The following is a 57,671-nucleotide window of genomic DNA, read 5'->3' as shown; positions in this document are numbered from 1 at the left end:
GCCTAGCGTCCGCCCCAACGAGACGGAGCACGGGCATGACGATCTTCCGACTGAGGCTGAAGGCGCTCGCAGCCGCCTTCGTAGTGGCGTCGCTGGCCGGCGCCGCGTTGCTGCTAGCCCGTCCGCAGCCAATCGAGAGCGCCGTTCTCGGTGCGGATTGGGAATGCACCCAAACAGCGTTCGTGCTCACAACCTGTGCACCGCGGGTCCAGCAGGCAATTCCGGCCGTCGAGACCTCGCGCAAGGATGCGATCCGGCAGACCCGGGGCTGAGCGCGCGAGGCCGACCGGGATGTGACGGGCTGCCGCAGAGGTGATAAAGCCAGTCCGGTTGCGCAATCAGGTAGCCATGCCCAAGCCTGAACCGGGCCAGAAGCCCAAATCGCCTAGAAGACCTCCACCCCCTGACAGCCGCCGCGGCGCGATTGCCGGTTTGATCATCGCGCTTCTGATCCTCGGCGTCGGCTGGTGGCTTGCCCGCGACCTCACTTCGGCCAGCAAGATGCAGGACTGCCTGATGTCGGGGCGGACCAATTGCAATCCGATCGAGCCGGCGCGCTAGGAGCGGTCCGGGCGCGACCCTCTGCAGCCCTTCGGGGTCGAAAAATTGCTCTGATCTTAATCATTTGTAACGGGACTTGGCCGATCAAGCAGGTCAGTTATGTCAGCCGGCATCAGCCCAGCGTGAGGCGAATCGTCTATCGCGCCAGGGACCACGGCAATCGAGAGTAGGGGGTCAAGCACGCATGAGTGCGTCCAGCCGCATGAAGATCATCATTCCCTTGGTTTCGGCCATGTCGTTGCTCGCGCTGTCGGCGCAAGCGCAGGAGGCCAGGCCGACGAAGGACGCCGGCCAACTGCCGGCAAGGCCGACCGCAGGCGCGCCGCCCCAGACCAATCAGAACATGCGCAAGGAGCCTTCGCCGCAGCAGGCAGCCCGGCCCGCACCGCAGCCCCATGCCGGTCCCGGCCCGCGCAACGCCGGCGGTCCGCCGCCGGGACGTTATGCGCGCGGTCCTGCTCCGGCGCGTGACTGGGGCGGACACGCCTATCGCGGCAATCTCGCCTGGGACGGCGGGCGCTGGCGTCACGAAGTCCGCAACGGTCGGTCCGGCTGGTGGTGGGACGTTGGCGGCGTCTGGTATTATTATCCGCAGCGGATGGCGGGCCCGCCGGCCTACATTTCCGAGGACTACATCGACGATGTGCCGGTGGCCTATGCCCCACCTCCGGTCGCGTATGAGCCGCCACCTCCGCCTCCGCCGCCGGCCGATCCCGGCGCAAGCGCACTGGGCGGCGCCATCGTCGGTGGCGTGCTAGGTGGCCTGCTCTCGGGCAACGCAACGGGAGCTGCCGCAGGCGCGGTTCTCGGCGGGGCGACGGGAGCAATTGCCGGCGCTACGGCCGCATCTCAGCCCGGTTATTACTGGGCGCAGGACACTTGCTATTACCGCTATCCGAACGGCCAGTATGTGCAGGCCGATCCCCGCGCGTGCTATTGAGCTTTCCAAGCTAGATCTGAAGCAGCAGAGGCGAGCCCAGGCCCGCCTCTTTTTTTACGCGCCGGCGATGGCTTCAAATTAGCGCTGGCGCTCGTTGCCGCCTCGCGCAAGTCTCAAAAGAAAAAACGTCGGGATGATTCGCGGGGGATGTGGGACATGCTGGATGCCATCCAGATCAGCGTGGCGTTGTGGGCCATCATCGTTTGCGGCGGGATCAAGCTCTCGCAGATGCTGCCCCATTTGTTCTAGCGCACGACCCCTGTCGCTCGCTCACGGCAGGCTCGCCGCCTTGCGCGTCAGGACACCAGCCAGTTGAAGAACGCCATCGCGGCCCAGACCAAGCCGCCGATCCAGGCCAGCATCACGATGGTGATGGTGCCGAGATAGGCGATGCCGAGCAGGTCGGACCTTTGTCGTTGCGTCGGGACGACCGCTTCGGCTGCTGCTTTGTGTGTCATGACCTGAACACCACCGTGGAGCGTTGGAGCGCTGTTTAGCGGAGATACCGGGTGCAGGCTGTGACCCAGTTCACAGACCCTCAAACGCGCCTTAGATGCCGAGGAAAGTACCCCGCAATCATACGGGCGAAATTGCCATGCGCTTGTCCAGATCGGCCGGTTATAGGGTCAGCCTCATGTGCAGCAAGTACGATCCACAGCACGAGGCCGAGGCCGCGATGAGGCGGGCCGCAGCGTCCGAAGGCGCCGATCGGCAACGCCTGATCCAGCTGGCCCTGGCCTGGCACCAGCTCGCCCGCGATCGGCGTGAGGAGCGGACGGACTAGCCGCATTACGGCCGGCAGCCTCATTCGCGACGAGAAAAACCCCGTGCTCGGGGGACAAGCACGGGGTCCTTCAAAGCCGACCGGGGCTGGTAGGTCGGCACCACCTTATTTCGCCACATCCAACGTGCCGGTGGTGGTCTCGTTCCACGACGCGCAGAATTTTTCACAAGGATTTAGCCCGCTTCATCCTGAACAGGATCGACCGCATGATGCTGCGCGGGCAGCAGCGACAACTGCTGCCGTCAAACGCCGCGATCGATGCCTCCCGGCTGCGGCCTGTGCTCGTGACGCTCGATGCATGTTTGATAGGCGGCCGGACGATGCGTCTGGTCGCTTCCACGCGCCCAGGCCCGAACGGCGAAGGCCAGTTGATGGTGACCGACCGCGGCGTCCGTAAGAGAAGCTTGCACCACTTCAAGGCGCTTTGCGATGCCGCCCGGGCTCACATCCACGACAGCGTCAATCGCCAAAAATGCCATGGCGGTGGCGGCAACCCCAGATGTGATGGCCATTCTTGTCCAATCGGATGGTGGCATCACAATATCCTTCGACAGCTCTTTTGCATGCCGGATAGGTAGGGCTCTCCGGGCCGCCGGACAGGTCTGCGCACGCTTTCTTGAAGTGCGACCAGATCGGAATGCCCCTCGAATCGGCGAGCCTCGAAGCGGCTCCGTGAACTAAGAAAAAGCCCCCGAAGGGGCTTATTGTCTTATGCCGCTTCCGTCTTCGGCACGGCGTCGGCATTCACCGACAGTTTGACGACGTCGCCCTCGACGGCGCCGACATATTTCATGTCGATATAGTGATGATGGTCCTTGTGACCCTCGGGGCTGTCCTTCCGGGTCAGCTTGATGCGGTTACCCTCGACGCGATCGACGGTGCCGACATGGGCACCGTCCTTGCCGATGATTTTCATGTGCTCTCTGATATCAGCCATGATGTCCTCCTTGCACAGTCTTTAACTGCGAAGAGCGGCCTTCGTTGCAGACCGCGCGGGCAGATGCTGGACCCAACGCAAGGCCCGGACGTTGACGTTGCAGATGGCACCTGTCCAAGGTCCGCATGGAGACGCTTGCAGCCTATCTGGAACGAAAGCATCAGGAACTCAGGCTGTTGAATGATTGTCTGAGGAACCGGCTCGATTTGGCACGTCCGCGATCCGTCGACGAGGTCGTCAGGTCCAAATTCCAGATCACTGCGGCGCTGAGGGCGGAGCATGAGCTGCATGAGTGGAAGGCGACGGAGACGGCCTGGTCGCACACGGCCGATCCTGCCAGCGGACCGTTCGAGTTCAATTACGACTACCAGCGCGCCGATCTCAGGGTACGCGGTCCTTCGTTCTATGAGCTCGAGTGCGGCTGCACGAGCACGGCGATCTACACCGCGTCAGGCATGGCCGCGCTCTCCGCCGTGCTCCTTGCCACCGCGCGGATCGTCGACAAGGCTGACATTATCGTGCTCCCAGGCTCCTACGGCGAGACGCTGGAGCTGATCCGGAGCTTTGTCCCTCATCTGCGGCTCGTGGACTTGCAGCTGCCGCTGGGCGATGCCTTCGCCCGGGCAAATTCGCCGCGAATATTGTTGCTCGATTCCTGCTCGTTCTCCGGCGCTTTCGAGGCCGCGCTGCATAGTGATGGCTCGGGGCTCGATCTCCTGGTTTTCGACACGACCTGTTTCGCCGGCAGATCGGGTCGCATCAGGCGTGTCCTGCGGTGGGCCCGGCGATACGGAATTCCGCTGGTGCTGGTGCGAAGCCACAACAAGCTCGATTCGCTCGGAGCGGAATATGGCCGGCTCGGCTCGGCGGTTTTCGTGCACGGCAATGAGCACGAGCAGCGGGCGGGGCGCCTTGACTGCAAAGGACTCGCTGCCGAAACGCGTAACGCGGTGCGGCTGCTCGGCGGCGCGGCGTTGCCGGCACACTTCCCGCCCTTTGCGGGCAGTGCGACCTACTGGGCTCTGACCAAAAGGCGCGTTGCGGCGATCTTGCGCAACGGACGAAGCACGGCCCGATATTTTGCCGCGAAGCTCCCGGCGCTGTCGGCCGAGCTCCATTTCACCCACGGCCTCTACGTGACGCTTCGGAGCAGACGCCCGCTCGACGAGGCCAGCGCGCGACAGGCCGCCGAAGACATGAGCAACGAACTGCACGGCGAGGGCTTCCCCATCCGTCACGCCGGCAGCTTCGGTTTCGACTTCGCCGCGACCGAGTGGTTTCACGATGCGACCACGGACCAGTATAGCGTCCGGGTGGCGGTCCCGGATTTGCCGACGGAGCTGTGGAATAATCTGGCCGCGGCCATCGCCCGGTGGTGGACGATGCATCAGGCTGAGGTTGGAAGATGAACAAGGCTGGCGATCCCGGCAGGACTCGAACCTGCAACCCGCGGAGTAGAAATCCGCTACTCTATCCAGTTGAGCTACGGGACCGTCTTCGGCCGCCCCGGTTCGGGGGCTGGCTGTTCATCTACCATGCCAATATGAAAAATCTGGCGTTTCGCCAAGTCTGAACCGAACCGTTTTCGTCAGAGCCGCGACAAAGCGGAACGGTGGGGTGTCAGGGTGCCGGGTTGAGCGGCAGTGTACTGGACGATGGATCACATCGCCGGGAGCGCTGGCTAGCTTCCGGGACACGGCCACCGGTCGACCGGTCTGGTATTGCTGCGCCATCAGGACGGCGTGCGCGGCGGCATCTTGATCGGTCTCCTCTGGGCTTGCCTTATCATGGCGAATGCGACGATTTGCACCTTTGGTTCCATCGCCTTGAGTCCGTCACCATTCCGCGCATTTCATTTACCGCCGCGGCGTTCGTCCGCGATTTCCGGGAGTCCATCATGATCGGTCTGATCCGCGCCGTCACACTCTGCGCCACCCTGGCGCTCGGCCTTAGCGCAGCACAGGCCGCCGACAAGGCGTTCAAGCGCGACGATCTCGCCGATTCCGCGATCAAGCTGGAGGCCCAGATCAAGAGCGAAGCGGGCCCGGTCGCCAAGACCAGCGCGACGCTGCGTACCGATGCCGACGCCGCCTTCCGGCGCAACGACTATCGCACCGGCCTCTCGGTGCTCGGGCAGATCGCGGCGACCACGCCGGAGGATGCCGGCAACTGGCTGCGGCTCGCCAAGGTCATCTTCCAGATCTCGCCGAAGACGTCGAGCGAGCAGACGTTCCTCTGGGAGCGTGCCTCGACTGCCGCCTATATCGCTTACCAGCGCGCCGGCAATCCGGGCGAGGAGGCCGACGCGCTCGCCGTGCTCGGCAAGTCGATGGCCGAACGCAAGCTGTGGCGGCCGGCGCTGGATGCGATGCGGCTGTCGCTGGACATGCGCGAGGTCGCCGACGTCCGCGGGCAGTATGAGAAGCTGCGCGACGAGCACGGTTTCCGGCTGTTCGACTATACCGTGGACTCGGATTCGGCGAGCCCGCGCGCTTGCTTCCAGTTCTCGGAGGAATTGGCCAAGCGCACCGACTTCGCGCCGTTCCTGGCGCTGGCGGGGCAGGACAAGCCGGCGCTGTCGGCCGAAGGCAAGCAGCTCTGCGTCGACGGGCTGAAGCACGGCGAGCGCTACAACATCAATCTGCGCGCCGGCCTGCCGTCGGCCGTGAAGGAGGGCCTGCCGAAATCGGCCGAGTTCAACGTCTATGTGCGCGACCGAAAACCCTTCGTGCGCTTCACTAGCCGCGCCTATGTGCTGCCCAGGACCGGCCAGCGCGGCATTCCCGTGGTCAGCGTCAACACGCCCGCGGTCAGCATCAACGTGTTCCGGATCGGCGACCGCAACCTGATCAACACGGTGGTCGACAGCGACTTCCAGAAGACGCTGTCGAAATATCAGCTCTCAGATCTCGGCGACGAGCGCGGCGTCAAGGTCTGGTCCGGCGAGCTTGCGACCGCAATGACACTGAACCAGGACGTCACCACGGCTTTCCCGGTCGACCAGGCGCTCGGCGAGCTCCAGCCCGGTGTGTACGTCATGACCGCTGCGGCCAAGGGGCCGGGCTCCAACGACGAGTACCAGCTGGCCACGCAATGGTTCATCGTCTCCGACCTCGGCGTGTCGGCCTATTCCGGCAATGACGGCATCCACGTTTTCGTCAACTCGCTGGCCTCGACCAATCCGGTCGGCAAGGCCGAGGTGCGCCTGGTTGCCCGCAACAATGAGATTTTGGCCACCCGCAAGACCGACGACAGCGGCCATGTGCTGTTCGAGGCGGGGCTCGCGCGCGGGGAGGGTGGCCTGTCGCCGGCGCTGCTGACGGTCACGGGCGAGAAGGCCGATTATGCATTCCTCAGCCTGAAGACGAGCGCCTTCGACTTGTCCGACCGTGGCGTTTCGGGCCGCGCAGTCCCGGCCGGCGCCGATGCCTTCGTCTATGCCGAGCGCGGCGTCTATCGCTCCAGCGAGACCGTCTATCTCACTGCGCTCTTGCGTGACGGGCAGGGCAACGCCGTCACCGGCGGGCCGCTGACGCTGCTGATCGAGCGCCCCGACGGCGTCGAATTCCGCCGCGCCGTGCTGTCCGACCAGGGCGCCGGTGGCCGCACGCTCGCCGTGCCGCTCAACTCGGCGGTCCCGACCGGGACCTGGCGGGTGCGCGCCTTCACCGACCCAAAGGGCACATCGGTCGGCGAGACCACCTTCATGGTCGAGGATTATGTCCCTGATCGGATCGAATTCGACTTGTCCGCCAAGGACAAGCTGATCAAGGCTAATGCTCCAGTGGAGCTGAAGGCGGACGGTCATTTCCTCTATGGCGCGCCGGCCTCGGGCCTCCAGCTCGAAGGCGACATGCTGGTCGCGCCTGCGAGCGAGCGCCTGGGCTTTGCCGGCTACCAGTTCGGCGTCGATGACGAGGAGACCACCTCGAACGAGCGCACGCCGCTGGAGAACCTGCCCGAAGCCGACGCCAACGGCGTTGCGACCTTTCCGGTGACGCTGGACAAGCAGCCGGCCTCCACCCGCCCGCAGGAGGCACAGATCTTCGTCCGCATGGTCGAGACCGGCGGCCGTGCCGTCGAACGCAAGCTCGTGCTGCCGATCGCGCCGGCGACCGCCATGATCGGCGTCAAGCCGCTGTTCGGCGATAAGAACGTCGCCGAGGGCGACAAGGCCGAGTTCGACGTCGTGTTCGTCTCGCCCGAGGGCAAGACGCTCGCCCGCGATGGCCTGCGCTACGAGCTCCTGAAGATGGAGTCGCGCTACCAGTGGTATCGCCAGAACAATTACTGGGAGTACGAGCCAGTCAAGTCGACCTCGCGCGCTGCCGATGGTGATGTCGTGATCGCCGCCGACAAACCGTCGCGGATTTCGCTGAACCCCCAGCCCGGCCGCTATCGGCTGGATGTGAAGTCGAACGACGCCGACGGCCCGGTGACCTCCGTGCAGTTCGACGTCGGCTGGTATTCCGACGGTAGCGCCGACACGCCGGACCTGTTGGAGACCTCGATCGACAAGCCGCAATACGCCTCCGGCGACACCATGACGGTGTCCGTCAATGTGCGCAGCGCCGGCAAGCTGACCATCAACGTGCTCGGCGACCGCCTGCTGACGACGCAGACCATCGACGTCAAGGAAGGCACCGCGCAGGTGAAGCTTCCAATCGGCAAGGACTGGGGCACCGGCGCCTATGTGGTGGCGACGCTGCGCCGTCCGCTCGATGCGGCCGCCCAGCGCATGCCGGGCCGGGCGATCGGCCTGAAATGGTTCGGCATCGACAAGCAGACCCGCACGTTGCAGGTGAAGCTGACGCCGCCGGCGCTGATCCGACCGAACTCGACGCTGAAGATCCCGGTCAAGCTCGACGGGCTCAATCCGGGCGAGGACGCCAAAATCGTCATCGCCGCGGTCGATGTCGGCATCCTCAACCTCACCAACTACAAGCCGCCGGCGCCGGATGATTACTATCTCGGCCAGCGCCGCCTCAGCGCCGAGATCCGCGATCTCTACGGCCAGCTGATCGACGGCATGTCGGGCACGCGCGGCCAGATCAAGTCCGGCGGCGATGCCGGTGCGGGCGAGCTCCAGGGCTCGCCGCCCACCCAGAAGCCGCTCGCGCTCTACTCGGGCATCGTCACGGTCGCAGCTGACGGCACCGCGGAAGTGAGCTTCGACATTCCGGAGTTCGCCGGCACTGCGCGCGTGATGGCGGTGGCGTGGACCGCCACGAAACTCGGCCGCGCCAACACCGATGTCGTGATCCGCGATCCCGTGGTGCTGACGACGACCCTGCCGCGCTTCCTGCTCAATGGCGATCGCGGCACGGTCAATCTCGAGATCGACAATGTCGAGGGCCAGGCCGGCGACTACGTCATCAACGTGAAGACGGGCGGGCCGGTGAAGATGACCGGCAATCCCGCGACCACAGTCAAGCTCGCCGCCAAGCAGCGCAACGCGTTCTCGCTCGCGATCGACGCAACCGCGGCGGGGCAGGCGACGCTCGACGTCGACATCAAGGGGCCGAACGACCTTACGCTCGCGCGTCACTATGCGCTCGACGTCAAGGCGGCGACGCAGGTGCTGGCGCGGCGCTCGATCCGCACGCTGGCGAAGGGCGAGAGCCTGACGCTGACGCCGGACATGTTCTCCGACCTTGTGCCGGGCACCGGCAGCGTCTCGGTCTCGGCGAGCCTGTCAACCGCGCTCGATGCCGCGACGATCCTGAAAGCGCTCGACCGCTATCCCTATGGTTGCTCGGAGCAGATCACGAGCCGCGCGATGCCGCTGCTCTACGTCAACGATCTCGCCGCCGGCGCGCATCTCGCCATGGACACCGAGGTTGACCAACGCATCCGCGACGCGATCGAGCGGCTCTTGGCGCGGCAAGGCTCCAACGGCTCGTTCGGCCTGTGGTTGGCGGGCGGTGACGATGCCTGGTTGGATGCCTATGTGACGGACTTCCTGACCCGCGCCCGCGAAAAGGGCTTTGCGGTGCCGGATGTGCTGTTCAAGAACGCGCTCGACCGCATCCGCAACTCCGTCGTCAATGCCAACGAGCCGGAGAAGGACGGTGGCCGCGAGCTCGCCTATGGCCTCTACGTGCTCGCACGCAATGGCGCGGTTCCCATCGGCGACCTCCGCTATCTCGCCGATACTAAGCTCGGCAACCTCGCAACCCCAATCGCGAAGTCGCAGCTTGCGGCGGCGCTGGCGCTGGTCGGCGACCGCAATCGCGCCGAGCGGGTCTATGGTGCCGCGCTCGACAGCCTCGCGCCGAAACCCGTGCTGGAGTTTGGCCGCACCGACTATGGCTCGCAGCTCCGTGATGCCGCGGCGCTGGTTTCGCTCGCCAGTGAAGGCAACGCGCCGAAGGCAACGCTGACGCAGGCGGTATCGCGGGTCGAGACCGCGCGCGGGCTCACGCCCTACACCTCCACGCAGGAGAATGCTTGGCTGGTGCTGGCGGCGCGGGCGCTGGCCAAGGAGAACTTGTCCATGGAAGTGGACGGCCAGCCGGTCAAGACCGCGCTCTATCGCAGCTACAAGGCCGCGACGCTGGAGGGCAAGCCGCTGAAGATCACCAACACCGGCGACGCGCCGGTGCAGGCGGTGGTCTCGGTGTCGGGCTCGCCAGTCACGCCGGAGCCGGCGGCGGCGAACGGCTTCAAGATCGAGCGCAATTACTTCACGCTCGACGGCAAGCCCGCCGACATCAGCAAGGTTAAGCAGAACCAGCGCTTTGCGGTGGTGCTGAAGATCACTGAGGCGAAGCCGGAGTACGGCCACATCATGGTATCCGACTATCTGCCGGCGGGCCTCGAGATCGACAATCCGAAGCTGGTCTCGTCCGGCGACAGCGGCACGCTGGACTGGATCGAGGATGGCGAGGAGCCTGAAGACACCGAATTCCGCGACGACCGCTTCACCGCGGCGGTCGACCGGGCCTCGGATTCCAAATCGGTCTTCACCGTCGCCTATGTCGTGCGCGCGGTCTCGCCCGGCAAATACGTGCTGCCGCAGGCCTATGTCGAGGACATGTATAATCCCTCGCGCTACGGCCGCACGGGCACGGGCACGGTCGAGGTGCGTGCGGCGAAGTGAGTGAGAATGGGATGAACGAAGTCAGCAAGGGCGGCGGTAGAGCAGGGCGAGGCGGCGTCATGCGTGCCCTGTCGGCCGTCGCCTTTGCCTTCATCCTCACCATCGTCGGGTTCGTCGCCTGGGTCTATTCCCTCGGTCCTTTGCCGCTCGACGAGGCGCGGCAGGTCTCCACCACCATCGTCGACCGCAATGGCAAGCTGCTGCGCGCCTATGCCATGGCGGATGGGCGGTGGCGGCTGCCGGTCGATGCCAAGACGAACGTCGATCCGACCTATCTAAAACTGCTGCTCGCCTATGAGGACCAGAGCTTCTACGCCCATGACGGCATCGACCCGCTGGCGTTGGGCCGGGCCGCATTGCAGCTTGCAACGCGCGGCCACATCGTGTCGGGCGGCTCGACCATCAGCATGCAGCTTGCGCGGCTGATGGAGCCGCGGCGACAGCGTTCGCTTTATGCCAAGCTGCGGCAGATGGTGCGGGCCATCGAGATCGAGCGAAGCTTGAGCAAGGAGCAGATCCTCGATCTCTATCTCGCGCTCGCCCCTTACGGCGGCAATCTCGAAGGCATCCGGGCCGCCTCGATCGCCTATCTCGGCAAGGAGCCGAAGCGGCTGTCATTGGCAGAGGCCGCGCTGCTGGTGGCTCTGCCGCAATCGCCGGAGACGCGCCGGCTTGATCGCCATCCCGAGGCAGCCCGCATCGCGCGCGACCGCGTGCTCGACCGCATGGTCTCCGAGCATCAGGTCAGCGCTGAAGATGCGAAGCAGGCCAAGGCCGTTGCCATTCCGAAGCTGCGCAAGCCGATGCCGATCCTGGCGCCCCATGCCTCCGACACCGCGCTTTCGATCGTGAAGGACACGCCGGTCATCAAGCTGACGCTGGATGCGAACTTGCAGAAGGTGCTGGAGCCGCTGGCGCGTGATCGTGCCATTGCGCTCGGGCCCAATATCTCGGTCGGCATCATCGTGGTCGACAATGAGAGCGGCGACGTGCTCGCCCGCGTCGGCTCGGCCGATTATTTCGACGAGAGCCGGGCAGGGCAGGTCGACATGACCCGCGCCATCCGCTCGCCGGGCTCGACGCTGAAACCCTTCATCTACGGGCTCGCCTTCGAGGATGGCTTCGTCCATCCGGAGAGCCTGATCGACGACCGGCCGGTCCGCTTCGGCTCCTACGCGCCGGAAAATTTCGACATGACGTTCCAGGGTACGGTGCCGGTGAGGAAGGCGCTGCAATTGTCGCTGAACGTGCCCGCCATCGTGCTGCTCGATCGCGTCGGCTCCAGCCGGCTGGCCTCCCGGTTGCGGCAGGCTGGCGGCAATCTCGTGTTGCCCAAGGACGAGGCGCCGGGGCTCGCCATGGGTCTCGGCGGCGTCGGCGTCACGCTCCAGGACCTCGTCCAGCTCTATACGGGTTTCGCCCGGCTCGGCACCACCAAGCCGCTGCGCGAGATCATCGTTGACAGGGATGACCGTGAGCCGTTGCGGCTGCTGGATCAGGTTGCGGCCTGGCAGGTCGGCAACGTGCTCTTGGGCACGCCGCCCCCGGAGAATGCCGCCCATAACCGTATCGCCTTCAAGACCGGCACCTCCTACGGCTATCGCGATGCCTGGTCGGTGGGCTTCGACGGTCGCATGACCATCGGCGTCTGGGTCGGCCGGCCCGACGGTGCGCCGGTTCCCGGCCTGATCGGGCGCGTCGCTGCCGCACCGATCCTGTTCGACGCCTTCGCCCGGACCGGCAAGACTCTGGCTCCAATGCCGAAGCCGCCGAGAGGAACCTTGGTGGCCAGCAACAGCAAGCTGCCGCTGCCGCTAAAGCGGTTCCGTCCAGTGGGGGAACTGGTGCGCACCGGCGGCGAACAGGCGCTGCACATTCAGTTTCCGCTCAACGGCTCGCGGATCGACGTCGATCGATCGGGTGGTCGGGAGAGCGCAGCCATGCCGGTCAAAGTCGCCGGCGGCGTTCTGCCCATGACCGTCATGGTTAATGGAACCGCACTCGGCGAGATCGACGGCCGTCGCCAGCGGCTGATCGATCCGCCCGGCCCGGGCTTTGCGCGGCTCACCGTGATCGATGCCACGGGCGCGGCGGACACAGTTGTCATTCGAATTCAATGAGCCCGGCTTAAGCGGTTGTGGCGATGGCGGTTTCAGCGTAAGCGGAACCAATGGCCGAGACCTACCCAACTCCCCGTTTTGGAGCCCCCCGCGAGCCGAAATCGCCCGTCAATCCAGGCAGCGGGCTCGTGCGCATGCTCGACATCGTCACGGCCAGCCACGCCCGTGCGGTCGGCTTCCTGGTGCTGTGCGCGCTGCTGCTATTCCTGCCGGGCTTCTTCACCATCCCGCCGATCGACCGCGACGAAGCGCGCTTTGCCCAGGCCACCAAGCAGATGGTCGAGAGCGGCGACTATGTCGACATCCGCTTCCAGGAGGATGTCCGCTACAAGAAGCCGGTCGGCATCTACTGGCTGCAATCGGCCGCGGTCGAAACCGCTGCGGCGCTCAAGCTGCCGAAGGCCGAATTGCGCATCTGGGTCTACCGGCTGCCATCGCTGTTGGGAGCGATCGGTGCCGTGCTCATGACCTATTGGGCCGCGCTTGGTTTCGTCACGCGGCGCGCCGCGGTGCTGGCGGCGCTGATGATGTGCGCCTCGGTGCTGCTCGGTGTCGAGGCGCGTCTCGCCAAGACCGATGCGATGCTGCTGTTCTGCGTGGTCGCCGCGATGGGCGCGATGGCGCGGGCCTATCTGTCCTGGCAGCGAGCGGAAGATGAGACCCATCCGCCCTGGAGCTGGCCGGCGATCTTCTGGAGCGCGCTTGCCGTCGGCATCCTGATCAAGGGTCCGCTGATCCTGATGTTTGCCGGCCTGACCATCGTGGCGCTCGCGATCCAGGACCGCGACGCCTCCTGGCTGTGGCGGCTGCGCCCGGTGTGGGGCCTGATGTGGATGCTGGTGCTGGTGCTGCCCTGGTTCGTCGCGATCTTCTGGCGCGCGGGCGATGCCTTCTTCGCCGATTCCGTCGGCGGCGACATGCTGAGCAAGATCGGCGCCCAGGAATCCCACGGCGCGCCGCCCGGTCTGTACCTCGCGCTGTTCTGGATCACCTTCTGGCCCGGCGCGCCGCTCGCGGCGATGGCGGCGCCCGCGGTGTGGCGGGCGCGACGCGAGCCCGGCGCACAGTTCCTGCTGGCCTGGCTGGTCCCGTCGTGGATCGTGTTCGAGGCCGTGCTGACCAAGCTGCCGCACTATGTGCTACCGCTGTACCCCGCGATCGCGATCCTCACCGCGGGGGCGGTGGAGCGGCGTGTACTGTCGCGGTCCTGGCTGATGCGCGGCTCGGCCTGGTGGTTCGCGATCCCCGCGGCCGCCTCGATCATCGCCGTGGTCGGCGCGGTGATGCTGACGCGCCAGCCGGCCTTCGTGGCCTGGCCGTTCATCGCGGCATCGCTGATCTTCGGCCTGTTCGCCTGGTGGCTCTACGACAACAATCGCGCCGAGCGCTCGCTGCTGAACGCGCTGGTCGCCGCGCTGATGCTGGCGGTGACAGTCTACGGCATCGTGCTGCCGTCGCTGACCCCGCTGTTTCCGAGCATTGAGATCGCGCGCGCGCTTCGCAACGTCACCTGCGTCGGACCGAAGGCGGCTGCTGCCGGCTATCACGAACCGAGCCTCGTCTTCCTGACGGGCACGCAGACGCTGCTCACCGACGGCTCGGGCGCGGCCGACTTCTTGCGGCAGGGCAGCTGTCGCTTCGCGCTGATCGAGCAACGCTCCGAGCGTAGCTTCGTGCAGCGCGCCGAGGCGATCGGGCTGCGCTACAAGGTCGGTACGCGCATCGAGGGCTATAATTTCTCGCAAGGGCGCGCGATCGCGATCTCGATCTTCCGCTCGGAAGGCACCGAATAGGATGCGGGCCCCGAACGACATTGGGCCGCGCGCAGGCTATCCCGCGCAATTGCTCGCCGTGTCCTGGCATGCGCTGGCGCAACTCGTGCGCACGCCCTCGCATTCGCGCCGCGCCGAGGCCGCACGGAGGCTGGCGCGGCATTCGCTCTGGATCAGTGCAGCGGGCGCAGCCCTGGTCATCGTGCTGATGGTCGCGTTCGATCTGACCGAGATCCAGCTGATGCCGGCGCGGGGCACGCCAAGCCTGTGGCCAATCCGCATCCTCACCGATTTCGGCAAGGACGAGTATGTGCTGTCGGTGCTGGGGGCTGCGCTCGTGGCTCTGGCATTCGTTGCGGCAGGGCTGCACGGGACACGCCGCGCGCTGCTGCTTGGCCTCGGCACGCGGCTGCAATTCATGTTTCTGTCGGTTGCCGTATCAGCGTTGGTCGCCGAGATCCTGAAATATCTCATCGGACGCGGACGTCCGTTCGTCGGCGGACAGGCCAATCCGTTCAACTTCATCCCGTTCGAGGGGACGGGGGCCTACGCCAGCCTGCCGTCGGGCCATGCAGTGGCAGCGTTCGCCTTGGCGTTTGCAGTGTCAGCATTGTGGCCGCGCCTGCGCGTGTTCATGTTCACTTACGCAATCGTGATCCTCTTGACGCGCTTGGTGCTGCTCGCGCATCACCCCAGCGACGTCGTGGCCGGCGCCATGGTCGGCACGGTCGGCGCCTTGACCGTCCGCTATTGGTTCGCGGCTCGAAGGCTGGGCTTTGCCATCCGCGCCGACGGCACGATCGTGCCTCTTCCCGGAGCGGTATCGAGCCGTCTCAAAAGGGTTGCCCACGGGGCATCCGCCCCATAAAAGCGGCTGCCTGCCGGGATGCCGGTTCCTTAGAGGCAGGCCAATTCCAACCACGAGCCTTGATTTGTCGACGTCCCAGCCATCGGTTTCCATCGTCGTTCCCGTGCGCAACGAAGCCGACAACATCGCGCCCTTGATCGAGGAGATCACGGCGGCGCTCGATGGCCGCTGGGCCTATGAGATCATTTACGTCAACGACGGCTCGACGGATGCGACCGGCGAGCGGCTTGCCGGCATCATGAAGCAGCGGGGCAATCTGCGTCAGCTCCGCCATGCGAGATCGGGCGGCCAATCGGCAGCCGTGCGCAGTGGTGTGCGTGCGGCGCGCGGGGTGATCGTTGCCACGCTCGACGGCGACGGACAGAACAATCCGGCATTCCTGCCGGACCTGATCGCGGCGGTCGAGAAGGGAGCAGGGCGCGTCGGACTCGCCGCCGGCCAGCGGATCGGGCGCAAGGATACCGGCTTCAAGAAGTTTCAGTCGCGCGTGGCGAACGGCGTTCGCAACGCGATCCTGAAGGATGGCACGCGCGACACCGGCTGCGGCCTGAAGGCGTTCCGGCGCGACGTGTTCCTGATGCTGCCCTATTTCGACGGGCTGCATCGCTTCCTGCCGGCGCTGGTCCGCCGCGAAGGCTACGACATTGCCTATGTCGACGTGATCGACCGGCCGCGCCGTTCCGGCGTGTCGAATTATGGCTTCTTCGACCGGCTATGGATCGGCATCATGGATCTCGCCGGCGTGTGGTGGCTGATCCGCCGCAAGAAGACGACGCCAGATGTGACCGAGGTGAACGCATGATCATCCAATACGGTCAGGCGCTGAGCAACTATCTCTACGACGTCTTCGTCGCCAAGTTCGATTTCTGGCTCGCCTTCGGCCTCGTCGCGCAATTGTTCTTCACCGCGCGCTTTCTGGTGCAGTGGATCGCGAGCGAACGCGCCGGCAACAGCGTGGTGCCGATGGCGTTCTGGTTCTGCTCCATGGGCGGCGGGCTGATGACGCTGGTCTACGGCGTCGTCAAGCGCGAGCCGGTCATCATCCTCGGACAGGCGCTCGCGACCATCATCTATATCCGCAACATCATGCTGATCGTGAAGAACCGCGGCAGCGCCTCGAAGACGCTGGACCGCTGACCGGGGAGCTCAGCGCCCCGGGCCCTCCAACTCCCCGATCGGCATGCGCAAATTATCGACTGTTCTGTTCGTGTCAGTCGTTGGGGCCGGCCTGCTGCTGCTCTCGCTCGGCGTTCGCGAACTCGGCAGCACGATCGCATTCCTCGCGCGGGCCGAGCAGACGGACGTGCGTTTTGTGGGGGCGGTCGCGCGACGCGGCGGAAATTACGGAGGAACATTCCTCTATCCGACGTTCCGATTCCAGACGGCCGACGGCCGCTCGATGACGTTCACCTCCTCGTCAGGATCGACCGATCAGCCCTATTCCGACGGCGAGCGGGGCAAGATTGCCTACGACCCCCGGCGGCCGGAAGAGGCGCAGCTCGTATCGTTCCTGACGCTATGGATCAGTCCGACCCTGCTGTGCGTCGCCGGCCTGCTGCTTTTGGGAGGCGCGGTTCTCGTTCGCGCTGGATTAGCGCGGCAACGCCGACGCCGCGCCTGACGCGGCCAGGGCGGCTTGATCGGCCTCGTGCCGGCGATAGGGTTCGCCGGCCGCGTCCAGCACGGGGTAGGCGACCGAGCAGATATGCGAGTGGATGCGGCGCAGATCGCGCAGCACGTCCAGATGCAGCGACGTGGTCTCGATGGTCTCGGGGCGGCCCTCGCGCAGCCGATCCAGATGTCGCTCGACGGCGGCAAGCTCGGTATTGCGCAGCGCCGTCTTCTCCACCAGCAGCTTGCGCGCCTCATTGGCGTCACCCGACATGAAGACGCCGAAGGCGATGCGCAGCGAATCCATCGTGCGCTTGTGGAAAGCGGCGAGCTCGTCGGCCCCCTCGGCCGAGAACTGGAAGCGCCGTTTGATCTTCTTGGTGGCGAGCTCGCTCAGGCTCTTGTCGATGATATCGCCGATATGCTCGAGGTTGATGGCGAAGGAGATGATCTCCATCGCGCGCCGTCCTTCGCTCTCATCGAGGCTGCCCCGCATGAGTTTCGTCACGTAGAGCTTGATGGCCTCGTCGAGACCGTCGACGAGATTGTCCGTTTTCGAGACCTGGTCGACCAGCGCGCGGTCGCCGGTCATCATCGCGGCCATCACCTTGCGCAGCATGACCTCGACGAGGTCGCCCATGCGCAAGGTTTCGCGGGCGGCGTCGGCGAGCGCCAGTGACGGCGTCTCCAGCGCGGTCTCGTCGAGATAGCGCGGGCGGGCCGGATCCGCCTCCTTGACGCGATCGGGCAGCAGCCGGGTCAACAGGCGCGACATGATATCGAGCAGGCCGATGAAGAGGACGGCGGTGCCGACGTTGAAGGCGATGTGGAAGGCGGCTGTCATCCGGGCGAGATCGGGCTGCCAGGCGTGCATGTGCTCGGCGATCACGCCCAGGAAGGGCAGGACCAGGGCAATCCCGATCACGCGGTTGACGAAATTGCCGACCGGCAGGCGGTAGCTCGCGGGATCGTCGCGCCTGGCGCCCTCGAACACGGGATTGATGGCGCTGCCGAGATTGGCCCCGAGCACCAGTGCGAGGGCAGCATAAGGCGTCACGAACTGCGAATAGGCCAGCGACATGATCAGCAGGACGCTGGCGACGCTCGAATGCACCGCCCAGGTGATGAGAGCCGCGATGACGATGCACAGAATGGGATCGCCTGTTATGGCCGACATCACGACGCGGACGCCGGGCGCGTTCTCCGCCGGCGCCAGCGTGTCGAGCAGGATGTGCAGCGAGAGCAGCATCAGGCCGAGGCCAATGCAGACGCGGCCGATGTCCTTGATCCGCGATCGCGGACCGGAGCGGAAGGCGACGAGGCCGAGCACGAACAGTACCGGCGCAACGGCTGCGATGTTGAACGACAGCACCTGGACGATCAGCGTCGTGCCGACATTGGCCCCGAGCATGATGGCGAGCGCGGCGGCGAGGCTGACGAGGCCCTCGGCGGCGAACGAGCTGGTGATCAGGGCGGTCGCCGTGCTGCTCTGGAGCAGGGCGGTGAGCCCGAGGCCGGCGGCGAAGGCGCTGACGCGGTTGCTCAGCGCCTTGCTGAGCAGGCGCCGCAGGTCGGGACCGAAGGCGCGCAAGATCCCGCTGTGGACCATGTGCAGGCCCCACAACAACAGCGCAACGCCGCCCATGAGATCAAGCAGAACCAACGTTCCCATGCTCCGTGTCCGGATTGGAGTCGATTGGTGAGGCTAGCGCCAAACGGCAGCGGATCAAATCATTTGTTGGCGCGTCGCCGTTAACGTTTACCGCGCGTGCACGTTCCCGCGGCGCGCGATTGCGCGTCCGCCGGCGCGATGCCGCATCCTCGCGCACGATGCCCTGTGAGCAGGCTCACATTGCCGCCTTGAGAGCAGCGAAGCCGCGGTCGAGATCGGCCTTGAGGTCGTCGACGCTCTCGAGCCCGATGTGCAGGCGCAGAGTCGGGCCGCCCGGCGCCCATTTGGTCGCGGTGCGGTAGCTGTCGCAATCGAAGGGAATCACGAGGCTCTCGAAGCCGCCCCAGGAGAAGCCCATGCCGAACAGCTTGAGCGTGTCGAGCATGGTGTCGACCGCCTTCTGCGGCGCCGGCTTCAGCACGATGCTGAACAATCCGGAGGCGCCGGTGAAGTCACGCTTCCAGATCGCATGGCCGGGATCGGTTTCCAGTGCCGGATGCAGCACGCGCGCAACCTCCGGTCTGGCAGCGAGCCAGCGCGCCATGTCGAGCCCCGAACGATGATGCTGCGCCAGCCGCACCGACAGGGTGCGCAGACCGCGCAGCGCCAGGAAGACGTCGTCGGGGCCGGCGCAGACGCCGAGCAGGCGGATGCCTTCGGCGACCATCGGCCAAGCCTTGGCGTTGGCCGAGATGGTGCCGAACATGATGTCGGAATGGCCACCGATATATTTGGTGGCCGCCTGCATGCTGATGTCGACGCCCTGTTCGAGCGAGCGGTGGTAGAGCGGCGTCGCCCAGGTGTTGTCGTCGATGACGAGCGCGCCGCGACCATGGGCGACCTCGGCGATGGCGCGGATGTCGGGCATCTCGAACGACTGCGAGCCTGGCGCCTCCACCAGGACGGCACGGGTGTTGGGCTTGAACAGCTTGTCGATGCCGGCGCCGATCAGCGGATCGAAATAGGTGGTCTCGATGCCATAGCGGGTGAGCATGCCGTTGCAGAAATTGCGCGAGGGCCGATAGACGTTGTCGCAGACCAGGAGATGGTCGCCGGCCTTCAGCACCGAGAGCAGGGTGGTCGAGATCGCCGACAGTCCCGACGGCACGATGCCGACGCCGGCGCATTGCGGCCCCTCCAGCGCCATCAGCGTCTCCTGGAAGGCCTTCGTGGTGGGGGAACCGTGGCGGCCATACGTGAACTCGCCGCGATGGGCGTGCAGGTCCTCGGCGGTCGGATAGAGCACGGTCGAGCCGTGAAATACCGGCGGATTGACGAACCCCTTCTGCGCCTTGGTGTCGCGGCCGGAGGTGACCAGCCGGGTCTCGGCCTGCTGCTGGGAGGGGTGCGAGGAATCCATGCGTCTGCTTTCAAAACCGCGTTTGCAGCGGGCGCGTCGCGCCCGCGGGCTGGCCGAAAGGCCGCAGTCGTTAATAACAGAACACAGAAGAGTCCCGTCAACCCCTTGACCCGGCACGCCAGTCGTTCTGTGATGCGCAGGTGCTATTCAGTCGCCGCATGTTGAGGGGCCTGCCGCGACCTTCGATCCATCGCCTGACCGGACTTTTGCGCCACAGCCATAACGGCGGGCGCCTTTCGGTGGGGATGAAGGTATGGCCTCCCGGGAGCGGCGGGTGTTCGGCTAGTGTTTGCCAGCATGAGTCTTGCAAGGCTAGTCTTGGTACGATTAGCCCTGGCAGAGATGACCCCAAAGACAACGTTCCCGACCTTGAGACGATTTTGAAAGGCCCAAAGCCCATGAAACGCGTAACCCTGGCTCTCACTCTGGCTCTCGCCGCCGGCCTCACCGCGCAGGCCGCCGATGCGCAAACGCTCAAGACCGTCAAGGACCGGGGCATGCTGTCCTGCGGCGTCAGCCAGGGCCTGCCGGGCTTCTCATCGCCCGACGACAAGGGCAACTGGACCGGGCTCGACGTCGACGTCTGCCGCGCCATCGCCGGGGCGATCTTCAACGATCCGACCAAGGTCAAGTACGTGCCGCTGTCCGCCAAGGACCGCTTCACGGCCCTGCAATCCGGCGAGATCGACGTGCTCTCGCGCAACACCACCTGGACCATCTCGCGCGACACCTCGCTCGGCGCCAACTTCACCGGCGTGACCTATTATGACGGGCAGGGCTTCATGGTGAAGAAGTCCCTCAAGGTAAATTCGGCGCTCGAGCTCAACAGCGCATCGGTCTGCGTGCAGACCGGCACCACCACCGAGCAAAATCTCGCCGACTACTTCAAGGCCAACAACATGAAGTACGAGGTGATCGCGTTCGGCACCAATGACGAAACGGTCAAGGCCTATGAAGCCGGCCGCTGCGACGTCTTCACCACCGACCAGTCGGGCCTGTACGCCAACCGCCTCAAGCTCGCCAATCCCAATGACCATATGGTGCTCCCCGAAATCATCTCGAAGGAGCCGCTCGGGCCGATGGTGCGCCACGGCGACGACCAGTGGTTCGACATCGTGAAATGGACGCTGTTTGCGATGATCACGGCTGAAGAGCTCGGCGTGACCTCGAAGAACGTCGACGAGAAGGCGAAGCTGGAAAGCCCGGAGCTGAAGCGAGTGCTCGGCAGCGACGGTAATTTCGGCGAACAGCTCGGCCTGACCAAGGACTGGGTGGTGCGGATCGTGAAGGCGGTCGGCAATTACGGCGAGGTGTTCGACCGCAACGTCGGCTCGGGCTCGCCGCTGGCCATCAATCGCGGGCTCAACAATCTCTGGAACAAGGGCGGTCTCCAGTACGCGCCGCCGATCCGCTGATCACCCTGATCCGCAGCTCGCGGCGATGAGCACCGAGGCCCGTAAACCGCCGCCCCAGATCGCGCTGAAGATCAGGCGCGTGCTGGGCGGCAAGGCAGGCTGGAACGGCATTGCCGTCCAGTTTGCCTTCGCGGCGATCCTGGGCTGGATCGGCTATGAGATCGTCTCCAACGCCCGCGCCAACCTCGAAAACCAGCACATCGCCGCCGGCTTCGGCTTCCTCCGCAACAATGCCGGCTTCGACGTCAATCAGACCCTGATTCCCTACACCGGCTCGGACACGTTCCTGCGCGTGTTCGTGGTCGGGCTCCTGAACACGCTCGTGGTCTCGGTGGTCGGCATCGTCTTCGCCACCGTGATCGGCTTCATCGTCGCGCTGTGCCGGCTGTCGCCGAACTGGCTCTTGTCGCGCGTCGGCGAGATCTATGTCGAGATCATCCGCAACCTGCCGCTGCTATTCCAGATCCTGTTCTGGTACCTCGCGGTGCTGGCGGCGTTGCCCAATCCGCGGCAAAGCATTTCGCTGCTCGGCATTGCCTTCCTCAGCAATCGCGGCCTCGTGGTTCCCAGCCCGATCGGCGAGAGCGGTCTCGAGCCGTTCCTGGCGATGCTGGCGCTCGGCATCGTCGCGGCGCTGGCCTTGCGCATCTATGCGCGGCGCGCGCTGTTTCAGGAAGGGCGGATGATCCGGATCTGGCCCTACGTGCTGGGTCTATTGTTCGGGCTGCCGCTCGCCACCATCTTGGTGTTCGGTTTACCTTTCACCGTCGAGTTGCCGCAGCTCAAAGGGTTCAATTTCGCCGGCGGCTCGCGCATCATCCCGGAGTTCGTGGCGCTGACCTTGGCGCTATCGACCTATACCGCCGCCTTCATCGCCGAGATCGTGCGCGCCGGCATCCTGTCCGTCCACAAGGGGCAGATGGAGGCGGGGTCCTCGCTGGGCCTGAGCCGCGGCGCCACGCTCCGTCTGATCGTCGTGCCGCAGGCCATGCGCGTCATCGTGCCGCCGCTGACCAACCAATACCTCAACCTCACGAAAAATTCCTCGCTGGCGGTCGCGATCGGCTATCCTGACCTGGTGTCGGTATTCGCCGGCACCTCGCTGAGCCAGACCGGCCAGGCGATCGAGATCATCGCCATGACGATGGGCGTCTACCTCCTGATCTCCCTCGTCACCAGCGCGATCATGAGCGTCTACGGTTGGCGCGTCAGCCGGAGCCTCGGCGCATGAGCGATATTGCGACGTCCGCCTTCGTTCGTCGGGACCTGGTCGCCGAGCGTCCCGCGCCGGTCAAGACCACGGGCTTCATCGGCGTGCTGCGCACCCGCCTGTTCAACTCGCCGACCAACATCCTGCTCACGATCGTGGGCGCCTTGCTGCTCTGGTTCACCATCGTTCCCTCGGTCAAGTTCCTGATGGTCGATGCGGTCTGGACCGGCAAGGATCGCACGGCCTGCCTTGCCGAGAACGCTGGTTTTGCGGTCGGCGCCTGCTGGCCCTACATCCAGGCCAAGCTGCCGCAACTGATCTATGGCTTCTATCCCGAGGCCGAGCGCTGGCGGGTCAATCTCACGTTCGTCTTGGCGGTGGTCCTGCTGGCGCCGATGCTCATTCCCAGGCTGCCCGCGAAGGGGCTGAATGCCAGCCTGTTCTTCATCGCCCTTCCGGTGGTGGCATTCTTCCTGTTGCACGGCGGCGGCCTCAAGGGATTGGGCCTGAGCTGGACGGCCGGCCTGCTGCAACTGTTCGACGAGAGCCTCATCGGCGCCGGGCAGGCGCTGCTCAATCTCAGCAAGACGTCCGCCATCGCACCGCTGCTGTGGGGCGTCGGAAGCCTCATCGTACTGGTCGGCACGGCGATCTCCTGGCTGATCTTTCCGTTCACCTGGCTGCGTGATCAGATTCAGGAGACGGGGCAGCCGGTCTGGGCCGATTTTGCCATCACGGCCGCGATTGTCTGCCTGATCGCCTTCGTTCTTGGCGGCGGCGTTCGCACCGGCGGGCGGGCTCTGGCATCCAGCATCGCCGCCTTCATCGGCATCGCGATGGTCATCAAGCTGATGGGCCTCGACCGCGGGGGATTGCCGGTTGTCGCAACCAATCTCTGGGGTGGCCTTCTGGTGACGCTGGTGGTCTCCGTCACCGGCATCGTCACCTCGCTGCCGATCGGTGTCGCGCTGGCGCTCGGCCGCCGTTCCACCATTCCGCTGATCCGGATCTTCTCGATCGCCTTCATCGAGTTCTGGCGCGGCGTGCCGCTGATCACCGTGCTGTTCTTCGCAACTTATATGCTGCCTTTGTTCCTGCCCGGGAATTTCACCGTCGACGGGCTCGTGCGCGCCCTGATCGGGATTGCGCTGTTCACGGGCGCCTATCAGGCCGAGAACGTCCGCGGCGGCTTGGCCGCGATTCCGCGCGGGCAGGGCGAGGCGGCCGCGGCCCTGGGGCTATCCTGGTGGAAGACGACCTCGCTGATCGTGCTGCCGCAGGCGCTGCGCCACGTCATTCCGAACCTCGTCAACAGCTTCATCTCGCTGTTCAAGGACACCTCGCTGGTCTCGATCGTGGCGCTGTTCGATCTCCTCGGCTCGCTGCGCGCCTCGTTCTCGGATCCGAAATGGTCGACGCCGTCGACCGCGTTCACCGGCTTTGCCTTTGCCGGCGTCATCTATTTCATCTTCTGCTTTGGAATGTCGCGCTACTCGCTGTTCGTCGAGCACCGCCTCAACGCTCACCGCCGCAACTGATGGAGCTCACCATGTCCGACCCCATCGTCAAGATTTCCGGCCTCAACAAATGGTACGGCGACTTTCACGTCCTGCGCGACATCGACCTCGAGGTTCACAAGGGCGAGCGCATCGTGATCTGCGGGCCCTCGGGCTCGGGCAAGTCGACGCTAATCCGCTGCATCAACGCGCTCGAGGAATTCCAGGAGGGCGAGATCGTCGTCGACGGCATCGAGCTCGGTCCGAACCTCAAGCATATCGATGCGGTGCGACGCGAAGTCGGCATGGTGTTTCAGAGCTTCAATCTGTTCCCGCATCTCACGGTCCTCGATAATTGCACGCTGGCGCCGATCTGGGTGCGCAACATCCCCAAGAAGGATGCCGAGGAGGCCGCCATGAAATTCCTGGAGCGGGTCAAGATCCCGCACCAGGCCAACAAGTTTCCCGGCCAGATGTCCGGCGGCCAGCAGCAGCGCGTCGCGATCGCCCGTGCGCTGACCATGAACCCGAAGGTGATGCTGTTCGACGAGCCGACCTCGGCGCTCGACCCCGAAATGGTCAAGGAGGTGCTCGACACCATGGTCGATCTCGCCGAGGAGGGTATGACCATGCTGGTCGTCACCCACGAGATGGGCTTTGCCCGCGAGGTCGCCAACCGCGTCGTGTTCATGGACGCCGGCCAGATCATCGAGGCCAACACGCCGAAAGAATTCTTCGCCGCCCCGCAGCACGCCCGCACCAAGCTTTTCCTGAGCCAGATCCTGCGCTGAGCCCCGGGAAATCCCGGGGGCATCCCCGCTCCAGCTGATCGGCCGGCCTCGGCCGCGAATCAGTTAGACTCTTTCCGGGCAATCCTCCGGAGAGACACCTTGCAGGGCAGCGGCGGCGCGCGCGCATTCCAGAACGCGCGATTGCAGAAGAAATTGATGAAGCAGGCGGATGCCATCCTCTCCGCCGCGGCCACCGCGTATGGCCAGGGCAGATTTGCCGAAACCGAGGCGCTCTGCCGTGAGATCCTGAAAGCAATTCCGGATCATGTCGACGCCATGCACCTGTTCGGCATGTGCGCGCATGACGGCCGGCGCCTGGAGGAGGCGCAACAATTGCTTGAGCGCGTGATCGAGCTCGATCCGCGCCTGCACGATGCCCATAACAATCTCGCCACCGTGCATTTCGACCTCGGCAATTACGAAGAGGCGCGGCGGTGCCAGGAGAAGGCTATCGCGCTGAAGCCGAATTTCGTGGTGGCGCTGACCAACCTCGGCAATACGCTGATGCATTTGGGGCAGTACGGACAGGCGCTCGAGCTGCACGAACGCGCCATCAAGTTGAAGCCGGATTATGCCGATGCGTTCTGCAATCGCGGCATGGTCGAGATCTTGCTTGGACAGGTCACTCGCGCCAAGGAAAGTTTCGATCGCGCCCTGCTGTTTCAGCCGCGTCACGCCGAGGCCATCGTCGGCAGCGGCATGGTCAGCATGGAGCTGCGGCACCACGAGGAGGCGGCAGCCAAGTTTGCCATGGCGCTCGCGATCAAGCCCGGCGCGCCGAGGATCCTGGCCCAACGCGGGCGCCTCAGTTACGAGCTGCAGCGCCTGGAGCCCGCGCTTGCGGATTTCGAGGCGGCGCTTGCAATTTCGCCCAAGCTCGAACTGGCGCTCCGGGGCAAGGCGCAGGCCTGCCTCGTCATGGGAAAGACCGCGCAGGCGATGGCGGCCGCGACGACCTTGATCGAGCGAAATCCGCGCTCCGAGATGGGGCTGGCGCTGATGGGCTTCGCTTATTCGAACCAGGGGGACATGGACGCCGCGATCGAATATCTCGATCGTGCGCTGGCGATCCGACCGGACTATGGCGATGCCATCAGGGGCAAGATCTTCTTGCAGGACTACCGTGCCGAGGCCGATTTCGTGGTCCAGCAGGCGGTCCGACGAGACTGGTGGGACTTGATCGGCTCCAAGCTGCCGCGAAGGGAGCTGCCGAAGCGGCCGCTTAATCCGGAAAAGCGGATCGTGGTCGGCTATGTCGCTGCCGAATTCCGGCAACACTCGGCGGGCCTCACTTTGCTGCCGGTGCTGCGCCATCATGATCACGCCAGATTTGAAATCATCTGCTACTACTCTTGGCCGGGAGAGGACGAGTACACCGCCAAGTTCAAGCAAATGGCGGACGTCTGGGTCGACGCCTGGCAGCTATCGGACGACGAACTAGCCGATCGCATTCAGGCCGACAATGTCGACATCCTCATCGACGTTTCGGGCCACACGACCGGTAACAGGCTGCAGGTCTTCGCGCGGAAGCCGGCCCCGATCCAGGCCACCGGCTTCGGACACGCGACGGGCACCGGCATGCAGACCATGGACTATGTGCTCGCGGATCCCATTTTCATTCCGCCATCGGTTCGGCATTTGTTTGCCGAAAAGATCCACGATCTGCCGTGCCTGATCACGATGGAGCCCGTCTCGGATCTGGCGCCTTCCGAGCTGCCGATGCTCCGCAACGGCTACGTCACCTTCGGCGTGTTCAACCGCATCTACAAGATATCGGACGATGCGATCCGGGTGTGGTCGCGCTTGATGCGAGAGCTGCCGGGATCGAAGATCATCCTCAAGCATGGTTTGCTCGATGACCAATTGCTGCGCGATAGCCTGGTCGCGCGCTTCGTGGCGCAGGGCGTTGCCGAGGAGAACATCACCTGCCTGGGCACTACCTCGCGCAACGACCACCTGGCGGCTTTTGCCAAGGTCGATATTTCCCTCGATACGTTCCCGCAAAATGGCGGCATCAGCACCTGGGAATCGCTCTACAAGGGTGTTCCGGTGGTGGCCAAGCTCGGCAACGGAGCATCCTCGCGTGCCGGCGCCTCCATCGTGGCCGCCGTCGGTCTCGGCGACTGAGTCGCCGAGGATGACGAGGGCTATATCGAGATCGCGCGCAAATTTGCGACGCAGCCCGATCATCTCGCGAAGTTGCGCGCGCAGTTGCCGGCTCAGATTGCGGCCTCGCCCGCCGGCAATGTCGAGATCTACACGCGTGAGCTCGAGGCCGGTTACCGCCAGTTCTGGCGCGATTATTGTGCCGCTGCCTCGGAAGGCGGCGAGCTGGCATAAGCAGGTCGGTTGCGCCCCGGGGCGTTACTGGTCCAGCTGACGGGACGGCGCCGGCGGCGAATCAGCTAGACTCGCTCCGGGCCATCCTCCGGAGAGACACCTTGCAGAGCAGCGGCGCCGGCGCGCGCGCGTTCCAGAACGCGCGATTGCAGAAGAAATTGAAGAAGCAGGCGGACGCCATCATCTCTGCCGCGGCAAGTGCTCATGGCCAGGGACGATATGCGGAGACCGAGGCGCTGTGCCGTCAGGTCCTGCAAGCCGTTCCCGATCATTTCGACGCCACGCACCTGCTCGGCCTGTGCGCGCATCAAGGCGGCCGCCTGGGGGAGGCGCAACAGCTGCTCGCGCGCGCGATCGCGCTCGAGCCGCGTTCGCATGAGGCCTATAACAATCTCGCGACCGTACACTCCGGTCTCGGGCAATTTGAGGCCGCCCGCGCATGTCAGGAGAGGGCGATCGCGCTGAAGCCGAATTTTCCGCAGGCCCTGACCAGCCTCGGTAATACCTTGCTCCACCTGAACCTGCCCGAACAGGCCATCGAAGCGTACGACCGCGCCATTCGGCTGAAGCCGGACCATGCCGATGCGCTTTGCAATCGTGGCTTGGCGGAGCTGACGCTGCGCCAGTTCGACCGCGCCAAGCAAAGTTTCGAGCGCGCGCTGGTGTTTCAGCCGCGGCACGTGGAAGCGCTCGTCGGCAAAGGCGTGGTCAGTATCGAGCTCAAGCACTACGATGAGGCAGAAGCTGCGCTCGGCGCGGCGCTGATGATCAGGCCCAATTCGGCGAAGGCTCTGGCACACCGCGGACGGCTCCATCTTGAGCTGTCGCGCTCGGAGCGGGCGGCAGCGGATTTTGATGCAGCGCTGGCGCTTTCGCCCAGGCTCGAGGTGGCCTTGCAGGGAAAGGCCCAGGTCGCGCTTGCCATGGGCAACACGGCGCAGGCGATTACGGCCGTCAAGACCTTGCTCGAGGAAAATCCGCGCTCCGCGATCGCGATGACGCTGCTGAGCGCCTGTTTTGCAAACCAGGGAGAGATCGCATCCGCGATCGAGCATCTCGACGCCGCGCTGGCAATCGCACCGGACCATGCGGACTTGATCGCGCGGAAGATCCACTTTCTGGACTTTCTTTCCGACGCCGATTTCGCGGTCCAGCAGGCCGCGCGAAAATATTGGTGGGACGCGATCGGCGCCAGGTTGCCGCAACGGAAGCTCTCACCCCGGCAACTCGATCCTGACAGGCGGATCGTGATCGGTTATGTCGCTGCCGAGTTCTGGTACCATTCGGCGGCGTTCGGCCTGCTGCCGGTGCTGCGCCATCATGATCACGCGAAATTCGAAATCGTCTGCTATTCGTGCTCGCCGTTGCGAGACGAGATGACTGCCGAATTCAAGTCGTTGGCGGACGTCTGGGTGGACGCCTGGCAGCTTACGGACGACGAGCTGGCCGATCGTATCCAAGCCGACAATGTCGATATCCTGATCGACGTGTCCGGGCATTCGACCGGCAACAGGCTGCCCGTATTCGCCCGCAAGCCGGCTCCCATCCAGGTCACGGGCTTCGGCCACGCGACCGGTACGGGCCTTCAGACCATGGACTACGTGCTCGCCGATCCGGTCTTCATTCCGCAATCGGCGCGCCATCTGCTCGCCGAAAAGGTTCACGATCTGCCGTGCCTGATCACGACCGATCCCATCCTGGATGTGCCGCCTTCGGAGCTTCCCATGCTCCGCAACGGCCATGTCACCTTCGGCGTGTTCAACCGCATCTACAAGATCTCGGACCAGGCAATCCGCGTATGGGCGAAAGTGATGCGCGAGGCGACCGGATCGAAGATCATCATCAAGCATACTTTGCTCGATGATTCCTTGCTGCGCGACAATCTGATCGCGCGGTTCGTGGCGCAGGGTATCGCCGAAGAGAACGTCATCTGCATGGGCTCGACCCCACGCCACGACCACCTGTTGGCGTTCGCGCAGGTCGACATCTCCCTCGATACGTTCCCGCAAAATGGCGGCGTCAGCACCTGGGAATCCCTCTATGCGGGCGTTCCGGTCGTCGCCAAGCTCGGCAACGGCGCCTCGTCGCGCGCCGGTGGCGCCATCGTGGCGGCCGTCGGGCTCGACGACTGGGTCGCCGAGGACGACGAGGGCTACGCCGCAATCGCGTGCAAATATGCGGCGCAGCCCGCGCAGCTGGCGAAGTTGCGCGCGGAGTTGCCGGCTCGGATCGCAGCCTCGCCGGCCGGCAATGTCGAGATCTATACGCGCAGGGTCGAGGCGGGCTATCGCCAGTTTTGGCGCGACTATTGTGCCTCGGCCTCTAGAGGCGGCGAGGTCGCGTAAACAGCCGGCAGCGCAGGCCCGTTGGGCGCGCGCTTTCCGGATGTGAGGAAGCCTACGGCAGTCAGACGAATGGCGGCTTGATGTTGCTGCGCTTCTCCAGCCACTCGGGCACGGGAAGGTTCTTGGCGCGCATGAAGTCCGCGTTGAACAGCTTCGACTGATAGCGGCTGCCGGAGTCACAGAGCACGGTGACGATCGTCTTGCCAGGCCCGAGCTGCTTCGCAAGGCGTATCGCGCCGACGATATTGATGCCGGTCGAGCCGCCGAGGCACAGGCCTTCGTGCTGGAGCAGCTCGTAGATCGCGCTGACGGCTTCGGCGTCGGGAATGAGATAGGCGTCATCGACCTTGGCCGTCTCGACGATCGCGGTCGCGCGGTTGAGGCCGATGCCCTCGGTGATCGAGCCGCCCGGCGTCGCCTTGGGATCGCCGGTCCTGAAATATTCGTACATGCCGGCGCCGTGCGGATCGGCGCAGGCGATGCGGATGTTCTTGTTCTTCTCTTTGAGATAGCGGCTGACGCCGGCTAGCGTGCCGCCGCTGCCGACCGAGCAGACGAAGCCGTCGACCTTGCCGCCGGTCTGCTCCCAGATCTCGAGTCCGGTGGATTCGTAATGCGCCTTGGCGTTGTCGAGATTGTTCCACTGGTCGGCGAAGAGCACGCCATTGGGTTCGGTCTTGCGCAGCTCGTCGGCGAGGCGCCGGCCGACATGCTGGTAGCTGTTGGGGTTGGCATAGGGCAGGGCCGGCACCTCGATCAGCTCGGCGCCGCACAGCTTCAAGAAATCCTTCTTCTCCTGGCTCTGCGTCTCAGGGATCACGATCAGGGTGCGATAGCCGCGCGCGCTCGCAACGACCGCAAGCCCGATGCCGGTATTGCCGGCCGTCGCCTCCACCACGAGCCCGCCGGGCTTCAGCTCGCCGCGCTTCTCGGCCTCCAGGATCATCCATTTGCCGGCCCGGTCCTTCACCGACTGGCCGGGATTCATGAACTCGGCCTTGCCCAGGATGGTGCAGCCGGTCAATTCCGAGGCGCGCTTGAGCTTGATGAGCGGGGTGTTGCCGATGGCTTCGACAACGTCATTCTTGATGGTCATATCGGGGGAAATCACTGGCAAAGGGGTTGATCAGCTTGGCCAGAACCTAGTGCTTGCAAGACAAAAGGGGAAGGCTTTTGCGCTGCGGCGAAACCGGTCGAAGCCCCCGCCGCAGCAGGGATATTTTTGAGAGCACAGACCCGGCGATGATGTGCTGGGCCGCGAGGCGGGATATCGGTAGGAGAATATGGGCGATCTTCGTCGGAGCACGGAAGATAACGATCGTCGTGGGCGGTCCTCGCGACAATCTTCGCCTTCGGCGGCATGTCTCGATGCCGAGATGGGTGGAAGGCGTCCGGAAGCTTGAAAGCATATCTGCGTGAGCGAGGCGCATTTGCTTTCGGCAATTGACGATCTCGTGAGAGTCGCCCGACCTCGAGACGGAGCTGAAATCGCGTGGGTGCTGTTGAGCAGTCCGATAAGGATCGAGCCGCACCGGTGTTGCGGCAATATCACATGAAATCTTAGTAAGCTTGAGCGCGTGACAGGACGGCACTGGAATGCAAGAAGCCACTGCGAGACAAGGACATCTCGCATTTGCGCGGTCCTGACGTCGGTCCGTTCCGACACGCCTCTCGCACCTGCGGGACTGTCCCGCAGTTCCGCGCCCGGCTAATATGGGTCTCAGGTTCCGCAGAAAGCATCACAGCTGTGAACGAGTCGTCCAACGCCCCCCGACTGTGCCGCCGCGAATCGGTTAATCCGGCTTCGCGGTGGCGGCTCGATCTGCCCGGCGGGGGGTGGATGTGACACAAATTGTTCCTGCGATCGCCATGCGGCGGTCTCCGGGGTCTGCGTCCAGGACGCGGCACGCGGCGCGCTGGCTTGCGGCGCTGTGCCTCGCGGCCAGTTCGGGCGCTTGCGTGCTGACGCAGGATCTTCCCGATCCCGCGCTCGATGTTCCCACGCAGTACAAATACGCCGGCAAAGGGGATGCGCCGCCGTCGCTGGATTGGTGGCGCGGCTTCCGCTCCACGGAGCTGACGCAGCTGATGCAGGAGGCGCAGACCGTCAACCTCGACATCGCCGCTGCGGTGGCGCGAATCGTCCAGGCCGACGCCCAGGCGCGGCAGGCGGGCGCGGCGCTGCTGCCGAGCCTGTCCACGGCTGGATCGGAAACCTATTCACGTACCTCGGGCTCGAGCGCCTCGGGCCTGTCCATCGGCGGACGCGAGGTCGTCAATTATTCGGCCTCGCTGAGCGCGAGCTACCAGCTCGACTTCTGGGGCCAGAACCGCGATGCGCTGCAAACGGCCGAGGAGACGGCGAACGCCAACCGCTTCGATCGCGACACGGTCGCGCTGACGACGCTGGCGGCCGTCGCCAATGCCTATTTCCAGGTACTGGCCTCGCAGGACCGCATCAGGACCTCTCAGCGCAACATCGCGAGCGCGCAACGCATCCTCGATGCGGTCAAGGAGCGGCGTAAGGCCGGCACCGGAAGCGATCTTGACGTCGCCCAGCAGGAGAGCCTGGTCGCGAACCAGAAGGCCTTGGTGCCGCCACTGCGCCAGACGCTCGACCAGAACATCAACGCGCTAGCTGTGTTGGTATCGCGCCCGCCGGAGAGTGTGCGCGTGCTCGGCGGCTCGCTGGACCGGATCGCGATCCCGCGCGTCACGCCTGGCCTGCCGTCCGAGATCCTGACGCAGCGGCCGGACATCCGCCGGCAGGAGGCGCAGCTCGCCTCGGCCACCGCAAACATCGGGAATGCCCGCGCTCAATTCTTTCCGACGATCCAGCTGACCGGCAATGGCGGCTATCAGAGCTCAGCGCTGGTCTCGCTGTTCCAGCCGCATGCCGCCTTCTTCCAGCTCGTCGGCAGTGCCACGCAGCCGATCTTCGACGGCGGCAGGATCCTCGGCAATTTCGAACTTGCCAAGGCGCGTCAGGACGAACTGCTGCAGACCTACCGCAAGACCATCGTCCAGGCCTTTGCCGATGTCGACAACGCGCTGTTCTCGATCAAGCAGACCACGATCAAGCTGCAATTGCAGCGCGATGTCGTCGCCGCCTCGCGCCGCGCCTTCGATCTCTCCGAGCAGCAATTGCGCGCCGGCACTGCCGACATCGTGACCGTGCTCAACACCCAACTGACCCTGTTCCAGGCGGAAGACGCGCTGTCGCAGGCCCAACTCGCGCGGCTTCTCGCCATCGTCAGCCTGTACCAGGCGCTCGGCGGCGGTTGGGAGCCGAGGATGGAGAAACCGGTCAATGCTCTTTAAGCCGGAGACGAAGCAAGGCGCGAAGGAGGGGACGGCGAAAAAATCGCGCGGCCGCGGCCTGGTCATGACCCTGATCACGCTCGCGATCCTCGGCGGCCTTGGTTATCTCGGCTGGACCGTCACGCATCAGCAGCAGGCGAACAACCGCAACCAGCGGCCCGATCTGCCGGTGCCCGTGCTGGCGGTGAGCCCGCGCGTCCAAGACGTGCCTGTCTATCTCGACGGCGTCGGTGCGATCCGCGCGCTCAATACCGTGACCGTGCGCTCGCAGGTGGACGGCAAGCTGATCGCGGTCAATTTCACCGAAGGTCAGGACGTCAAGAAGGGCGACGTGCTCGGCGAGATCGATCCGGCGATTTATCAGGCACAGTACGATCAGGCTGTGGCCAAGAAGGCGCAGGATCAGGCCCAACTCGCCAATCAGCGCATTGACCTTACGCGTTACGAGCAGCTCGCCGCCACCAATGCCGGCTCCAAGCAGCAGGCCGACACCCAGCGGGCCCTGGTGGCGCAGACTGAGGCGCTGGTGAAGGCGGATCAGGCCGCGATCGACAATGCGGCGGCGACGCTGAGCTACACCAAGATCGTGGCGCCGCTCTCGGGCCGCGTCGGCCTACGCCAGGTCGACCAGGGCAACATCATCCACGCCTCCGACACCACGGGCCTTGTCGTCATCACGCAGTTGCAGCCGATCGCAGTGTGGTTCAGCCTGCCGCAGCAGCAAATCATGCGCGTCAACGCCGCAGCGGCGAAGGGTGCGCTCGCTGTCGACGTGTTCGGCAATGACGGCATCACGGTGATCGATACCGGCAAGCTCACCGGCATCGACAACCAGGTCGACCAGACCACCGGCACGCTCAGGCTCAAGGCGGAATTCCCTAACGCCAATTACCAGCTCTGGCCGGGTCAGTTCGTCAATGTCCGCCTTAAGGTCGAGACCTTGGCGCAGGCGCTGGTGGTGCCGACCTCTGCGGTGCAGCGTGGTCCGATCGGGACCTTCAGCTATGTCATCGGCGAGGACAACATCGTCTCGGCCAAGCCCGTGACGGTCACGCAGCAGAACGAGCATGACGCCGTCATCGCCAGCGGCCTGTCGCCGAACGACAAGGTCGTCACCACGGGCTTTGCCAATTTGTCCGACGGCTCCAAGGTGACGGTCGGCCGCGACGACCAGACCCCCTCGGCCGATCTTGCCCCGCGCAAGCGCTCCCGCGGGCCGGACGCTCAGAAGAAGGATGGTGCCAAGGAAGGCCAGAAGGACGGACAGGGCAAAGACGGCGAGTTCCGCGCCAAGCGCAAGAGCAGCGAGGGCGACCAGAAGGGACAGACCGGGCCAGCACCGGGGCCGGGGGCAACGGGAAGTGGAGCCAAGCAGCCATGATCCCGACAACAGCCGCTTGACGCGGCAGGCGTAACCCATGGGTGTCTCCGAACCCTTCATCCGACGACCGATCGCAACCTCGCTGCTCGGCATCGCGCTGCTGATCGGCGGCGCGCTCGGCTACTTCGCGCTCCCTGTCTCGGCGCTGCCGCAGGTCGATTTCCCGACCGTGCAGGTGACGACCCAGCTTCCGGGTGCGAGCCCCGATGTGATCGCCTCGCTGATCACCGCGCCGCTGGAGCGGCAGCTTGGCCAGATCCCGTCGCTGTCGGCGATGAATTCGACGAGCTCGTTCGGCGTCAGCCAGATCTCGCTCCAGTTCGACCTCAACCGCGACATCGACGGCGCGACCCAGGACGTTCAGGCTGCGATCAATGCGGCGGCCGGCGTGCTGCCCAAGACGCTGCCTTATCCGCCGACCTACGCCAAGGTGAACCCGGCGGACGCGCCGGTGATGACGCTGGCGCTGCGCTCGGACACCATCTCGCTGCGGGTGATGAGCGATATCGCCGACACCATTCTGGCGCAACGCTTGAGCCAGATCTCCGGTGTCGGACGCGTCTCGGTGCTCGGCGGGCTGAAGCCGGCCGTGCGCATCCAGGCCGACCTGGCGCGGCTCGCGGCCTATGGCATCGCCATGGAGGATCTGCGCACCGCGATTGCCAATGCCAATGTCTCGGGGCCGAAAGGTTCGCTCGACGGCGCGCAGCAATCCTACATCATCGCGGCCAATGACCAGATCGCCGCGGCGGACGCCTACAAGCCCGTTATCATCGCCTACCGCAACGGCTCGCCCGTCACCATTGCCGACGTCGCGCAGATCGTCGACGGTCTCGAGAACGACCGCACCGGCGGCTGGTACCAGGGCACGCCCGCCGTCATCATCGACATCCAGCGCCAGCCCGGCGCTAACGTCATCGACGTTGTCAGCCAGATCCGCGCCGAGATCCCCAAGGTGCAGCGCGCGATTCCGGCCGGCGTGAACCTCACCATCGTCTCCGACCGCACCGTCACCATTCGTGCCTCGGTCCATGACGTCCAGTTCACGCTGATCCTGAGCGTCGTGCTGGTGACCCTGGTGGTGCTGTTGTTCCTGCGTTCGCTGCGCGCCACGCTGATCGCGGGCGTGGCACTGCCGCTGTCGCTGATCACGAGCTTCGGCATCATGTATTTTGCCGGCTTCAGCCTCGACAATCTGTCGCTGATGGCGCTCACGATCGGCACAGGCTTCGTCGTCGACGACGCCATCGTCATGATCGAGAACATCGTCCGCCACATGGAGAATGGCGAGAGTGCGATGGAAGCCTCGCTCAAGGGCGCGAGCGAAATCGGCTTCACCGTGATCTCGCTGACGGTGTCGCTGATCGCGGTCTTCATCCCGCTTCTGTTCATGTCGGGCCTCGTCGGGCGCATGTTCCGCGAATTCGCGCTGACGCTGACCATCGCGGTCGTCACCTCGGCGGTGGTTTCGCTGACGCTGACGCCGATGATGTGCTCGCGGCTGCTCAAGCACGCCCATGAGGAGCTGGCGGTTCCTGGACTCGCTGCGATCAGCCGCTTCATCGACCGCACCGTCGAGTTCTATCACCGCACGCTTTTGTGGGTGCTGGAGCGTCAGCGCGCCACACTGCTCGTGACCTTCGCCACGCTGGCTGCGACCCTCGTCCTCTATGTCGTCGCGCCAAAAGGCTTCCTGCCGCTTCAGGACACCGCCTCGATCACGGCGGTGACGGAAGCCGGACCCGACGTGTCGTTCGCGGAGATGCAGAAGCGGCAGGCCGAGGCCGCCGCTGCCATCAAGGCTGATCCCGATGTGGTCGGCGTGGTCTCAGTCATCGGCGCCGGCTCGGTCAACCCGACCACCAATGTCGGGCGCCTCGTCATGACCCTGAAACCACGCGGTGAACGGCGTGACGATGTCGCGGCGGTCGTGATCCGCCTGAAGGAGAGGGTGTCAGGCATCCCCGGCATGACCGTCTATTTCCAGCCGGTGCAGGACGTGCAGATCTCGACCCAGTCGAGCCGCTCGCAATACCAGTACACGCTGACCGGCACCGATGCGACGCTGGTCTCGGAATGGGCCAGCAAGCTGGTGGCGGAGATGCGGCGCGACCCGCTGTTCCGCGACGTCTCCTCGGAGGCGCAGGAAGGCGGCCTGCGGGCACAGCTCGATGTCGACCGTACCCGCGCCGGTCAGCTCGGCGTGAGTCTGCAAGGAATTACCGACACGCTGAACGATGCGTTTGCACAGCGGCAGATCTCGACCATCTACGGCCAGGCCAACCAGTACCGCGTCGTGCTGGAGGCGCTGCCGATGTACCAGCGCGATCCCTCGATCCTGTCGAAGCTCTATCTGCCGGGCGCCGCGAGCTCTACCGTCGGCGCGCCGAGCGCCCAGGTGCCGTTGTCAGCCGTGGCGACGCTGAAGCGCACCACGGCGCCGCTCGCGATCTCGCACCAGGCGCAATTCCCCTCCGTGTCGCTCAGCTTCAACCTCGCGCCGGGCGCGGCGCTCGGCGATGCCGTCGAGGCCGTGAAGACGATCGAAACCCGGATCGGCATGCCCAACAGCATCGTCGGTGTTTATGCCGGCGATGCCGCCGAGTTCGCCAAGGCGCTCGCCGGCCAGCCCTGGCTGCTGCTCGCCGCCGTCATCACGATCTACATCGTGTTGGGTGTGCTCTATGAGAGCTACGTCCACCCGATCACGATCCTGTCGACGCTGCCCTCGGCCGGCGTCGGCGCCATCCTGGCCCTCGTGCTGTGCGGGCAAGACCTCTCGGTGATCGGCCTGATCGGCATCATCCTGCTGATGGGTATCGTCAAGAAGAACGCGATCATGATGATCGACTTCGCGCTCGAGGCCGAACGCGGGCAGGGCATGTCGCCGAACGAGGCGATCGTGCAGGCGTGTCTGTTGCGCTTCCGTCCGATCATGATGACGACGCTGGCGGCCCTGTTCGGCGCGCTGCCGCTCGCGATCGAGAGCGGTACCGGCGCCGAGTTGCGCTTCCCGCTCGGCATCTCCATCATCGGCGGCCTGCTGCTGAGCCAGCTGCTCACGCTCTACACCACGCCCGTGATCTACCTCGCACTGGACCGCATCAACCGCCGCCTCGAGCAGGCGCTGCCGCCGGCCGAATCCGGCGGCCCGCCGGTCGCGGGCGCGACCGAGGGGATGCAGTGATGGCGTCGATCTCGGAGCCCTTCATCCGCCGCCCGGTTGCGACCACGCTGCTGTCGATCGGGTTGTTCCTGCTGGGTGTCGTCGCCTACGAGTTCCTCCCCGTCGCCTCGGTCCCGAATGTCGACTTTCCCGCCATCTTCGTCTCGGCCAGCCGGCCCGGCGCCGATCCGTCCGTGATGGCCGCGACGGTGGCCTCGCCGCTGGAGCGGCGGCTCGGGGAGATCGCCGGCATCAACCAGATCACGTCCACGAGTTCGCTTGGCACGACCAACATCCAGCTCCAGTTCGACATCGGCCGCAACATCGACAAGGCCGCCCGAGACGTGCAGGCAGCCATCAACGCCTCGCTCATCGATCTGCCGAGCGACCTGCCGACACTGCCACGCTTTCGCAAAGCCAACACGGCCGGCGCGCCCGTCTTCGTGCTGGCGCTGACCTCGAAGACGCTGTCGGCCAGCGCGATCTACGACGTCGCCGATACGGTCATCGCCCAGCGCATATCACAGGTGCCTGGTGTCGGCGACGTCACGGTCTCCGGCGCCGATCAGCCGGCCGTGCGGGTGCAGCTCAATCCGGTCGCGCTGTCGAATGCGGGCATCGCCACCGATGACGTCAGGACCGCGATCATCAACGCCAATCCGCTCGGTCCCGTCGGCATCTTCAACGGTGAGCGCCAGAGCGAGACGCTGGCGCTCAATCGGCAGATGCGCACGGCGAAAGAGTTTCGCGATATCGTCATCAAGAGCTCGAACGGCCATTTCGTCCGGCTCTCCGACGTCGCCGACATCGAGGATTCCGTCCGCAACGCCCGCTCGATCGCCTGGTTCAACAAGCAGCCGGCGGTGCTGATCCAGATCACCAAGCAGGGCGATGCCAACGTCATCGACACCGTCAACAGGGTCAAGGCGCTGATCCCCGCGCTGAAGCAGTGGATCCCGGCCGGCGTCGAGATCTCCACGCTGGTCGATCGCACCGGCACGATCCGCGCCAGCGTCCTGGACATGCAATGGACCCTGCTGGCGACCGCGTTCCTCGTCATGATCGTGGTGTTCGTGTTCCTGCGGCGGCTGACGCCGACGATCGCGGCGGGCATCTCGGTGCCGCTGGCCTTGGCCGGCACCTGTGCCGGCATGTGGATTGCGGGCTTCTCGATCGACAATCTGTCGCTGATGGCGCTGGCGATCTCCGTCGGCTTCGTGGTCGACGACGCCATCGTCATGATCGAGAACATGTTCCGCAATCTCGAGCATGGCATGCGGCCGTTCCGGGCGGCGCAGGAGGGCGCGAAGCAGATCGGCTTCACCGTGGTCTCGATCAGCCTGTCGCTGATCGCGGCGTTCACGCCGCTGATCTTCATGGACGGCATCGTCGGCCGGCTGCTCCGCGAATTCTCGCTGACGCTGACCTTCGCGATCCTGGTCTCGACGCTGGTGTCGCTCACGGTGACGCCGATGATCTGCGCCCATTACATCCGGCAGACCACGTCCGGCACCGCGACCTTGTTCGATCGCCTGATCGAGGGCTCACTGTCGCGCATCGTCGCCTTCTATACCCGCACCCTGCGCACCGCGCTGGAATTCCCGCTGCTGACGTTGCTGGTGTTCTTCGCCACCATCGCTCTGACGGTGACGCTCTACATCAAGGTCCCCAAAGGCTATTTCCCGACCGACGATTCCGGCTTCGTGATCGGGGCGACGCGCGCCTCGGCCGACATCTCGTTTCAGTCGATGCTCGGCCTGCAGCAACGCCTCGCCGACATCGTGATGCAGGATCCGGCCGTGGCCGGCATCGGCTCGACCGTCGGCAGCGGCGTGGGCCCCGGCGGCGCCACCTCGAACCGCGGCACCATGTTCATCAGCCTGAAGCCGCCGGAGGAGCGCGACCACGTCTCGACGCAGGTCGTCATCGACCGTCTCAGGCGAGCATTGTACCCCGTGCCCGGCATCCGCCTCTTCATGTTCGCCGCCCAGGACGTGCGCGCCGGCGGACGGCAAAGCGATTCCGACTACCAGTACACGCTGACCAGCACCGATCTCGGCCTGCTGCAGAAATGGGCGCCGATCGTGGCCAAACGCATGGAGAGCGTCGAAGGCATCACCGACATTTCCAGCGATCGCGATCCCGGCGGGCTTCAGCTGACCTTGTCGATCGACCGCCAGAAGGCCTCGGCGCTCGGCGTCAAGGTGCAGGACATCGACAATGCGCTGAACAACGCCTTCGCGCAGCGGCAGATCGGAATCATCTACACCCAGCGCAACCAGTACATGACCGTGCTGGAGATCGACCCGAAATTCCAGGTCGATCCCTCCAACCTCGAACGCATCTATGTCGCCGGCGCGGGCGACGCGCAGGTACCGCTGTCCGCCGTGGTCCATGCGACGCGAGGCCTCGCCGCACTCGCCGTCTATCACTCGCAGTCTTTCCCCTCGACCACGGTGTCGTTCAACCTCTTGCCCGACGTGCCGCTCCAGGCCGCGACGCAGAACATCCAGCGTGCGGTCGAGGAATTGCACATGCCGGAAGGCATCCGCGGCAGCTTTGATGGCAATGCCGGCGATTTCGCCAAGACCAGCGGCCGTCAGCCGCTCTTGATCCTCGGCGCGCTGGTCGCGATGTATATCGTGCTCGGCGTGCTCTATGAGAGCCTCGCCCATCCGCTCACGATCATCTCGACGCTGCCTTCGGCCGGCCTCGGCGCGCTGCTTGCGCTCCAATTGACGAACACGCCGCTGACCGTGATCGCCTTCGTCGGCATCATCCTGCTGATCGGCATCGTCAAGAAGAACGGCATCATGATGGTCGACTTCGCGCTCGATGCCGAGCGCCAGCGCGGGCTGTCCTCGGCGGAGGCGATCTTCGAGGCCTGCCAGGCGCGCTTCCGCCCGATCCTGATGACGACGATGGCGGCGCTGTTCGCCGGCATCCCGCTGGTGGTCGCGACCGGCCCCGGCACGGAACTGCGCCGACCGCTCGGCATCACCATCATCGGCGGCCTGTTCGTCTCGCAGATCCTGACGCTCTACACGACGCCGGTGATCTACCTTCTGATCGACCGTCTGCGCCGGCGAACCGCGCCGCGCCCGCTGGCCGCGCCGGCGGAATAGGTTGTTGAGGCGCCGCATCGAGCGTATAGCGGCGCCATGTCCAACGCGCCCGATACCGCCGCCGCGCCGGCCGAGCCCATCCCCGAATGCCCGCACTGCCAGAAGCCGATGCCACTGTGCATCTGCGACAGCGTCACGCCCATTGAAAATCGGCTGTCACTCCTGATCCTCCAGCACCCGCAGGAGCAGGACAGGGCGCTCGGCACCGCCCGGGTGCTCGCGAAGCATTTCGAAGATGCCACGGTGCGCGTCGGCCTGTCCTGGCCGAGCCTGTCCAAGGCGCTGGGCCGGCCGGTCGAGAATGCCGCGCGTTGGGCCGTGCTCTATCTCGGCTCGGCCCGCGCCGCCGATCTCGAGGCCGAAGGCGAGATCGTCGCGCTCAACCGCAAGGGCGAGGTCGCAGAAAATCAGCGGGCGATCCTCGGCAAGCTCGAAGGCGTGGTGCTGCTCGACGGCACCTGGAGCCAGGCCAAGGCGCTGTGGTGGCGCAATCCCTGGATGCTGAAGTGTCAGCGCGTGATCCTGAACCCCGCGCACCCCTCGCGCTACGGGCGCTTGCGTAAGGAGCCACGCCGCGACGGCCTCTCGACCATCGAGGCCGCCGCGACGATCCTCGCGGGCCTCGAGCGGCGTCCGGATATCGCCGACACCCTGCACGCAAGTTTTGAGCGACTGTTGGCGCGCTACCGTGAGGTTCAGGCCGAGATGCCGGAATTGGCGCCCAGACCTGCCCCGAAGCGCGGCCGCCGCGACTTCCGGCGTCGCAAGCGAGCCTGACAGGCTGGAGCAAAAGCATAGCGCTCGAGGGCTCCATCAAGGCGTTGGAAGTCGCCTGGAAAGTGGGACGAAGGCGGTTGCCTAAACCCTTCATCCCCTATATTGCTCCGGCCTTACGGGGCCACGTGGCGGAGTGGTTACGCAACGGTCTGCAAAACCGTGTACACCAGTTCAATTCTGGTCGTGGCCTCCATCAAGCCTCTGATTCTTCAACATAAACTCGCTTCGGCTCAGGTTCCGCAAGTATTGCTTTCGCGCGGCTCGCTACCGGGTTTGCCCGTGACCGGTTGGGAACCCGCGATTCAGGCCCGTTGGCATAGAGTTCGCATCGGTTGGGCGGGATATCCGATCAACCGAGCGTTGGAGAAGCCGTGGGCGACATCGTCCGATTTGTCCCGAAATCCGAGCTGGAGCGAGCTCGCCTCATTCGCGAGGCGCGCGCAATCTATGACAGCATTTTTCCGCCAGTCGCATCCGACCGAGTGCCGCAGGACGGTGAGGAGCGCGTCAAGACTTGATCGTCGCTGTGCCGGGTTTGCTGCGCATGCCGATAGCAAAACGCCCGCGAGGCGGGCGCTTCCACTCTCAGCGAAGGTGGCTCAGCAGGCTGCGTACCAGCCGTCCGGAAAGGGCAGGAGGGGCCAAGCGCCCTCATTGTCATTGGCGGCTTTGGGCATTGCGGCGTACGACCACGAGCGGGGCACGAATTCCTCCTCCGGCGCGGACGCAAAATCTTCGTGAATCATGACGTCCCGGACGGCATCCAGCAGCAAGTTGAATTCGGCTTCGCTCATCACACCCTCCGGAACGCGGATGGCGCAATGTCGCAAAGGCGGTTTGTTTCCCGATTGACCCGATCGTTCGCATTTTAACGATCCGGCGATCAGGTCCCGATTGGTTAGCGATTCCTGAAAATCTTCTTTGGGAACTCTAGGTTCCTCCGCTTGCGAGCACTGTGAATAAAATCACATCCCCGCAGGTTTATTTCTCGCACCGTCTGTCGCGACACCGGCCAACGCAGCCGGGGCGGGCAGGGCAGAACGGGAGAGCAGTCATGAAGGCGAGGTTCTTGCGGTTTGCAGGTGTGAAGAACCGGGCGCGCCGCGCCTCGACCGTCGGGCTGTTTCTGACGCAATTTGCCTCCGCCGCCCATGCGCAGGGAACGCCGGAGCAGCGCCGAGCCTGCACGCCCGACGTCTATCGTCTCTGCGCCGGCGAAATCCCCAACGTCCGTGCCATCACCGCGTGCCTGCGGCGCAACCGGGCCAGCCTGAGTGAAGCCTGCCGCAGCGTGTTCGACCAGGCCGGCGGCTAGTCCTGTGGATTTGTGCGCAGCAAGTGGCGTGCGCGCCACGCAAATCCACCGATCCGTGTCTGTGAATATGCTGCGGACAAGCTGTTGAGTGATGGTGCGCGCTCGACGGACGCGACGCCAAGTCTGGCGCTCGCAATCCCGTGACGCGATGCCGTGACAAGGCAAAAATTTACGCAAGTTCTGATCTGTCGCATTGCCGCGCCAGCTCATCCCAGTCAGAGGCAAAACCGCGAGGAGGCGCGGCTGTGTCTGCGATTGAGATGCCGGTTGGAAAAGCTACATGGGTGCTCATTCTCCGTCATTGCGAGCGAAAGCGAAGCAATCCAGAATCCCTCCGCGGAAAGATTCTGGATTGCTTCGTCGCAAGAGCTCCTCGCAATGACGTGGAGAGAGCGGTGTGCCTCAACCTCGATCTCGTGCCCCGGACGCTGCACAGCACGAAGTGATGCGCAGCCGAGCCGGGGCCCACGCGTCATCGAGCGGCGATCGTCGCCTGGATCCCGGCTCTCCGCCGCAACGCCTTTGGCGTTGCGGCTTGTCCGGGACACGAGAGTGGCGGGGGCGGTTACGGGATGCCGAACGCTCCCCGCATTTCGTCTCAATTGCAACCAACGCGTGCAGGAAACCTTTATCGGTTGTGATCTGGAGGTGATCGCCCGGCTTGAACGCGGGCCCGGACCACGGCGACTAACCGATAGAGTGCCTAGGGATCAGCGGACCGTGATCGCAACTCCTCTTCCTAAAGCACCAAAATGGTGCTTTAGTGCTTTCCATGAGCCCGTCGCCCCGAAACGCTCCATCTGCGCTGCGTTACAGGCTTGCCCCCGATCCGGCTGCCAAGGCCGCGCTGGAGGCGACGTTTAGGGCTTATGACCGCATGATGGAGATTCTCGACGAGGTCGCGCGGCGCCACAATGTAGGTTCCAACGTGGTCCTGCTCCATGCCCATGCCTATGAGCCGATCCGCAAGCAGACCGCGCTGCCCTCACGCCTGGTGACGCTGGGCCTGCGCGACGGTGTCGCCTATCGCGCGTCGCAGGGCCGCCGGCTGCCGCTGGACGACAAGCTCGCCAAGATCAAGGGCCCCGCCACCATTTCCATTGCAACCGTGCAAGGCCGCTTCAGCGTGCCCTTCGACTATGCCGGCTATGCCGAGGGCTGGGGGCAGAGCGTGCCCGCGCACCTGATCCGCACCGACGACGGTTTCGAAGTTCACTACGGCGTCACGCCGAACATTCTGCCAGAGGAGGAGAACGCTATGGATACCATCGCTGCCGCCCCCGACAATTTCCTGTCCCGGGTCGGGCGTCTGATCGCGGGGATTGCCTATGACGCGATCGAGCAGGCGGAAGGCAAGAACAAGCTCAAAGTGGTTGGCCAAGCCATCCGCGAGATCGAGCGCGCCGAGAGCGAGGCGCGCGATGCGCTCGCGGCCGCGCGCGCCGAGGAATACCGCCTCAACGCGCGCCGCACCGAGATCGAGCGCGAGATGGCCGAGCTCGCTCCCAAAATCGAAGGGGCGATCACGGACGGGCGCGACGATCTCGCGCGCGCCGGCATCGCGCGGCAGATGGATCTGGAGGCGCAATTCGAGATGCTCTCGCGCGCCATCGACGAGAACAACGAGAAGATCGAGCAATGCGTGACGTCCCTGCGCGCCGTGCTGTCGGCGCTCCAGGATGCCGAGCAGCGCCGCGCCGATCTCGAAAAGAGCGAGGCCGTCGCAAGCCAGCAGGCGTCGACATCACCCCGCAAGCCGGGCGGCGGTTCTGCAGCCGCGAAGGCGCTGCGCGCGGGCAGGGCGGTGGCACGGGTCACCGGCGTGCCGCCGGGCATCCCTTATTCGAGCGACATCGACGAGCTCAGCACGTTGCATCGCGACAAGGAAATTGCAGCGAGGCTGGCCCGGCTGAAGTCGCGCTCCTGAGTGCCGTGTCATCATGAGCGCTCTGCTCGAACACGTCATGTCGCCGGAGGTCAGGCCGTTCGCGATCGCGGCGGCCATGATCGTCATTGTCGGCTCGATCGAGGTGGTCTCGATGCTGGTCGGGGCTTCGCTCAGCGAGATGCTCGGCACCAACATCGATTTCGGCCACCCCAGCGACAATGGCGTGATCAACGCGATCTCATGGATCAATGTCGGTGGCGTGCCGCTGCTGATCTTCCTGCTGCTGTTGCTCGGCGCCTTCTCCATCACGGGCTTCCTGATCCAGGACGTCGCGCGGATGGTGGCCGGTCCGTTGCCGGCGGCGATCGCCTCGATCGGGGCGGTCGCCGTATCGGTTCCGCTGGTCCGCGGCGCAAGCCGTGCCATCGCGCGGGTCATTCCCAAGGACGAGAGCTACGCCGTCGGCCTCGGCGATCTCGTCGGCCGGGTCGGTGAGGTCGTCGTCGGTCCGCTCGACCAGGGGCCGCCTGGCCGCGTCAGCGTCGCCGATGTCCACGGCAACCGTCACTTCGTCTGGGCCGTCGCAGCAGCTTCATCATCGCCGCTGCCGCAGGGAACCATGGTTCTGCTGGTCGACCGCGATGGCACCCGCTTCGTGGCGGTCAAGGCCGACGATGAACTCAAACCCTCCAAGCCCACTCTAAGCAGCTAGCACGTCATTATCGGAGAAAGTCATGTTCGACATCGCAGTCCCGGCCATGATTGGCGTCGCGCTGATCGTCGTCCTGGGGATCGTCTTCACCATTCTCTACAAGCGCGCCACCCGCGACGAGGCCTTCGTGCGCACCGGCCTCGGCGGCAAGAAGGTCGTGCTCGACGGCGGCGCCATGATCCTGCCGATCTTCCACTCCTATGCTAGCGTCAATCTGAAGACGCTGCGGCTCACCGTCGAGCGCAAGGAGCGGGAATCCCTCATCACCAAGGACCGCCTGCGCGTCGACATCGTCGCCGAGTTCTACGTACGCGTCCGTCCCGACGAGGAGAGTATCGCGCTTGCAAGCCAGACGCTGGGCGCGCTGACCAACGATGCCGAGGCGCTGCGCAACCAGGTCGAGGCGAAATTCGTCGACGGCCTGCGTTCGGTGGCCGCAACCATGACCATCCTGGAGCTCCAGGAGAAGCGCTCGGACTTCGTCAAACACGTGCAGTCCACGGTCGAGTCCGATGTGAAATCGAACGGCCTCGAGCTGGAATCGGTGTCGCTGACGAAGCTGGACCAGACCGACGTCAAGTTCTTCAATCCGGAAAACTTCTTCGACGCCGAAGGCCTGACCCAACTCAAGACCATTACCGAGACCCGCCGCCGTGACCGCAATGCCATCGTCCGCGACAACGAGGTGGCGATCGCGCAGAAGGATCTCGAAGCACGGCAGCAGACCCTGACCATCGAACGCACCAAGAAGGAGGCCGAACTCTCGCAGGAGCGTGACATCGCCAACAAGACCGCGAGCACCCGCGCCGAGGTCGCGACTGCGACACAGACCGCGCGCCTGACTGAGGAGAACGCCCGCATCGACACCGACAGGGCCGTCGCGGAAAAGGAGGCCGGCGCCAAGCAGGTCAAGGAAACCGCGGTGATCGAGTCGGATCTGGCGATCAACAAGCGCAGGACCGACGCGCAGCGCGAAATCCAGATCGCGACCCAGGAGAACGAGATCCAGATCGCCGCCAAGAGCAAGCAGACCTCGGAGGCCGTCGCCGAAGCCAAGACGGCCGAAGCGCTCGCCGTCTCCGCCGAGGAAAAGGTCGTGACCGCGCGCGCCGTTGAGGTTGCCGATCGCGCCCGTCTGACCCAGGTGCTTGCCGCGCGTACCGAGGCCGAGCGCAAATCGACTGAGGTGATCGTCGCGGCCGAGGCGGACAAGAAGGCGGCGCTCGACCGTGCCGAGGCCATCACGACGCTGGCCACCGCCGAAGCCGAGTCCAACAAGATCAAGGCGGTCGGCGTCCGCAACATCGGTGAGGCCGAGGCCGCCGTCATCACCATGAAGAACGAGGCGCAGAACAAGCTCGGCAGCAACGTCATCGATTTCGAGATCGCCAAGAAACGGATCGAGACCATGCCGGAAGCGCTCGCCGAGATGGTGAAGCCGATCGCCAATCTCAAGGACGTCCGCATCCTGCATACCGGCGGCGCCTTCGGCGGCAATGGTAACGGCGCCGGCGGCAATGTCGGCTTCGGCGAAGGGCTCGCCGGCGAACTGCTCAAGGTGCATGCGCTGCGTCCGATGATCGACGAGATCTTGCGTCAGAGCGGCTTTGCGCCGGGCGAAGATCCCGTGAAGGCGCTGGTCGGCGCCGTGACGGGGAAGGGCAACGGCGCTGCGGTGCCGGCGGTCGCGCCCGCACCGGAGAAAGCAAACTCTGCCGATCTATGAATGCCCGTTCATTGCTGCGGAGAATTCGAAACGATAAAAAACAGGCCGCGCGTGTCTCGCGTCGCGCACGTCTTCCGGAGTGCTGGTCGATGGGTGTCTTGAACCCGTCGATTGCGCTCCGGACGGATCTTTCGAGGCAATGTCATTTGTTGCCGCGGCGCCTGCGCCGATCGACGCCAGGCGCCGAAGCCTGTTTCGATCGGGAGTTTTTCAATGAAGTATTTTCTGTCTGGACTGGTCGCGATCGGGCTTGCGATCGCCGCCGCGCCGTCGCTCGCGGCTGATGCCCGCAACGTCACCGTCGTCAACGAGACCGGCTACGCCATCAAGTTCCTCGGCTTCAACGCGCCTGACGACGGCCTGGACGAATGGGACAACGAGCTCGATAGGGTCTTACAGAACCAGGCGAGCACCTATGTCGAGTTCGATGAGGACGACGAGGGATGTGTCTGGAACATTCGCGTCGACTGGCAGAACTATGACGAGGCGGTGCTGTGGAGGAACGTCAACCTCTGCAGGATCACCGCGCTTCGGCTGCGTTACGACTCCGGCACCAAGACCACCTCGTTCCTCGCCGAGTAAGCCTTGACTTGGCCGGGTGAGGAGCCGCTCCTGAGTCCGGCTCCTTGCGGAAGATGACGAATTCGTCTTTGCAAGCGCAACCGGCTTTGTTATACGCAGCCGCGCGCGAACGACTGGTTCGCCTTTTCCTCGGTAGCTCAGCGGTAGAGCATCCGACTGTTAATCGGATGGTCGCTGGTTCGAATCCAGCCCGGGGAGCCAACTTTCACTTATATTTCAATGCATTGAAGCTGCATCCTGATGTGGCGCGCGATCCCGTTCGCGCGATCTGCGAGCACCGTCAGGTGCCGAACCCCGCGGAATCGGTTCAAGCAGACGTGTCCGGCAGCGCCGTCGCGCCATGAGGACGGCGCCAAATCGACTCAATTCAAATTGAGCCTGGCCAGTGCCGGATCCTTACGGAGCTGATTCCCATGCCAGACATCCAGGTCGACCGTGCTCATATGGCCCCCTCGATTCTGCCGGCCGACGTTCCCGAGCTCAGCGACGATGAATGCGTCGCTTGCCTTGCGCGTGCGGTCGAGGCGCCCGACTCGGCGCGGCTGGACGAGGTCGCCGCTCTGATCGGCCGCCTCGCGGTGGCGATCGAATGAGCCGTTCCGCACCCCTGATGCGGTGAGCTGCGCCAAGCCACAGGGCTCTCGCGGCCAACGGCTATGTTGCGTTTTTGCCGGGCATGTTCCAAAGATGCCGCCAACTCATCTCCGCGGCATCGTCCGCATTTCAGGGTCCGCAAATGTCCGGTTTCTCGACCGCGCGCCAAAAAATGGTCGATGGCCAGGTGCGCACCAATGACGTCACCGACCGCCGTATTCTCGATGCCATGCTCACGGTTCCGCGCGAGGCCTTCGTGCCGGCCAGCCGGCAGGCATTGGCTTATCTCGACCTCGATCTCGATGTGAGCGAGGGCGGCGCCAAGCGGTTCCTGATCAAGCCGCAGCTGACCGGCAAGCTGCTCCAGGCTGCCGAAATCGGCGAGGGCGACAATGTGCTGGTCGTTGGCTGCGCCACGGGCTATCTCGCCGCGCTGGCCGCCAAGCTCGCCGGCCAGGTCACCGCGACCGAATGTGATTCGGCTGTGGCCGCCAAGGCCAAGGACGCCTTCGCCGCCCTTGGGCTCGCCAATGTCACCTGCAAGGTCGCTTCCTGCAGCGAGGGTGATCCCTCCACCGCTCCTTATGACGTGATCGTTCTCAACGGCGCTGCCGAGGCAACGCCGGAGGCGTTGCTCGGGCAGCTGAAGGAAGGCGGGCGCCTGGTGGGAGTGTCGGCCGAATCCAAGCCGCCGCGGGCCGTGATCGTGACCCATAGCCACGGTGAATTCGGCTATCGGGCGCTGTTTGATGCCGCCGCCCCGGTCCTTCCCGGGCTGGAACGGGCCGCTGCCTTCGTGTTCTGAGGTCCCAGGGCCTAAAAATCCCGTTCTGAATCAGAAGTGTGGCCGGGATGCTGCACGTGAAGAGTTTCCGCCGTGAACTACCTTGAGGTGGTTCCGTCGCGACAATCCCCGTCCTATGTTGCGGCGGGGCAACGACTCCACTCGGTAGACGGTAACCCAGCTCGCGGGCACGAGCCGGGCGTTAGAATGAACGGAATTTCAGGGATGCATGGGGTGAAGCTCTTCACCGGAGCTGCGGTTTCGGTCCTGCTGCTGTCGCTAGCCGGGCCGATGCCTGCCTTGGCGGATACGATCGAGTCCGCGCTGGTGCGCGCCTATCAGAACAATCCGCAACTCAACGCACAGCGCGCCCAGGTGCGCTCGACCGACGAGAACGTGCCTCAAGCCTTGTCTGGCTATCGCCCCAAGGTCTCGCTGACGGCGAACGGTGGCTATCAATATCAGGATTTGCAGAGTGGCGTGGGGAGTAACTCAATCCATGGAACCACCGTACCTCGCAGCGCTGGAATAACCGCTTCGCAGACGCTCTACAATGGCAACCAGACCGCCAACAGAACGCGGGCGGCGGAGAGTCAGGTGTCCGGTGCCCGCGAAGCGCTGCGCAGCCTCGATCAGAGCGTGTTGCTGCAGGGTGCAACGACCTACATGGACTATCTGCGCGACGCCGCGACGCTGGAAGTCCAGCGCAGCAACGTGCGCGTGCTCGAACAGACGCTGAAGCAGACCCGTGATCGTTTCAACGTCGGCGAAGTGACGCGCACCGACGTTGCGCAGTCGGAAGCGCAACTGGCTGCCGGCAAGACGCAGGCGCTCACCGCCGAAGCGAATCTCACCACGACGCGGGCGAACTTCCGCCGCATCATCGGCAACGAGCCGACGAACCTCGCACCGGGCTCGCCGGTCGACCGGTTCCTGCCGTCAACGCTCGCTTCGGCCGTCGAGCTCAGCTTGGTCGAGCATCCCAACGTCACGGCCGCAATGTACGGCATCGACGTCAATTTCTTGCAGGTCAAAGTCGCCGAAGGTGCGTTGCTGCCGACGGTTACGATCCAGGCATCGGCCACGCAGTCCAACGAACAGTCCTTGATTCAGTTGCGCTCGTTCAACGCATCCGCGATCGCGCAGGTCTCGGTGCCGATTTATCAGGGCGGTGGTGAATATTCGCTGATCCGCCAATCCAAGGAAAACTTGGCGCAGCAGCGTCTCAACCTCGAAACCACGCGCGACCAGACTCGCGCGACCGTCGTGCAGTGGTGGGGTTCGTTGCAGGCCGGCAAGGCGCAGGTGCAGTCCGCACAGGCGCAGGTCGCCGCGTCCGAGATCGCGCTGAACGGCGTGCGCGAGGAAGCCAAGGCCGGCCAGCGCACCACCCTCGACGTCCTCAACGCGCAACAGGCCCTGGTCAATGCGCGCGTTGCGCTGGTGACCGCGCAGCACGATCGCGTGGTTGCGTCCTATAACGTCCTCGCGGCCGTTGGCCGCCTGTCGCCGCAGGTGCTCGGTCTTGCGACCACCGTCTATGATCCCAGCGTCCACTACCATCAGGTCCGCGACAGCTGGGCCGGCGTGCGCACGCCCGACGGACGCTGATTTCCGTAAGTGTCCGGTCGGCCTCGCCAATAGCCGAGGCCGACCGGCGCTTTGCTTGCAATCATCAAAATCCCTGACATAGCCTTGCCAAGAAGATGCGGGTCGATTCGCCCGTATCGATGCCGTGTACGTAAAGCTTGAGTGCCGCGGGCAGGGGCGCACCGCCGCACGTTGAGCCGTGATCTGGGGACAAGTCGGGCTGCCGCGACGAAAATGTCGGGCCGTCGTTCCGGAACCGGCCAATCCTGTCGTGCTTGGTGTAAAACAACGCATGCGAGGGCGTTGATGATGTGGAGTCGGAGATGACGCAGCCTGCAAAGGTCACAGAACCCTCGATGGAGGAGATTCTGGCCTCGATCCGGCGCATCATTGCCGACGATGAGGCCAAGCCGCCGCCGACAGAGGCCGCCAAACCCGAGAAGGCTGCGGCGCCCGCCGCGCCGCCAAAGCCGCAGGCGATGAACGACATTCCGCCATCCAAGGTCGCTCCGCCCAAACCCGCCGCCGAAAAGCCCGCACCGCCGCCGGCCGCAAAGCCGGCGCCGCCGCCGCCCGCACCTGCGGCGGACGCATCCAACAGCCAGGACGACATCGACGCGCTGCTGGCCGGGCTCGACGCGGCCACGCCTGCGCCGGAGGTCCGCGCTCCCGAGCCCGAGCCGGAGCCCGACGTGCTCGAATTGACCGACGAGATGGCGATGGACCCGACACCGCCTCCGCCGCCACCCAGCTTCCACAAGGTCGAGCCGCGCGACGATCTTGAATTCGCCGAATCGCCGCCGCCGCGCACCGCGCCACCATCGTCTTACGCACCGGTGGACTTCGATGCACCGCCGCTGCCGCCGCAGCAGCCGATCCTCGCGCAATCGACGGTCTCCGCGGTCGAATCCGCCTTCAACTCGCTGGCCCACACGGTTCTGAGCAGCAATGCGCGGACGCTGGAGGATCTGGTCAAGGAGATGCTGCGTCCGATGCTGAAGTCCTGGCTCGATGACAACCTGCCGGGCCTGGTTGAACGCATTGTGAAGGCCGAAATCGAGCGGGTCTCGCGCGGAGGCCGCTGAGACGGGCCGTGCGGCCCCGATAAAGCCCTGCTCCTGCGTCATATTCGGCCTGCGGTCCGGGCCGAAAGCGCCCGCCGTTGAGCTTCCCGTTGACTTGAACCGCGCGCGCGGCTTTCTAGCAGCCCCATGATCGAAAAAAATTACCAGCCCGCCGATATCGAAACCCGCATGTCCGTGGTGTGGGAGGACAGCCTCGCCTTCAAGGCCGGCCGCCCCGACCGCCGCGACGCGGTGCCGTTCACCATTGTGATCCCGCCGCCGAACGTGACGGGCTCGCTGCACATGGGCCACGCCCTCAACAATACGCTTCAGGACATCCTGTGCCGTTTCGAGCGCATGCGCGGCCGCGACGTGCTGTGGCAGCCCGGCACCGACCACGCCGGCATCGCGACGCAGATGGTGGTCGAGCGCCAGCTGATGGAGCGCCAGCAGCCCAGCCGCCGCGAGATGGGCCGCGAGAAATTTCTGGAGCGGGTTTGGCAGTGGAAGGCCGAGAGCGGCGACACCATCATCAACCAGCTCAAGCGCCTCGGCGCCTCCTGCGACTGGTCGCGTGAGCGCTTCACCATGGACGAGGGCTTGTCGAAGGCCGTCGTCAAGGTGTTCGTCGAGTTGCACCGCGATGGGCTGATCTACAAGGACAAGCGGCTGGTGAACTGGGACACCAAGCTGCTGACCGCGATCTCCGATCTCGAAGTGCAACAGGTCGAGGTCAAGGGCAGCCTCTGGTATCTGCGCTATCCGATCGAGGGCAAGACGTTCAGCCCCGAGGATCCCTCGAGCTTCATCGTCGTCGCCACCACGCGCCCCGAGACCATGCTCGGCGATACCGGCGTTGCCGTGCATCCCGATGACGAGCGCTATCAGAAGCTGATCGGCAAAAATGTCATCCTGCCGCTGGTCGGCCGCAAGATTGCGATCGTCGCCGACGAGTATTCCGATCCGGACAAGGGCTCGGGCGCGGTGAAGGTGACGCCGGCGCACGACTTCAACGATTTCGAGGTCGGCAATCGCCACGGCCTGCGCAGGATCAGCGTTCTCGACAGGGAAGGTTGTCTCGATCTCCTCAACAACGAGGACTATCTGCGCGACCTGCCCGAAGGCGCCTCGCAGTTCGCCGAGGAGTTCCACAAGGTCGATCGCTTCGTCGCGCGCAAGCGTATCGTCGAGCGGCTTGAATCGTTCGGCTTCGTCGAGCGGATCGAGCCGCACACCCACATGGTCCCCCATGGCGATCGCTCGAACAGCGTGATCGAGCCGTATCTGACCGACCAGTGGTACGTTGACGCCAAGACGCTGGCCAAGCCGGCGATCGCGGCGGTGCGGTCGGGCGAAACCAATTTCGTGCCGAAAAACTGGGAAAAGACCTATTTCGACTGGATGGAGAACATCCAGCCCTGGTGCATCTCGCGTCAGCTCTGGTGGGGCCACCAGATTCCGGCCTGGTACGGTCCGGATGGTAAGGTGTTCGTCGCCGAGTCCGAGGAGGAGGCGATCAGCCACGCGCTCGGCTATTACGTCGAGCAGGAAGTCATCACGCCGGAGCAGGGGCGCGAGATGGCGCTCGACCGCAACAAGCGCGAAGGCTTCATCACCCGCGACGAGGACGTGCTCGACACCTGGTTCTCCTCGGCGCTGTGGTCGTTCTCGACGCTCGGCTGGCCCGAAGATGCGCCGGAGGTGCAGCGCTACTATCCGACCAATGCGCTGGTGACCGGCTTCGACATCATCTTCTTCTGGGTCGCTCGCATGATGATGATGGGCCTTCACTTCATGAAGGAGGTGCCGTTCTCGACCATCTACATCCACGCCCTCGTCCGCGACGAGAAGGGCGCCAAGATGTCGAAGTCGAAGGGCAACGTCATCGATCCCCTGAACCTGATCGACGAATATGGTGCCGACGCGCTGCGCTTCACGCTGGCCGCGATGGCGGCGCAGGGGCGCGACATCAAGCTCGCCACCAGCCGCGTCGAGGGCTACCGCAATTTCGCGACAAAGCTCTGGAACGCCTGTCGCTTCGCGGAGATGAACTATTGCGCCGTGCCCGAAGGTTTCGAACCGGCGAAGGCGAAGGAAACGCTGAACCGCTGGATCGCGCATGAGAGCGCGCACACGACGCGCGAGGTGACCGAGGCGATCGAAGCCTATCGCTTCAATGATGCCGCAGGCAGCATCTACCGCTTCGTCTGGAACGTCTATTGCGACTGGTATGTCGAGCTCGCAAAGCCCGTGCTGCTCGGTCCGGACAGTCCCGCCAAGGACGAGACCCGCGCCATGGTCGCCTGGGCGCGCGACGAGATCCTCAAGCTGCTGCACCCCTTCATGCCCTTCATCACCGAAGAGCTGTGGGAGGTGACGGCGAAGCGCGACGGCCTGCTCGCATTGGCGCCGTGGCCACTGAAGCCGGCGCAGCCGACGCCGGAGCAGCTTGCGATGCTTGCGGCGACGGCAGGGCCGACAGATCCGCTCGTCTCGCCGGCTTGGGTGCTGCCCTTGTTCGACCATGCCGACTTCACCGATCCCGTGGCCGAGGCCGAGATCGGCTGGGTGATCGACCTCGTCACGCAAATCCGCTCGGTCCGCGCCGAGATGAACATCCCGCCGGCAACGCTGACGGCGCTGGTGCTCGCCGGCGCCTCGGCCGAGACCAGGGAGCGCGCGCCGCGCTGGACTGATGTCATCAAGCGCATGGCGCGGCTGTCGGACATCTCCTTCGCCGACCGCGCGCCTGACGGTGCGGTCCAGCTGCTGGTGCGCGGCGAGGTGGCTGCGCTGCCGCTGAAGGGCGTGATCGACGTCGCCGCCGAGCGCACGCGCCTCGACAAGGAGATCGGCAAGGCGGACGCCGACATCAAGCGCGCCGAGTCCAAGCTGGCAAACGAGAAATTCGTTGCCAACGCGGCCGAGGAGGTCGTCGAGGAGGAGCGCGAAAAGCGCGAGGCGGCGCTGGCGCGCAAGGCCAAGCTGCTCGAAGCGCTGGAGCGGCTGAAGCAGGCATCGTAGCCCTATTTCGGAAACGGCTTGCTCAGAAACTTCGAGCCCTTGATGCCGTAGCGCCAGGGCAGTTCCACCGCCTTGGTGATACCGATCCGGATGCCGGCAGCGACCTCGACACCCTCCGTCCGCGCATGCAGTGCGATCGGTGGCCGGTCGAGGGGCACCGCGTTGTGCGCGATGGTGATGCCGAGCGCCTCGGTCAGTTTGCCCGGGCCCGAGCACAGCGCGTGCATGTCCTGAAGATGGCGGCGGCGTCGCATCGCAGGCAAGCCATGGGTCGGCTCCAGCGCGCGGATCAGCACGGCGCTGGCCGAGCCTTCCTCCTCGCAGACGAAGTTCACGCACCAGTGGATGCCGTAGGAACGGTAGACATAGGCATAGCCGGGCGGACCGAACATCACCTGGTTCCGCTGCGTCGGCCCGCGATAGGAATGCGCGGCCGGGTCGGTATGATGATAGGCCTCGACCTCGACGATGATTCCGCCGACGCCATCGACCAGCATAGTGGCACCGATCAGGTCGGGCGCGACCTCGTGGACGCTGCGGCCGAAAAAGGTCCGCTTCAGCGGCTTGCCAAGCCGCAATGGAGAGGCATTCGATCTTGGAGCCATTCGAGGTGAGAATCGCCTGAGAACAGAGCAGGATATTGCCCATATCTGCCATGTTCTCTGAAGCGGGGCGAGCCGGGTTGCGATGCTTGGCCAGACCGACTAGGTAGGACCAGAACAGACCGGACACCCCATGGTCGTTATTGTCGATACCATCTCGAACCCGCTGCGCCCGCGCCACCCCGAAAAGGTGAACCGGCCCGATTCCGCTTCGCCGCCGAAGCCGGACTGGATTCGCGTGCGCGCGCCCAACACCCGCGGCTATGCCGACACCCGCAACATCGTACGGGCCAACGGCCTGCACACGGTATGCGAGGAGGCGGGCTGTCCAAATATCGGCGAGTGCTGGGACAAAAAGCACGCGACCTTCATGATCATGGGTGACACCTGCACCCGTGCCTGCGCCTTCTGCAACGTCAAGACCGGCCTGCCCAACTCGCTCGATGCCTCGGAGCCGCAGCACGTCGCCGAGGCAACCGCCAAGCTGGGGCTGGCACACGTCGTCATCACTTCGGTCGACCGCGATGACCTCGCCGACGGCGGCGCCGAGCATTTCGCTCAGACCATCCGCGCGATCCGCGCCGCGTGTCCCTCGACCACGATCGAGATCCTGACGCCGGACTTCCTGCGCAAGGAGGGGGCACTCGAGGTCGTCGTCGCGGCGAAGCCGGACGTGTTCAACCACAATCTCGAGACCGTGCCGTCGCGCTATCTCACGGTGCGCCCCGGCGCGCGCTATTTCCACTCGATCCGGGTGCTGCAGCGGGTCAGGGAGCTCGATCCCACCATCTTCACCAAGTCCGGCATCATGGTCGGGCTCGGCGAGGAGCGCCACGAGGTGCTCCAGGTGATGGACGATCTGCGCTCGGCCGAAGTCGATTTCCTCACCATCGGCCAGTATCTCCAACCCACCCGCAAGCATCACGCCGTGATGCGCTTCGTGCCGCCCGACGAGTTCGCCTCCTACGAGAAGGTCGCCTATACCAAGGGCTTTCTGATGGTATCGGCGAGCCCGCTGACCCGCTCGTCGCATCATGCCGGCGAGGATTTTGCGAGACTGAAGGCCGCGCGGGCAGCTAACGCCCGCTGACCCGCTATGCCCAAATTTTCGAGCAAGCACCGTGTCAATCACAGCGCATCCGAGATGTTTCATCTGGTCGCCGACGTCGAGCGCTACCCGGAATTCGTGCCGCTGTGCAGCGCGCTGAAGGTGCGTCAGCGCATGGCGAAGCCTGACGGCACCGAGGTGCTGGTCGCGGACATGACGGTGTCGTTCAAGCTGGTCAAGGAATCCTTCACCAGCCGGGTGACGCTCGACCGCGCCAATTTGAAGATTCTCGTCGAATATCTGCAAGGTCCGTTCAGCAATCTCGAAAACCGTTGGACGTTCGAGCCCAAAGGCGAGCGCGTCTGCGACGTCGGGTTCTTCCTCTCCTACGAGTTCAAGAGCCGCATGCTGGCGATGCTGATGGGCTCGATGTTCGACGCTGCATTCGCGCGATTCTCCACTGCGTTCGAAAAGCGGGCCGACGCGATCTACGGCCGGCCGAAGCTGGCGTCGTCCTAGTCTTCCCGGCGGGCACCGCTCTCTCTCCGCCGTCATTGCGAGGAGCTCTTGCGACGAAGCAATCCAGAGTGTGCTCGCGGCGGCAGTCTGGATTGCTTGGCTGCGCTCGCAATGACGAGCAAGAGGCTCCCGCGGACGCAGCCTCGCGTCCTCGCGGCTCTTCTCACCCGAGGCATGCTCCATCTCGATACCCTCTTTTGTCAGAGGGCGCAGGGAAGACCGGGTGCCGGCTGGGCACCCGCGGTCCACTGTGCGAAAGCGTGTGCTTACAAGAAGCTGCACAGCGGCATACAGGTGGAGCCGGAAACAACCCGGCCTTCCCTGCGCAGTGGTTTGACGGCTTATGCCGAGCTCTCCCCGGGGAGCGATGCACTATTGCCCCCGTCGCCTTGCGGATGGCTGATGCGCGCGCCCGGTCGGACGAAACGCATCACCGCAAGACTTGACGCACAGGCCCCGGGCGTCAGGACGACACGGTTTTGCCGTACGCCGGTCGCACCTGTCGTCTGCGCGAAGGCCTCGCTCACGGTCTCCCGCCCTGCGATTGCCTCATCGCGCCGGTGCTGCCAGCGTCCACCACGGCCCATCCCGCGTTTCGTGACGATCGCGATACGCCCCTCTGACTGGGGATGAGGTGGCGGTAGAATGCGACAAATCAGAAATTCTGTAAAGGCGAATATTTTCACTTGTTACGATTGCCCCGTCGGTTGTGTGTTTTGCCCGACGGGCAACGCAACGGATTGTAGCCCGGATGGAGCGAAAGCGTAATCCGGGACCCCTGTGTCCGCAGAGCGAATCCCGGATTGCGCTGCGAGGTTGGGCAAGAATCCTAGCCGTTTGGGTGAACGAGTGTACGATTCGGTATGACGAATCGCATGTTCAAGACCGGGGTGAGCCGGGATCAGGTCAGCCTTCTGCCCGCGCGGGTGGAAGATTATGTGGGTCGAGAGAACCCGGTTCGGGCGATCGAGGCGTTTGTCGCAGCGCTGGACCTTGAGCGGCTTGGCTTCGGTCATGCCGGGTCGGGTGGCGGGGCGGGACAACCGCCTTACGATCCTGCCGATCTGCTGAAGCTCTATCTTTATGGCTACACCAACCGGATACGATCCTCGCGCGCTCTTGAACGCGA

At 64.8% G+C, this 57,671-nt stretch carries 43 protein-coding genes, 3 tRNA genes and 1 pseudogene; 38 read left to right on the top strand and 9 right to left on the bottom strand.

All coding sequences use genetic code 11. The features are described 5' to 3' along the window. The first annotated feature begins 35 nt into the window (after positions 1-35). The 3 genes from BLV07_RS34760 (at position 36) to BLV07_RS34750 (ending at position 1,501) form a co-directional block, all read left to right on the top strand. The gene (locus BLV07_RS34760) at positions 36-272 is read left to right on the top strand and encodes a hypothetical protein (RefSeq protein ID WP_176945952.1); all 237 of its coding nucleotides are present in this window, start codon (positions 36-38) and stop codon (positions 270-272) included. A 76-nt stretch (positions 273-348) separates the two neighbouring features. Next, complete coding sequence (locus tag BLV07_RS34755) at positions 349-561, top strand: hypothetical protein (protein WP_091894868.1); 213 nt, start codon at positions 349-351, stop codon at positions 559-561. 184 nt (positions 562-745) lie between these two features. Next, positions 746-1,501: a hypothetical protein gene (locus BLV07_RS34750; protein ID WP_091894867.1), complete on the top strand. Its 756-nt coding sequence runs from the start codon at positions 746-748 to the stop codon at positions 1,499-1,501. A 296-nt stretch (positions 1,502-1,797) separates the two neighbouring features. On the opposite strand, the gene BLV07_RS47930 is transcribed toward BLV07_RS34750, so the two are convergent. After that, entirely contained in the window at positions 1,798-1,959 is a 162-nt protein-coding gene (locus tag BLV07_RS47930; RefSeq protein WP_091894865.1) for a hypothetical protein, read from the bottom strand. A gap of 137 nt (positions 1,960-2,096) precedes the next feature. Between BLV07_RS47930 and BLV07_RS34740 the strand changes: the two genes are divergently transcribed. Next, a complete protein-coding gene (locus BLV07_RS34740; RefSeq protein ID WP_091894863.1) occupies positions 2,097-2,285 on the top strand; it encodes a hypothetical protein in 189 nt (62 codons plus the stop codon). A gap of 242 nt (positions 2,286-2,527) precedes the next feature. On the opposite strand, the gene BLV07_RS49130 is transcribed toward BLV07_RS34740, so the two are convergent. After that, complete coding sequence (locus BLV07_RS49130; protein ID WP_244551306.1) at positions 2,528-2,797, bottom strand: hypothetical protein; 270 nt, start codon at positions 2,795-2,797, stop codon at positions 2,528-2,530. 197 nt (positions 2,798-2,994) lie between these two features. After that, a complete protein-coding gene (locus BLV07_RS34730; protein ID WP_091894859.1) occupies positions 2,995-3,222 on the bottom strand; it encodes a DUF2171 domain-containing protein in 228 nt (75 codons plus the stop codon). A gap of 125 nt (positions 3,223-3,347) precedes the next feature. Between BLV07_RS34730 and BLV07_RS34725 the strand changes: the two genes are divergently transcribed. Continuing rightward, complete coding sequence (locus BLV07_RS34725) at positions 3,348-4,631, top strand: hypothetical protein (RefSeq protein WP_091894856.1); 1,284 nt, start codon at positions 3,348-3,350, stop codon at positions 4,629-4,631. Between the two features lie 7 nt (positions 4,632-4,638). On the opposite strand, the gene BLV07_RS34720 is transcribed toward BLV07_RS34725, so the two are convergent. After that, a tRNA-Arg gene (locus BLV07_RS34720) sits at positions 4,639-4,715 on the bottom strand. 404 nt (positions 4,716-5,119) lie between these two features. On the opposite strand from BLV07_RS34720, the gene BLV07_RS34715 reads away from it, so the two are divergent. From BLV07_RS34715 to BLV07_RS34685, 7 genes are all read left to right on the top strand, one after another. Beyond that, complete coding sequence (locus BLV07_RS34715) at positions 5,120-10,324, top strand: alpha-2-macroglobulin family protein (RefSeq protein WP_091894909.1); 5,205 nt, start codon at positions 5,120-5,122, stop codon at positions 10,322-10,324. 11 nt (positions 10,325-10,335) lie between these two features. Further along, complete coding sequence (pbpC, locus tag BLV07_RS34710) at positions 10,336-12,444, top strand: penicillin-binding protein 1C (RefSeq protein WP_091894854.1); 2,109 nt, start codon at positions 10,336-10,338, stop codon at positions 12,442-12,444. Between the two features lie 50 nt (positions 12,445-12,494). Continuing rightward, positions 12,495-14,237 carry an ArnT family glycosyltransferase gene (locus tag BLV07_RS34705; protein ID WP_091894852.1) on the top strand — a complete coding sequence of 581 codons (1,743 nt, stop codon included), beginning with the start codon at positions 12,495-12,497 and terminating at the stop codon, positions 14,235-14,237. A 1-nt stretch (position 14,238) separates the two neighbouring features. Beyond that, positions 14,239-15,084: a phosphatase PAP2 family protein gene (locus BLV07_RS34700; RefSeq protein WP_091894850.1), complete on the top strand. Its 846-nt coding sequence runs from the start codon at positions 14,239-14,241 to the stop codon at positions 15,082-15,084. 64 nt (positions 15,085-15,148) lie between these two features. After that, positions 15,149-15,886, top strand: coding sequence for a glycosyltransferase family 2 protein (locus tag BLV07_RS34695; RefSeq protein ID WP_091894848.1), 738 nt, complete (start codon positions 15,149-15,151; stop codon positions 15,884-15,886). Then, positions 15,883-16,221: a lipid-A-disaccharide synthase N-terminal domain-containing protein gene (locus BLV07_RS34690; protein WP_091894846.1), complete on the top strand. Its 339-nt coding sequence runs from the start codon at positions 15,883-15,885 to the stop codon at positions 16,219-16,221. The genes BLV07_RS34695 and BLV07_RS34690 overlap by 4 nt, the downstream gene beginning before the upstream one ends. A gap of 70 nt (positions 16,222-16,291) precedes the next feature. Next, the gene (locus tag BLV07_RS34685; protein ID WP_176945951.1) at positions 16,292-16,705 is read left to right on the top strand and encodes a DUF3592 domain-containing protein; all 414 of its coding nucleotides are present in this window, start codon (positions 16,292-16,294) and stop codon (positions 16,703-16,705) included. On the opposite strand, the gene BLV07_RS34680 is transcribed toward BLV07_RS34685, so the two are convergent. Next, the gene (locus BLV07_RS34680) at positions 16,676-18,367 is read right to left on the bottom strand and encodes a Na/Pi cotransporter family protein (RefSeq protein ID WP_091894842.1); all 1,692 of its coding nucleotides are present in this window, start codon (positions 18,365-18,367) and stop codon (positions 16,676-16,678) included. The two genes, BLV07_RS34685 and BLV07_RS34680, sit on opposite strands and share 30 nt — an antisense overlap. 175 nt (positions 18,368-18,542) lie before the next feature. Further along, positions 18,543-19,727 carry a cystathionine beta-lyase gene (gene metC, locus BLV07_RS34675; RefSeq protein WP_091894840.1) on the bottom strand — a complete coding sequence of 395 codons (1,185 nt, stop codon included), beginning with the start codon at positions 19,725-19,727 and terminating at the stop codon, positions 18,543-18,545. A gap of 398 nt (positions 19,728-20,125) precedes the next feature. Here metC and BLV07_RS34670 point away from each other — a divergent pair, with 398 nt between their 5' ends. From BLV07_RS34670 to BLV07_RS34645, 6 genes and pseudogenes are all read left to right on the top strand, one after another. Beyond that, a complete protein-coding gene (locus BLV07_RS34670) occupies positions 20,126-21,142 on the top strand; it encodes an amino acid ABC transporter substrate-binding protein (RefSeq protein ID WP_091894838.1) in 1,017 nt (338 codons plus the stop codon). Positions 21,143-21,167: 25 nt separating this feature from the next. Next, on the top strand, positions 21,168-22,373 hold the full coding sequence (locus tag BLV07_RS34665) for an amino acid ABC transporter permease (RefSeq protein WP_091894836.1): 1,206 nt from the start codon (positions 21,168-21,170) through the stop codon (positions 22,371-22,373). Further along, the gene (locus BLV07_RS34660; RefSeq protein ID WP_091894907.1) at positions 22,370-23,890 is read left to right on the top strand and encodes an amino acid ABC transporter permease; all 1,521 of its coding nucleotides are present in this window, start codon (positions 22,370-22,372) and stop codon (positions 23,888-23,890) included. The genes BLV07_RS34665 and BLV07_RS34660 overlap by 4 nt, the downstream gene beginning before the upstream one ends. Before the next feature lie 11 nt (positions 23,891-23,901). Then, the gene (locus tag BLV07_RS34655; protein WP_091894905.1) at positions 23,902-24,639 is read left to right on the top strand and encodes an amino acid ABC transporter ATP-binding protein; all 738 of its coding nucleotides are present in this window, start codon (positions 23,902-23,904) and stop codon (positions 24,637-24,639) included. Between the two features lie 99 nt (positions 24,640-24,738). After that, positions 24,739-26,979: pseudogene (locus BLV07_RS34650) on the top strand (O-linked N-acetylglucosamine transferase, SPINDLY family protein). Positions 26,980-27,080: 101 nt separating this feature from the next. After that, the gene (locus BLV07_RS34645; protein WP_176945950.1) at positions 27,081-29,324 is read left to right on the top strand and encodes an O-linked N-acetylglucosamine transferase, SPINDLY family protein; all 2,244 of its coding nucleotides are present in this window, start codon (positions 27,081-27,083) and stop codon (positions 29,322-29,324) included. Positions 29,325-29,385: 61 nt separating this feature from the next. Here the strand turns inward: BLV07_RS34645 and BLV07_RS34640 are convergent, their stop codons facing one another. Continuing rightward, the gene (locus BLV07_RS34640; RefSeq protein WP_091894834.1) at positions 29,386-30,420 is read right to left on the bottom strand and encodes a cysteine synthase A; all 1,035 of its coding nucleotides are present in this window, start codon (positions 30,418-30,420) and stop codon (positions 29,386-29,388) included. Between the two features lie 740 nt (positions 30,421-31,160). Here BLV07_RS34640 and BLV07_RS34635 point away from each other — a divergent pair. The 6 genes from BLV07_RS34635 (at position 31,161) to BLV07_RS34610 (ending at position 41,287) form a co-directional block, all read left to right on the top strand. After that, positions 31,161-32,645, top strand: a complete 1,485-nt coding sequence (locus tag BLV07_RS34635; RefSeq protein WP_091894832.1) for an efflux transporter outer membrane subunit — start codon at positions 31,161-31,163, stop codon at positions 32,643-32,645. Further along, positions 32,635-34,026 (top strand): efflux RND transporter periplasmic adaptor subunit, encoded by a 1,392-nt coding sequence (locus BLV07_RS34630; protein WP_091894830.1) that lies wholly within the window; start codon positions 32,635-32,637, stop codon positions 34,024-34,026. The genes BLV07_RS34635 and BLV07_RS34630 overlap by 11 nt, the downstream gene beginning before the upstream one ends. Before the next feature lie 37 nt (positions 34,027-34,063). Next, a complete protein-coding gene (locus BLV07_RS34625; RefSeq protein WP_091894828.1) occupies positions 34,064-37,213 on the top strand; it encodes an efflux RND transporter permease subunit in 3,150 nt (1,049 codons plus the stop codon). Further along, positions 37,213-40,317 (top strand): efflux RND transporter permease subunit, encoded by a 3,105-nt coding sequence (locus BLV07_RS34620; protein ID WP_091894826.1) that lies wholly within the window; start codon positions 37,213-37,215, stop codon positions 40,315-40,317. Before BLV07_RS34625 ends, BLV07_RS34620 begins: the two co-directional genes overlap by 1 nt. Positions 40,318-40,353: 36 nt before the next feature. Further along, positions 40,354-41,094 (top strand): tRNA-uridine aminocarboxypropyltransferase, encoded by a 741-nt coding sequence (locus BLV07_RS34615; protein WP_091894824.1) that lies wholly within the window; start codon positions 40,354-40,356, stop codon positions 41,092-41,094. A gap of 119 nt (positions 41,095-41,213) precedes the next feature. Beyond that, positions 41,214-41,287, top strand: a tRNA-Cys gene (locus tag BLV07_RS34610). 406 nt (positions 41,288-41,693) lie between these two features. On the opposite strand, the gene BLV07_RS34605 is transcribed toward BLV07_RS34610, so the two are convergent. After that, a complete protein-coding gene (locus tag BLV07_RS34605; RefSeq protein ID WP_091894821.1) occupies positions 41,694-41,888 on the bottom strand; it encodes a hypothetical protein in 195 nt (64 codons plus the stop codon). 260 nt (positions 41,889-42,148) lie between these two features. Here BLV07_RS34605 and BLV07_RS34600 point away from each other — a divergent pair, with 260 nt between their 5' ends. The 11 genes from BLV07_RS34600 to BLV07_RS34550 all read left to right on the top strand — a co-directional run bounded on the left by BLV07_RS34600 (position 42,149) and on the right by BLV07_RS34550 (position 54,373). Next, the gene (locus BLV07_RS34600) at positions 42,149-42,409 is read left to right on the top strand and encodes a hypothetical protein (RefSeq protein ID WP_091894819.1); all 261 of its coding nucleotides are present in this window, start codon (positions 42,149-42,151) and stop codon (positions 42,407-42,409) included. A 763-nt stretch (positions 42,410-43,172) separates the two neighbouring features. Continuing rightward, positions 43,173-44,336 (top strand): PspA/IM30 family protein, encoded by a 1,164-nt coding sequence (locus BLV07_RS34595; protein WP_091894817.1) that lies wholly within the window; start codon positions 43,173-43,175, stop codon positions 44,334-44,336. Between the two features lie 13 nt (positions 44,337-44,349). Then, a complete protein-coding gene (locus BLV07_RS34590; RefSeq protein ID WP_091894815.1) occupies positions 44,350-45,009 on the top strand; it encodes an OB-fold-containig protein in 660 nt (219 codons plus the stop codon). A 22-nt stretch (positions 45,010-45,031) separates the two neighbouring features. Beyond that, on the top strand, positions 45,032-46,735 hold the full coding sequence (locus tag BLV07_RS34585) for a flotillin family protein (RefSeq protein WP_091894814.1): 1,704 nt from the start codon (positions 45,032-45,034) through the stop codon (positions 46,733-46,735). 213 nt (positions 46,736-46,948) lie between these two features. After that, the gene (locus BLV07_RS34580; RefSeq protein ID WP_091894812.1) at positions 46,949-47,317 is read left to right on the top strand and encodes a hypothetical protein; all 369 of its coding nucleotides are present in this window, start codon (positions 46,949-46,951) and stop codon (positions 47,315-47,317) included. Between the two features lie 126 nt (positions 47,318-47,443). Next, positions 47,444-47,518 (top strand) — tRNA-Asn (locus BLV07_RS34575). A gap of 212 nt (positions 47,519-47,730) precedes the next feature. Next, positions 47,731-47,910, top strand: a complete 180-nt coding sequence (locus BLV07_RS34570; protein WP_091894810.1) for a hypothetical protein — start codon at positions 47,731-47,733, stop codon at positions 47,908-47,910. Between the two features lie 143 nt (positions 47,911-48,053). Then, positions 48,054-48,716 carry a protein-L-isoaspartate O-methyltransferase family protein gene (locus BLV07_RS34565; RefSeq protein ID WP_176945949.1) on the top strand — a complete coding sequence of 221 codons (663 nt, stop codon included), beginning with the start codon at positions 48,054-48,056 and terminating at the stop codon, positions 48,714-48,716. Positions 48,717-48,920: 204 nt separating this feature from the next. Then, positions 48,921-50,306, top strand: a complete 1,386-nt coding sequence (locus BLV07_RS34560) for a TolC family outer membrane protein (RefSeq protein WP_091894806.1) — start codon at positions 48,921-48,923, stop codon at positions 50,304-50,306. 302 nt (positions 50,307-50,608) lie between these two features. Further along, positions 50,609-51,370 (top strand): PopZ family protein, encoded by a 762-nt coding sequence (locus BLV07_RS34555; RefSeq protein WP_176945948.1) that lies wholly within the window; start codon positions 50,609-50,611, stop codon positions 51,368-51,370. Between the two features lie 126 nt (positions 51,371-51,496). Continuing rightward, the gene (locus BLV07_RS34550) at positions 51,497-54,373 is read left to right on the top strand and encodes a valine--tRNA ligase (RefSeq protein WP_091894802.1); all 2,877 of its coding nucleotides are present in this window, start codon (positions 51,497-51,499) and stop codon (positions 54,371-54,373) included. A gap of 2 nt (positions 54,374-54,375) precedes the next feature. Here the strand turns inward: BLV07_RS34550 and BLV07_RS34545 are convergent, their stop codons facing one another. Next, on the bottom strand, positions 54,376-54,978 hold the full coding sequence (locus BLV07_RS34545) for a DNA-3-methyladenine glycosylase (RefSeq protein ID WP_091894800.1): 603 nt from the start codon (positions 54,976-54,978) through the stop codon (positions 54,376-54,378). Positions 54,979-55,108: 130 nt separating this feature from the next. Between BLV07_RS34545 and lipA the strand changes: the two genes are divergently transcribed. The 3 genes from lipA to BLV07_RS34525 form a co-directional block, all read left to right on the top strand. Beyond that, on the top strand, positions 55,109-56,065 hold the full coding sequence (lipA, locus tag BLV07_RS34540) for a lipoyl synthase (protein ID WP_091894798.1): 957 nt from the start codon (positions 55,109-55,111) through the stop codon (positions 56,063-56,065). 6 nt (positions 56,066-56,071) lie between these two features. Then, a complete protein-coding gene (locus tag BLV07_RS34535) occupies positions 56,072-56,542 on the top strand; it encodes a type II toxin-antitoxin system RatA family toxin (protein WP_091894796.1) in 471 nt (156 codons plus the stop codon). A gap of 875 nt (positions 56,543-57,417) precedes the next feature. Further along, positions 57,418-57,671: transposase (locus BLV07_RS34525; protein WP_176945947.1), on the top strand; the 254-nt coding region annotated here is incomplete at its 3' end.

This window comes from Bradyrhizobium sp. Rc2d, assembly GCF_900099855.1.
Classification (GTDB): domain Bacteria; phylum Pseudomonadota; class Alphaproteobacteria; order Rhizobiales; family Xanthobacteraceae; genus Bradyrhizobium.
Note: the sequence above shows the minus strand (reverse complement) of the source record. Positions and strands in the feature narration are given on the sequence as shown.

Excerpts from the sequence above, each read along its gene's own strand:
- BLV07_RS34760 (WP_176945952.1), top strand. The coding sequence starts at position 36 with ATGACGATCTTCCGACTGAGGCTGAAGGCGCTCGCAGCCGCCTTCGTA.
- BLV07_RS34755 (WP_091894868.1), top strand. The coding sequence starts at position 349 with ATGCCCAAGCCTGAACCGGGCCAGAAGCCCAAATCGCCTAGAAGACCT.
- BLV07_RS34750 (WP_091894867.1), top strand. The coding sequence starts at position 746 with ATGAGTGCGTCCAGCCGCATGAAGATCATCATTCCCTTGGTTTCGGCC.
- BLV07_RS47930 (WP_091894865.1), bottom strand. The coding sequence starts at position 1,959 with ATGACACACAAAGCAGCAGCCGAAGCGGTCGTCCCGACGCAACGACAA.
- BLV07_RS34740 (WP_091894863.1), top strand. The coding sequence starts at position 2,097 with ATGCGCTTGTCCAGATCGGCCGGTTATAGGGTCAGCCTCATGTGCAGC.
- BLV07_RS49130 (WP_244551306.1), bottom strand. The coding sequence starts at position 2,797 with ATGGCCATCACATCTGGGGTTGCCGCCACCGCCATGGCATTTTTGGCG.
- BLV07_RS34730 (WP_091894859.1), bottom strand. The coding sequence starts at position 3,222 with ATGGCTGATATCAGAGAGCACATGAAAATCATCGGCAAGGACGGTGCC.
- BLV07_RS34725 (WP_091894856.1), top strand. The coding sequence starts at position 3,348 with ATGGAGACGCTTGCAGCCTATCTGGAACGAAAGCATCAGGAACTCAGG.
- BLV07_RS34715 (WP_091894909.1), top strand. The coding sequence starts at position 5,120 with ATGATCGGTCTGATCCGCGCCGTCACACTCTGCGCCACCCTGGCGCTC.
- pbpC (WP_091894854.1), top strand. The coding sequence starts at position 10,336 with ATGAACGAAGTCAGCAAGGGCGGCGGTAGAGCAGGGCGAGGCGGCGTC.
- BLV07_RS34705 (WP_091894852.1), top strand. The coding sequence starts at position 12,495 with ATGGCCGAGACCTACCCAACTCCCCGTTTTGGAGCCCCCCGCGAGCCG.
- BLV07_RS34700 (WP_091894850.1), top strand. The coding sequence starts at position 14,239 with ATGCGGGCCCCGAACGACATTGGGCCGCGCGCAGGCTATCCCGCGCAA.
- BLV07_RS34690 (WP_091894846.1), top strand. The coding sequence starts at position 15,883 with ATGATCATCCAATACGGTCAGGCGCTGAGCAACTATCTCTACGACGTC.
- BLV07_RS34680 (WP_091894842.1), bottom strand. The coding sequence starts at position 18,367 with ATGGGAACGTTGGTTCTGCTTGATCTCATGGGCGGCGTTGCGCTGTTG.
- metC (WP_091894840.1), bottom strand. The coding sequence starts at position 19,727 with ATGGATTCCTCGCACCCCTCCCAGCAGCAGGCCGAGACCCGGCTGGTC.
- BLV07_RS34670 (WP_091894838.1), top strand. The coding sequence starts at position 20,126 with ATGAAACGCGTAACCCTGGCTCTCACTCTGGCTCTCGCCGCCGGCCTC.
- BLV07_RS34665 (WP_091894836.1), top strand. The coding sequence starts at position 21,168 with ATGAGCACCGAGGCCCGTAAACCGCCGCCCCAGATCGCGCTGAAGATC.
- BLV07_RS34660 (WP_091894907.1), top strand. The coding sequence starts at position 22,370 with ATGAGCGATATTGCGACGTCCGCCTTCGTTCGTCGGGACCTGGTCGCC.
- BLV07_RS34655 (WP_091894905.1), top strand. The coding sequence starts at position 23,902 with ATGTCCGACCCCATCGTCAAGATTTCCGGCCTCAACAAATGGTACGGC.
- BLV07_RS34640 (WP_091894834.1), bottom strand. The coding sequence starts at position 30,420 with ATGACCATCAAGAATGACGTTGTCGAAGCCATCGGCAACACCCCGCTC.
- BLV07_RS34630 (WP_091894830.1), top strand. The coding sequence starts at position 32,635 with ATGCTCTTTAAGCCGGAGACGAAGCAAGGCGCGAAGGAGGGGACGGCG.
- BLV07_RS34625 (WP_091894828.1), top strand. The coding sequence starts at position 34,064 with ATGGGTGTCTCCGAACCCTTCATCCGACGACCGATCGCAACCTCGCTG.
- BLV07_RS34620 (WP_091894826.1), top strand. The coding sequence starts at position 37,213 with ATGGCGTCGATCTCGGAGCCCTTCATCCGCCGCCCGGTTGCGACCACG.
- BLV07_RS34615 (WP_091894824.1), top strand. The coding sequence starts at position 40,354 with ATGTCCAACGCGCCCGATACCGCCGCCGCGCCGGCCGAGCCCATCCCC.
- BLV07_RS34605 (WP_091894821.1), bottom strand. The coding sequence starts at position 41,888 with ATGAGCGAAGCCGAATTCAACTTGCTGCTGGATGCCGTCCGGGACGTC.
- BLV07_RS34600 (WP_091894819.1), top strand. The coding sequence starts at position 42,149 with ATGAAGGCGAGGTTCTTGCGGTTTGCAGGTGTGAAGAACCGGGCGCGC.
- BLV07_RS34590 (WP_091894815.1), top strand. The coding sequence starts at position 44,350 with ATGAGCGCTCTGCTCGAACACGTCATGTCGCCGGAGGTCAGGCCGTTC.
- BLV07_RS34585 (WP_091894814.1), top strand. The coding sequence starts at position 45,032 with ATGTTCGACATCGCAGTCCCGGCCATGATTGGCGTCGCGCTGATCGTC.
- BLV07_RS34580 (WP_091894812.1), top strand. The coding sequence starts at position 46,949 with ATGAAGTATTTTCTGTCTGGACTGGTCGCGATCGGGCTTGCGATCGCC.
- BLV07_RS34570 (WP_091894810.1), top strand. The coding sequence starts at position 47,731 with ATGCCAGACATCCAGGTCGACCGTGCTCATATGGCCCCCTCGATTCTG.
- BLV07_RS34565 (WP_176945949.1), top strand. The coding sequence starts at position 48,054 with ATGTCCGGTTTCTCGACCGCGCGCCAAAAAATGGTCGATGGCCAGGTG.
- BLV07_RS34560 (WP_091894806.1), top strand. The coding sequence starts at position 48,921 with ATGCATGGGGTGAAGCTCTTCACCGGAGCTGCGGTTTCGGTCCTGCTG.
- BLV07_RS34555 (WP_176945948.1), top strand. The coding sequence starts at position 50,609 with ATGACGCAGCCTGCAAAGGTCACAGAACCCTCGATGGAGGAGATTCTG.
- BLV07_RS34550 (WP_091894802.1), top strand. The coding sequence starts at position 51,497 with ATGATCGAAAAAAATTACCAGCCCGCCGATATCGAAACCCGCATGTCC.
- BLV07_RS34545 (WP_091894800.1), bottom strand. The coding sequence starts at position 54,978 with ATGGCTCCAAGATCGAATGCCTCTCCATTGCGGCTTGGCAAGCCGCTG.
- lipA (WP_091894798.1), top strand. The coding sequence starts at position 55,109 with ATGGTCGTTATTGTCGATACCATCTCGAACCCGCTGCGCCCGCGCCAC.
- BLV07_RS34535 (WP_091894796.1), top strand. The coding sequence starts at position 56,072 with ATGCCCAAATTTTCGAGCAAGCACCGTGTCAATCACAGCGCATCCGAG.